This window comes from Actinomadura miaoliensis, from assembly GCF_039536785.1.
Lineage (GTDB): Bacteria > Actinomycetota > Actinomycetes > Streptosporangiales > Streptosporangiaceae > Spirillospora > Spirillospora miaoliensis.
In genome coordinates, this window is sequence record NZ_BAAAZG010000023.1 from 1 (window position 1) to 57,671 (window position 57,671).

General features: G+C 73.2%; 46 protein-coding genes and 1 pseudogene. 20 read left to right on the forward strand and 27 right to left on the reverse strand.

Going from position 1 to position 57,671, the window contains the following annotated elements; translation table 11 throughout:
• Window positions 1–53 precede the first annotated feature (53 nt).
• The gene (locus ABD811_RS18570; protein ID WP_425549431.1) at window positions 54–1,091 is read left to right on the forward strand and encodes a Rieske (2Fe-2S) protein; all 1,038 of its coding nucleotides are present in this window, start codon (window positions 54–56) and stop codon (window positions 1,089–1,091) included.
• Between the two features lie 77 nt (window positions 1,092–1,168).
• Here the strand turns inward: ABD811_RS18570 and ABD811_RS18575 are convergent, their stop codons facing one another.
• Both ABD811_RS18575 and ABD811_RS18580 read right to left on the reverse strand, forming a co-directional pair.
• Window positions 1,169–2,707: an FAD-dependent oxidoreductase gene (locus ABD811_RS18575; RefSeq protein WP_425549429.1), complete on the reverse strand. Its 1,539-nt coding sequence runs from the start codon at window positions 2,705–2,707 to the stop codon at window positions 1,169–1,171.
• Complete coding sequence (locus ABD811_RS18580; RefSeq protein WP_344948884.1) at window positions 2,704–3,939, reverse strand: lycopene cyclase family protein; 1,236 nt, start codon at window positions 3,937–3,939, stop codon at window positions 2,704–2,706. Before ABD811_RS18580 ends, ABD811_RS18575 begins: the two co-directional genes overlap by 4 nt.
• 465 nt (window positions 3,940–4,404) lie before the next feature.
• Here ABD811_RS18580 and ABD811_RS18585 point away from each other — a divergent pair, with 465 nt between their 5' ends.
• Window positions 4,405–6,159, forward strand: a complete 1,755-nt coding sequence (locus tag ABD811_RS18585; protein ID WP_344948886.1) for an ABC transporter ATP-binding protein — start codon at window positions 4,405–4,407, stop codon at window positions 6,157–6,159.
• 27 nt (window positions 6,160–6,186) lie between these two features.
• On the opposite strand, the gene ABD811_RS18590 is transcribed toward ABD811_RS18585, so the two are convergent.
• The 3 genes from ABD811_RS18590 to ABD811_RS18600 form a co-directional block, all read right to left on the reverse strand.
• Window positions 6,187–6,894 carry a response regulator transcription factor gene (locus ABD811_RS18590; RefSeq protein ID WP_344948888.1) on the reverse strand — a complete coding sequence of 236 codons (708 nt, stop codon included), beginning with the start codon at window positions 6,892–6,894 and terminating at the stop codon, window positions 6,187–6,189.
• A gap of 82 nt (window positions 6,895–6,976) precedes the next feature.
• On the reverse strand, window positions 6,977–9,574 hold the full coding sequence (locus ABD811_RS18595; RefSeq protein WP_344948891.1) for a cation-translocating P-type ATPase: 2,598 nt from the start codon (window positions 9,572–9,574) through the stop codon (window positions 6,977–6,979).
• 157 nt (window positions 9,575–9,731) lie between these two features.
• Entirely contained in the window at window positions 9,732–10,880 is a 1,149-nt protein-coding gene (locus tag ABD811_RS18600; RefSeq protein ID WP_344948893.1) for a site-2 protease family protein, read from the reverse strand.
• A 271-nt stretch (window positions 10,881–11,151) separates the two neighbouring features.
• Here ABD811_RS18600 and ABD811_RS18605 point away from each other — a divergent pair, with 271 nt between their 5' ends.
• The 4 genes from ABD811_RS18605 to ABD811_RS18620 all read left to right on the forward strand — a co-directional run bounded on the left by ABD811_RS18605 (window position 11,152) and on the right by ABD811_RS18620 (window position 14,794).
• Window positions 11,152–11,469, forward strand: coding sequence for a DUF3040 domain-containing protein (locus ABD811_RS18605; protein WP_344948896.1), 318 nt, complete (start codon window positions 11,152–11,154; stop codon window positions 11,467–11,469).
• Between the two features lie 70 nt (window positions 11,470–11,539).
• Complete coding sequence (gene ctaD / locus ABD811_RS18610) at window positions 11,540–13,213, forward strand: aa3-type cytochrome oxidase subunit I (RefSeq protein ID WP_344948898.1); 1,674 nt, start codon at window positions 11,540–11,542, stop codon at window positions 13,211–13,213.
• Between the two features lie 394 nt (window positions 13,214–13,607).
• Window positions 13,608–14,390 carry an acetate uptake transporter family protein gene (locus ABD811_RS18615; RefSeq protein WP_344948901.1) on the forward strand — a complete coding sequence of 261 codons (783 nt, stop codon included), beginning with the start codon at window positions 13,608–13,610 and terminating at the stop codon, window positions 14,388–14,390.
• A 218-nt stretch (window positions 14,391–14,608) separates the two neighbouring features.
• On the forward strand, window positions 14,609–14,794 hold the full coding sequence (locus tag ABD811_RS18620) for a hypothetical protein (RefSeq protein ID WP_344948904.1): 186 nt from the start codon (window positions 14,609–14,611) through the stop codon (window positions 14,792–14,794).
• A 22-nt stretch (window positions 14,795–14,816) separates the two neighbouring features.
• On the opposite strand, the gene ABD811_RS18625 is transcribed toward ABD811_RS18620, so the two are convergent.
• The 3 genes from ABD811_RS18625 to ABD811_RS18635 all read right to left on the reverse strand — a co-directional run bounded on the left by ABD811_RS18625 (window position 14,817) and on the right by ABD811_RS18635 (window position 19,999).
• Window positions 14,817–15,812 carry a small ribosomal subunit Rsm22 family protein gene (locus ABD811_RS18625; RefSeq protein ID WP_344948906.1) on the reverse strand — a complete coding sequence of 332 codons (996 nt, stop codon included), beginning with the start codon at window positions 15,810–15,812 and terminating at the stop codon, window positions 14,817–14,819.
• A 116-nt stretch (window positions 15,813–15,928) separates the two neighbouring features.
• The gene (locus ABD811_RS18630; RefSeq protein ID WP_344948908.1) at window positions 15,929–17,905 is read right to left on the reverse strand and encodes a pectate lyase family protein; all 1,977 of its coding nucleotides are present in this window, start codon (window positions 17,903–17,905) and stop codon (window positions 15,929–15,931) included.
• A 249-nt stretch (window positions 17,906–18,154) separates the two neighbouring features.
• Complete coding sequence (locus ABD811_RS18635) at window positions 18,155–19,999, reverse strand: substrate-binding domain-containing protein (protein ID WP_344948911.1); 1,845 nt, start codon at window positions 19,997–19,999, stop codon at window positions 18,155–18,157.
• 262 nt (window positions 20,000–20,261) lie between these two features.
• Between ABD811_RS18635 and ABD811_RS18640 the strand changes: the two genes are divergently transcribed.
• Window positions 20,262–20,714 (forward strand): luciferase domain-containing protein, encoded by a 453-nt coding sequence (locus tag ABD811_RS18640; protein ID WP_344948914.1) that lies wholly within the window; start codon window positions 20,262–20,264, stop codon window positions 20,712–20,714.
• Window positions 20,715–20,930: 216 nt separating this feature from the next.
• Window positions 20,931–21,791: a DMT family transporter gene (locus tag ABD811_RS18645; protein ID WP_344948917.1), complete on the forward strand. Its 861-nt coding sequence runs from the start codon at window positions 20,931–20,933 to the stop codon at window positions 21,789–21,791.
• A gap of 47 nt (window positions 21,792–21,838) precedes the next feature.
• On the opposite strand, the gene ABD811_RS18650 is transcribed toward ABD811_RS18645, so the two are convergent.
• Entirely contained in the window at window positions 21,839–22,297 is a 459-nt protein-coding gene (locus ABD811_RS18650) for a MarR family winged helix-turn-helix transcriptional regulator (protein WP_344948919.1), read from the reverse strand.
• Between the two features lie 87 nt (window positions 22,298–22,384).
• On the opposite strand from ABD811_RS18650, the gene ABD811_RS18655 reads away from it, so the two are divergent.
• Complete coding sequence (locus tag ABD811_RS18655) at window positions 22,385–22,567, forward strand: hypothetical protein (RefSeq protein ID WP_344948922.1); 183 nt, start codon at window positions 22,385–22,387, stop codon at window positions 22,565–22,567.
• A gap of 10 nt (window positions 22,568–22,577) precedes the next feature.
• Entirely contained in the window at window positions 22,578–22,766 is a 189-nt protein-coding gene (locus tag ABD811_RS18660; RefSeq protein ID WP_344948923.1) for a hypothetical protein, read from the forward strand.
• Window positions 22,767–22,807: 41 nt separating this feature from the next.
• Here ABD811_RS18660 and ABD811_RS18665 read toward each other — a convergent pair whose 3' ends face one another.
• Entirely contained in the window at window positions 22,808–24,172 is a 1,365-nt protein-coding gene (locus ABD811_RS18665) for an MFS transporter (RefSeq protein ID WP_344948924.1), read from the reverse strand.
• A gap of 245 nt (window positions 24,173–24,417) precedes the next feature.
• On the opposite strand from ABD811_RS18665, the gene ABD811_RS18670 reads away from it, so the two are divergent.
• A complete protein-coding gene (locus ABD811_RS18670) occupies window positions 24,418–24,840 on the forward strand; it encodes a cold-shock protein (RefSeq protein ID WP_344948927.1) in 423 nt (140 codons plus the stop codon).
• Window positions 24,841–25,340: 500 nt separating this feature from the next.
• Complete coding sequence (locus ABD811_RS18675) at window positions 25,341–26,528, forward strand: Cmx/CmrA family chloramphenicol efflux MFS transporter (protein ID WP_344948929.1); 1,188 nt, start codon at window positions 25,341–25,343, stop codon at window positions 26,526–26,528.
• On the opposite strand, the gene ABD811_RS18680 is transcribed toward ABD811_RS18675, so the two are convergent.
• Genes ABD811_RS18680 through ABD811_RS18690 form a run of 3 tightly spaced genes read right to left on the reverse strand, consistent with a single transcriptional unit; the run spans window position 26,465 to window position 29,513 of the window.
• Window positions 26,465–27,259 (reverse strand): ABC transporter permease, encoded by a 795-nt coding sequence (locus ABD811_RS18680; RefSeq protein WP_344948932.1) that lies wholly within the window; start codon window positions 27,257–27,259, stop codon window positions 26,465–26,467. The two genes, ABD811_RS18675 and ABD811_RS18680, sit on opposite strands and share 64 nt — an antisense overlap.
• Window positions 27,256–28,605, reverse strand: a complete 1,350-nt coding sequence (locus ABD811_RS18685) for a DUF1349 domain-containing protein (RefSeq protein ID WP_344948933.1) — start codon at window positions 28,603–28,605, stop codon at window positions 27,256–27,258. Before ABD811_RS18685 ends, ABD811_RS18680 begins: the two co-directional genes overlap by 4 nt.
• Window positions 28,602–29,513, reverse strand: a complete 912-nt coding sequence (locus ABD811_RS18690; protein WP_344948936.1) for an ABC transporter ATP-binding protein — start codon at window positions 29,511–29,513, stop codon at window positions 28,602–28,604. The genes ABD811_RS18685 and ABD811_RS18690 overlap by 4 nt, the downstream gene beginning before the upstream one ends.
• Before the next feature lie 168 nt (window positions 29,514–29,681).
• Between ABD811_RS18690 and ABD811_RS18695 the strand changes: the two genes are divergently transcribed.
• From ABD811_RS18695 to aroF, 3 genes are all read left to right on the forward strand, one after another.
• Entirely contained in the window at window positions 29,682–30,650 is a 969-nt protein-coding gene (locus tag ABD811_RS18695; protein ID WP_344948938.1) for a sensor histidine kinase, read from the forward strand.
• Window positions 30,647–31,303, forward strand: coding sequence for a response regulator (locus ABD811_RS18700; protein WP_344948940.1), 657 nt, complete (start codon window positions 30,647–30,649; stop codon window positions 31,301–31,303). Before ABD811_RS18695 ends, ABD811_RS18700 begins: the two co-directional genes overlap by 4 nt.
• A 589-nt stretch (window positions 31,304–31,892) precedes the next feature.
• Entirely contained in the window at window positions 31,893–32,933 is a 1,041-nt protein-coding gene (aroF, locus tag ABD811_RS18705) for a 3-deoxy-7-phosphoheptulonate synthase (protein ID WP_344948941.1), read from the forward strand.
• A gap of 80 nt (window positions 32,934–33,013) precedes the next feature.
• Here the strand turns inward: aroF and ABD811_RS18710 are convergent, their stop codons facing one another.
• On the reverse strand, window positions 33,014–34,564 hold the full coding sequence (locus ABD811_RS18710; protein WP_344948944.1) for an AMP-binding protein: 1,551 nt from the start codon (window positions 34,562–34,564) through the stop codon (window positions 33,014–33,016).
• Between the two features lie 109 nt (window positions 34,565–34,673).
• Here ABD811_RS18710 and ABD811_RS18715 point away from each other — a divergent pair, with 109 nt between their 5' ends.
• Window positions 34,674–35,492 carry a LuxR C-terminal-related transcriptional regulator gene (locus ABD811_RS18715; protein ID WP_344948945.1) on the forward strand — a complete coding sequence of 273 codons (819 nt, stop codon included), beginning with the start codon at window positions 34,674–34,676 and terminating at the stop codon, window positions 35,490–35,492.
• Between the two features lie 89 nt (window positions 35,493–35,581).
• On the opposite strand, the gene ABD811_RS18720 is transcribed toward ABD811_RS18715, so the two are convergent.
• Both ABD811_RS18720 and ABD811_RS18725 read right to left on the reverse strand, forming a co-directional pair.
• Window positions 35,582–36,442, reverse strand: a complete 861-nt coding sequence (locus ABD811_RS18720; RefSeq protein WP_344948948.1) for an NAD-dependent protein deacetylase — start codon at window positions 36,440–36,442, stop codon at window positions 35,582–35,584.
• 42 nt (window positions 36,443–36,484) lie between these two features.
• Window positions 36,485–39,235: a hypothetical protein gene (locus ABD811_RS18725; protein WP_344948950.1), complete on the reverse strand. Its 2,751-nt coding sequence runs from the start codon at window positions 39,233–39,235 to the stop codon at window positions 36,485–36,487.
• Window positions 39,236–39,316: 81 nt separating this feature from the next.
• Here ABD811_RS18725 and ABD811_RS18730 point away from each other — a divergent pair, with 81 nt between their 5' ends.
• Window positions 39,317–40,042, forward strand: coding sequence for a FadR/GntR family transcriptional regulator (locus tag ABD811_RS18730; protein WP_344948952.1), 726 nt, complete (start codon window positions 39,317–39,319; stop codon window positions 40,040–40,042).
• Between the two features lie 30 nt (window positions 40,043–40,072).
• On the opposite strand, the gene ABD811_RS18735 is transcribed toward ABD811_RS18730, so the two are convergent.
• The 5 genes from ABD811_RS18735 to ABD811_RS18755 are packed head-to-tail and all read right to left on the reverse strand — an operon-like array spanning window position 40,073 to window position 46,640.
• Window positions 40,073–41,002 carry a dihydrodipicolinate synthase family protein gene (locus ABD811_RS18735; protein ID WP_344948954.1) on the reverse strand — a complete coding sequence of 310 codons (930 nt, stop codon included), beginning with the start codon at window positions 41,000–41,002 and terminating at the stop codon, window positions 40,073–40,075.
• On the reverse strand, window positions 40,999–42,042 hold the full coding sequence (locus ABD811_RS18740) for an oligopeptide/dipeptide ABC transporter ATP-binding protein (RefSeq protein ID WP_344948956.1): 1,044 nt from the start codon (window positions 42,040–42,042) through the stop codon (window positions 40,999–41,001). Before ABD811_RS18740 ends, ABD811_RS18735 begins: the two co-directional genes overlap by 4 nt.
• On the reverse strand, window positions 42,039–44,015 hold the full coding sequence (locus ABD811_RS18745) for a dipeptide/oligopeptide/nickel ABC transporter permease/ATP-binding protein (RefSeq protein WP_344948958.1): 1,977 nt from the start codon (window positions 44,013–44,015) through the stop codon (window positions 42,039–42,041). Before ABD811_RS18745 ends, ABD811_RS18740 begins: the two co-directional genes overlap by 4 nt.
• Window positions 44,012–44,971, reverse strand: a complete 960-nt coding sequence (locus ABD811_RS18750; RefSeq protein ID WP_344948961.1) for an ABC transporter permease — start codon at window positions 44,969–44,971, stop codon at window positions 44,012–44,014. Before ABD811_RS18750 ends, ABD811_RS18745 begins: the two co-directional genes overlap by 4 nt.
• A gap of 49 nt (window positions 44,972–45,020) precedes the next feature.
• Window positions 45,021–46,640, reverse strand: coding sequence for an ABC transporter substrate-binding protein (locus ABD811_RS18755; RefSeq protein ID WP_344948963.1), 1,620 nt, complete (start codon window positions 46,638–46,640; stop codon window positions 45,021–45,023).
• Between the two features lie 225 nt (window positions 46,641–46,865).
• On the opposite strand from ABD811_RS18755, the gene ABD811_RS18760 reads away from it, so the two are divergent.
• Window positions 46,866–48,740 carry an exo-alpha-sialidase gene (locus ABD811_RS18760; RefSeq protein ID WP_344948966.1) on the forward strand — a complete coding sequence of 625 codons (1,875 nt, stop codon included), beginning with the start codon at window positions 46,866–46,868 and terminating at the stop codon, window positions 48,738–48,740.
• Complete coding sequence (locus ABD811_RS18765; protein WP_344948968.1) at window positions 48,737–50,722, forward strand: beta-galactosidase; 1,986 nt, start codon at window positions 48,737–48,739, stop codon at window positions 50,720–50,722. The genes ABD811_RS18760 and ABD811_RS18765 overlap by 4 nt, the downstream gene beginning before the upstream one ends.
• 171 nt (window positions 50,723–50,893) lie before the next feature.
• Here the strand turns inward: ABD811_RS18765 and ABD811_RS18770 are convergent, their stop codons facing one another.
• Window positions 50,894–51,778 (reverse strand): NAD(P)-dependent oxidoreductase, encoded by an 885-nt coding sequence (locus tag ABD811_RS18770; protein ID WP_344948971.1) that lies wholly within the window; start codon window positions 51,776–51,778, stop codon window positions 50,894–50,896.
• Between the two features lie 129 nt (window positions 51,779–51,907).
• On the opposite strand from ABD811_RS18770, the gene ABD811_RS18775 reads away from it, so the two are divergent.
• Window positions 51,908–52,897 (forward strand): GlxA family transcriptional regulator, encoded by a 990-nt coding sequence (locus ABD811_RS18775; RefSeq protein WP_344948974.1) that lies wholly within the window; start codon window positions 51,908–51,910, stop codon window positions 52,895–52,897.
• A gap of 22 nt (window positions 52,898–52,919) precedes the next feature.
• Here ABD811_RS18775 and thpD read toward each other — a convergent pair whose 3' ends face one another.
• The 5 genes and pseudogenes from thpD to ABD811_RS18800 all read right to left on the reverse strand — a co-directional run bounded on the left by thpD (window position 52,920) and on the right by ABD811_RS18800 (window position 57,556).
• Entirely contained in the window at window positions 52,920–53,819 is a 900-nt protein-coding gene (gene thpD / locus ABD811_RS18780) for an ectoine hydroxylase (protein WP_344948976.1), read from the reverse strand.
• 9 nt (window positions 53,820–53,828) lie between these two features.
• A complete protein-coding gene (locus tag ABD811_RS18785; protein ID WP_344948979.1) occupies window positions 53,829–54,227 on the reverse strand; it encodes an ectoine synthase in 399 nt (132 codons plus the stop codon).
• A complete protein-coding gene (gene ectB, locus ABD811_RS18790; protein WP_344948982.1) occupies window positions 54,224–55,474 on the reverse strand; it encodes a diaminobutyrate--2-oxoglutarate transaminase in 1,251 nt (416 codons plus the stop codon). The genes ABD811_RS18785 and ectB overlap by 4 nt, the downstream gene beginning before the upstream one ends.
• Window positions 55,475–55,526: 52 nt before the next feature.
• Complete coding sequence (gene ectA, locus ABD811_RS18795; protein ID WP_425549430.1) at window positions 55,527–56,024, reverse strand: diaminobutyrate acetyltransferase; 498 nt, start codon at window positions 56,022–56,024, stop codon at window positions 55,527–55,529.
• Window positions 56,025–56,772: 748 nt separating this feature from the next.
• Window positions 56,773–57,556: pseudogene (locus tag ABD811_RS18800) on the reverse strand (IS5 family transposase).
• Window positions 57,557–57,671: the final 115 nt, after the last annotated feature.

Sequence of the window (57,671 nt, forward strand, 5' to 3'; positions counted from 1 at the left end):
CGGCTGCGGACCCGCGTGCCGCGCCGGGGTACCGACGCGCCGGAGGCCCCGCGGTGACCGCCCCGCGCCGGTCCCTCCTGCCGCTGCGGCTGCGGCGTCCCGCCCGCTGGCAGGACCAGCGCGCCACCTGGCGGGACGCCCGGCCCTCGATCATCGCGGCGGCGTTGAAACGGGCCGCCGCCCGGCCGTCCGGCAACTGGTACGTCCTGGGCGCCAGCCGGGACATCGGCCACGGCGGGCGCCCCTACGCGCGGACGGTCGCCGGTCTGGAGGTCATCGCGTGGCGCGGCCGCGACGGGCTGCTGCGGGCGGGCACCGGCACCTGCCCCCATCTGGGCGCCCCGCTGCGGGACGCCCGCGTCCTGTGCGGCACGGTCGTCTGCCACTGGCACGGGCTCGTCCTGGACGGAAGCCCCTACGCGGGGTGGGAACCCTATCCCGCCTACGACGACGGCGTGCTGGCCTGGGTGCGGCTCGACGCGGCCGGCGGCGAGCCGCCGCTGGAGCGCCCCGTCGTGCCGGGCAGGCCGGAGGCGGCGCGCCGCATCGAGGCGGTGTTCGACGCCGAGGGCGCCTGCGAACCGGAGGACGTGATCGCCAATCGCCTCGACCCCTGGCACGGCGGCTGGCTGCACCCGTACTCGTTCGTCGACCTGACGGTGCGGCGGGCACCGGCGGAGCGTCCGGAGCATCCGGGGGAGGGGGGCGGCGAGGGGCAGGGCGAGGACGACTGCTTCCTCGTGGACGTGTCGTTCAGGGTGGCTGGCCGCGCCGTCGTCCCGGTCCGGGCCCGGTTCACCGCCCCCGGCCCCCGCACGGTCGTCATGCACATCCTCGAAGGCGAAGGCCGCACGTCGGTCGTGGAGACGCACGCCACACCGCTCGGGCCGGGCCCGGACGGTGCTCCGCGGACCGCCGTCGTGGAGGCGGTCCTGGCCGTCTCCGAGCGGCCGGGCTTCGCGGTCGCCCGCGCGATGGCGCCGCTGCTGCGCCCCCTGATGCGGCGGGCCGCCGGACGGCTGTGGCGGGACGACCTCGCCTACGCCGAACGCCGCTGGCGGCTGCGCGCGTCCGGCCGGTTCCCCGGCTGAGACCAGGCCCGTCCGGCTCAGGCCCGTCCGGCTCAGGCCCGTCCGGCTCAGGCCCGTCCGGCTCAGGCCCGTCCGGCTCAGGCCCGTCCGACGAGGGCGGCCACCGCGCGCAGCGCCCGCGAGCGGCCCGCGCGGGGGACCGTCCACAGCGGCTGCCCCCGGACGCCCCACCGTGCCAGCAGCGCGTTGGCGGCCAGGAAGCCGCTGGTCGCGGCGCGCTCCATCAGCGCCACCGGCAAATCCGTGCGGACCAGGTCGCCCGCCACCACCACGTCCGGATGCGGTGTGAGCACCGTCGGCCTGTCGCGGTGGCCGCCCGTGGCGAACAGCGGGCAGTCCTCCCGCCACAGGTGCCGGACGTCGACGATCCGCGCGCCGCGCGTCTCCGGGTAGACGCGATGCAACTGGGCCAAGAGACGCTCCTGTTCGGCCCGCCGGTCACAGGTCGCGGGCAACGCGTAGGCGTGCAGCTCGACGACCGAACCGCCGGTGCGCGCGGCCCAGCGCGCGGCCTCGCCCTCCCACCGGTCCAGCACGCTGACGTTGTCGAGCGTCCCGAAGCCGCTGGTGGCCAGGAACGCGGCGCGATGGGCGTGCGGCGGACGGTCCAGCCACAGCCGGGTCACCAGGAAGGGCGGCGCGGTGCGCAGCCGCTGGACGCGTGCCCGCCACGACCGGTCGCCCAGATCGGGCGAGCGCGCGACCACTCCGCGCAGCCCGTTGACGTCCAGCGCGAGCACCACCGCGTCATAGCGGCCGAAGTCGCCCTCGGCCACGATGTCGGCGCCGCCGTCCGCCCGCGGCCCGACCCGCTCCACGGGGGTGCCGGTGAGCAGCCGCACCCCCAGCGCGGCCAGGTAGGCGCCCAGCGGGTCCCACAGCGCCTGCGGGAACGGTTCGCGGACGACGTCGAACAGCAGCCCCTCGGCCGAGCCGAGGAAGTAGACGTGGAACATCAGGGCCAGTTCGGCGGCCGACAGCCGGTCCGGGTCGGCGAAGAAGCTGCGGGAGAACACCTCGAACGCCAGGTGCCGGGCCGCGTCGGGGAACCCCACCGCGGCCAGGTACCGCGCGGCGCCGGTGGCGTCGAGCCGTTCGTAGATCTCCGGGACGCGCACGTCCAGCAGGGGCCCGGCCGCCGCCAGGTTCATCCGGGCCAGGTCCCGCCAGCGGAAGCTGGGGCTGAGCGCCACGAAGCCCAGCGCGTTCCACGGCGGCGTCCTCGGCACCCTGGCGAACCGGTCGGACCGGCCGTCGCCGTGCAGGAGCGGATAGTCCGGCAGGCCCGCCAGCATGCCGAGGCCCCCGTCCACGCGGCGCAGCAACCCGCGCAGGTTGTAGTACTGGCGGAAGAACGCGTGGAACCCCCGGGTCATGGTGGCGCGGGATCCGTCGGCCAGCGTCACCGGCCACCCGCCCACCCGCCCGCCGAGCGCCGCCTCCCGCTCGTACAGCGTGACCCGTGCGCCGCGTTCGGCGAGCACGGTCGCGGCCGCCATCCCCGCGATGCCCCCGCCGACGACCGCGACGGCGGGCGCGTCGCCGCTGAACCGGTTCCGCCCGCCGGGCGCGGCGATCAGCTCCGCGCGCCTGTCCCTGCCGGGCCGGTGGTTCACGGCCCCACCACCGAGCGGTCCGCCGCGGACGCCGGGACGGGACGGGCGGGACGGTCCCTGCGGGGCAGCAGCGGCAGCTCGGCGGCGGTGCGCAGCATGGGCAGCACGGGGGTGCGCATGCCGATCGCGATGTCCTCCCACAGTCGGGTGCCGCCGTCCAGGAACCGCAGCAGACGCGCCGTCGGCGTGTTCTCGAACAGGTCGGTGAAGAACCGCGCGCCGTCGACCCGCTCCCGGACCAGCAGCCTCAGCAGCACCGCGTCCATCGCGCGGGCGCGGGCGGGGTACGGTGCGGGCGGCACGGGCACGGCCCCGCGCCGGTAGGCGGCGGCGATGGCCCGGCTCTGCCGCTGCACCGCCGCGAACGTGTAGCCGGTGGCGGGACGCGTCGCACCACCGGCCGTGCCGATACGGAACACCGAACGCCCCACCCGGCGCGGGAACACGGCGTCGGTCATGGGGATCACGCCCTGCTCGCACCTGTGAACCCGTGCGGAATCGAGCCCCAGCACCTCGCGCGTGTAGTGCCGCAGCCGTCGCTCGTAGGCGTCCCGGGTCAGCGGAACGGGGGAGAACTCGGTGTACTCCACCAGCGCCTCGTCGGGGCCGGTCGGGAGCACGTAGCCGAACGAGACCCCGTGACGCGGCTGGGGGGTCCGGAAGTCCATCAGCAGCGCGACGTCGGGGTCGAAGGCGGGCGTCTCGGTGCGCACGAACCAGCCGCGGAAGTGCTGCAGCAGGGTGCTGCGGGCCCGTGGCAGATCACGCGGCGGACGCGAGTCGAACACCCAGCGGGCCCGCAGCGTCACCCGCCGCCCTCCGGCCGCGGTGCCGCCGACCTCGGCGCCGCCGCGGACGTCGCGCACCGTGTCGACGTCGGCGTGCACCGTCCGTACTCCGGCGTGCCGGGCGAGCCCGCGTTCCACCAGTTCCTGGAACGCGGTCGAGCGGATCATCTTGTAGCGGTAGGGGGACGTCCGGTGCGAGCCCCCGGTGCCGTCCGCGCCCACCACCCGCAGCCATCGCCAGGACGCGGTGACGGCGTCCTCGAACTCGCCGTCGCCCTCCTCCCAGAAGCACCAGGTGCGCTCGGGCGGGCGCAACGCCTCGTCGAGCGCGTCCACGAGCGTCACCGTGGGCGGCGCTCCGGGACCGTCCGTCCCGACGAGGTGATGGGCCAGTGACAGACCGGCCGCCCCCGCGCCGACGATGATCACGTCCGACTGGTCCATGCCCCCTCCCGTCCCGCCCGCGTCCTCCCCGAAGGGACGGCCGTTACACTCGCCGCCGAGCCCCCGCTACTTTCGCGGTCCGGAAAATCCGGTTGATCGTCGTCCACCGCGCGGGCCGTTCTCTCAGCACATTCTTAGATTTCTCTCAGTTCGCTTATAGATCGGCCACAGCGCGGTCATAAGAATGGCTGGGTACGTTCTTTCGTGTCAGGGCCGTTAAGGCCGGACGACAAAGAACGGGGGTTCTCTCATGAGCTTCCAGAAGATCTTCCCGGGGGCCGGTGGGGGGCAGCCGTATCCGAGACCGCGGTACCGCAGGCACCGCAGGTTCCACAGGCGGCACCACCGGTTCCACCGCAGGCACCGCTGGTACTAGGCCGGTCGCGCCGAGCGAACGGGTGATCTGAGCAGAGCCGGGCGGGTGAACGGCCCGCCGGGCTCTTCTCGTGAGTGAGGGAGGGCTGCGTGCCGCTGCTGGCGGTTTCCGGCGAGGTGCGGTCGGTGGTGGCCGCGTTCCGGCGTTTCTGGCCCTACACGCGGGGCGATCGCCGATGGCTGCTGTTCAGCGGAGTGTGCGCGGTCGTCGCGGCGGCGTGCGAGGTCGCCGCGATCTGGCTGTTCGGCGTCATCACCGACAAGGCGCTGGCGACCAGGGACCTGGACGCGTTCTGGACGCCCGCGCTGTCCTGGCTCGCGCTGGCGGTGGCGGCCGGGCTGGTGAGCTTCGGCGGCGAGTACACCACGGCGCTGGCGGGGGAGCGGTTCCTGCTGCGGCTGCGCGACGGGGTGTTCGCCCACATCCAGCGGATGTCGCCCGACTTCTTCGACCGGCGGCGCCTCGGCGACCTGATGGCCCGGCTCACCGACGACATCGAGGCGATCGAGGAACTGGTGGCGTCCGGCCTGGTGCAGGCGGTGACGGCGGCGGTCAGCGTCGTGTTCTTCGCGGGCGCGGCGCTGTACGTGCGGTGGGACCTGGCGCTCGTGGCGTGTGCACTGGTGCCGCTGTTCGTCGTCACGGCCAAGGTTTTCGCGGCGCGGCTGCACGCGGCGGCGGCCCGGGAACGCGCCAGCAACGGCGTGATGAACAGCATCGTCGAGGAGGGCCTGGCCAACCAGGCGCTGGTGCAGTCCTACAACCGGCAGGCCACCGAGGCGTCCCGGCTGCACCGCGAGGGACGCCGCTGGATGGCCGCCAAGATGGCCGAGGCGCGGCTGACGGCGTCGTACGGGCCCCTGATCGAGGTGCTGGAGACGGTGTGCGTGCTGGTGGTGCTCGGCATGGGCGCCTGGGAGCTGTCGCGCGACCGCCTCACGCTGGGCGGGCTGCTGGCGTTTGCCGCGTACCTGGGCTACCTGTACCCGCAGATCCAGGCGCTGGGACGGCTGGCGCTCACCGCCGGCGAGGCGGCGGCGGGCGCGGACCGCGTCCTGCAGGTGCTGAACACCCCGCCCGAGATCACCGACCGGCCGTCCGCGCGGCCGCGGGCGGCGGGGCGGGGCCGGGTCGCCTTCGACGCCGTCACCTTCGGCTATCCGGGCACGGGCCGGCCGGTGCTGGACGGGCTGACGTTCCGGACGCGGCCGGGAGACCTGGTGCTGGTGACCGGACCGAGCGGCAGCGGCAAGTCCACGATCGCCAAGCTGCTGCTGCGGTTCCACGACCCGGTGGCGGGCGGCATCCGCCTGGACGGGGTGCCCATCCACGACCTGACCCTGCACGCCCTGCGCGCGAGCGTCACCCTGCTGGCGCAGGAGAACCTGCTGTTCTCCGCGACGGTCCGCGACAACATCGCCTACGGGCGGCCCGGCGCGAGCGAGGACGACATCGTGGCGGCGGCGAAGGCGGCCGACGCGCACGACTTCATCACCGCCCTGCCGCAGGGCTACGACACGCCGGTGGGGCAGCGCGGGCGGCTGCTGTCGGGCGGGCAGCGGCAGCGCATCGCGATCGCCCGCGCGATGATCCGCGACACCCCGGTGCTGATCCTGGACGAGCCGACCACCGGCCTGGACGAGGCCGCCGCGCGCCGCGTCCTGACCCCGCTGCGCCGCCTCATGGAGGGCCGCACCACCATCCTCATCACCCACGACCCGCACCTGGCGCCGCGTCCCGACCAGGTCATCGACCTGGGCGCCGGCGCCGCGTCCCTGCGCGCGGTCGGGGACGGCCGCGCGGACCGGACCGGACCGGCGGCACAGCCCACCACGAGCCGGTGACCGTGCGGGCCGGCGGACCACGGCCGGCTACAGCGGGCCTTCGCGCAGTGTGTAGCCGACGCCGCGCACCGTCTGGATCAGCCGGGGCTCGCCGCCCTCCTCGGTCTTGCGCCGCAGATACCCGATGTAGACGTGCAGCGAGTTGGAGTTGCGGCCGTAGTCGCAGCCCCACACCTCCTCCTGCAGCCAGCCGCGTTCCAGCACACGCCGCGGACGCCGCAGCAGGATCTCCAGCAGCGTGAACTCGGTGGGCGACAGCGTCAGCCGGCGCATCCCCCGCCACACCTCGCGGGTCGCCACGTTCATCGTCAGATCGGCGAACCGCAGCACCTCCCCGTCGCCGCCCGTGGTCTCGCCCCGTGAGCGGCGGATCAGGGCGCGCAACCGGGCCAGCAGCTCCTCCAGCGCGAACGGTTTGCACAGGTAGTCGTCGGCGCCCGCGTCCAGCCCGGTCACCCGGTCCGCCACCTCGGTGCGCGCGGTGAGCATCAGCACCGGCACGTCGTGGCCGCGGCCGCGCATCATCCGGCAGGCGCCGAAGCCGTCGAGGCCGGGCATCATCACGTCCAGGACGACGGCGTCCGGCCGCGTGTCCTCCAGGGCGGCCAGCGCCTCGATGCCGTCCCCGGCCAGGTCGACGTCATAGCCGTGGAACCGCAGGACGTGGTCGAGCGCGGAGCGCACCGCGGGGTCGTCGTCGACCACCAGGATCCGTGCCCGCCGAAGGTCCCCCATAGCGTCGAGCGTAAGGAGAACAAAGTCAGATTCCGGTCAGCGCAGGATGAGATTCACCTGACGAATCGGGGTGAACAGCCCGTTAACGGCGCTGTTTCCGTCGTTTTTGCGCGGGATGCAGGACGCGGTCGAGGCGCACGGCGGCGTAGCCGAGGACGGACAGGCCCAGCACGGCCCCCAGCTCCCCGGCGGTCAGCGGCTGGGTGCCGAGAAGGTCGCGCAGCGGCGGCAGGTAGAGCCCGGCCAGTTGCAGGACCAGAGCGGACGCGACGGCGACGAGCAGCATCGGGTTGCCGCGGGAGCCCGGCCGGGAGCGGGAGCCGATCGCGACCGCGAGCTGCGTGGCGCCGAGGGCGAGGAACGCCATGCTCTGCCAGGGGTGTCCGGTGTGGTGCGCCCACACGGCCACCCCCAGGGTGACGGCGGTGAGGACGATCGCGATGCGCAGCACGCGCTGCCACAGCCCGGCGCCCACGATGCTCTCCGAGGGCGGGCGCGGCGGCCGGTCCATGGCGCCGCGTTCCACCGGCTCGCCGCCCAGGGCGACGCCCGGCAGCCCGTGGGTGAGCAGGTTGATCCACAGGATCTGCGCGGGCAGCAGCGGCAGCGTCAGCCCGAAGGCGGGGCCGAGCAGCATGACGGCGATCTCGGCGGCCCCGCCGGACAGGGCGTAGACGAGGAAGCGGCGAATGTTGCCGTAGACGCGGCGGCCCTCCTCGGTCGCGGCGACGACGGTGCCCAGGTCGTCGTCGGCCAGCACCAGGTCGGCGGCCTGGCGGGCGACCTCGGTGCCGCGCCGGCCCATGGCCACGCCGATGTCGGAGCGGCGCAGCGCCGGCCCGTCGTTGACCCCGTCCCCGGTCATCGCGACCACCTCGCCGCGCTCGCGCATGGCCTGGATGATGTCCAGCTTCTGCGCGGGGGTGGCGCGGGCGAAGACCGCCGTGCCGGGGTCGTCGGCCGCGTGCGGGACGCGGCAGTCGGCGACCGGGTCGTCCGGGCCGATGACGCCCAGCTCGGCGGCGACGGCGCGGGCGGTGCCGGGATGGTCGCCGGTGATGAGGACCGGCCGGATCCCCGCGCGGCGGCAGGCGGCGATGGTCGCGGCCGCCGCCGTCCGGGGCGGGTCGACGATCGCGACCAGGCCGAGCAGGCGCAGGCCCCGCTCCAGGGGCTCGCCGGGGCCGGGGGCGGACGGCCGGGTGGCCGCGGCGACCGCGAGCACGCGGAAACCGTCGCGGGCCAGCTCGTCGGCGCGGGCGGCGGCCCCGGCCACCAGCTCCGGGTCGTCCGTCAGCACCGCGGCGCCGAGCATCGTCTCCGGCGCCCCCTTGCAGACGACGCGGAACCGCCCGTCGGGCAGCCGGTGCACGGTGGTCATGCGCTTGCGGTCGCTGTCGAAGGGCCGTTCGTCGTGGCGCGGGAAGCGTTCGTGCAGGTCGCGGCGGTCGATGCCGAGTTTGGCGGCCGCGGCGAGCAGGGCGGCCTCGGTCGGGTCGCCCAGCGCCGTCCACTCCCCGTCGGCGTCCCCGGGAGGGGACAGCCGCGCGTCGTTGCACAGCACCGCGGCCGTCAGCAGTTCGGTCATCCCGTACGGGTCGGGGCCGTCGAGCGCGCGGCCGCCGACGTCGATCCGGCCGTCCGGGGCGTATCCGGAGCCGGTGACGGTGGCCTCCGCGACCGGCGTCCACAGGCGGCGCGCGACCATCCGTCCCTCGGTGAGCGTGCCGGTCTTGTCGGTGGCGAGCACCGTGACCGACCCCAGGGTCTCGACCGCCGACAGCCCCCGGATCAGGGCGTGCCGCGCGGCCATCCGGCGGGCGCCCAGCGCCAGGCCGAGCGTGACCACGGCGGGCAGCGATTCGGGGACGGCCGCCACCACCAGGCTGATCGCGGTGATCACCATCAGCTCGACCGGCTGCCCCCGCACCAGCCCGAGCGCCAGCACGACCGCGCACAGGAAGACCGCGACACCGGCCAGCATCCGGCCGACGCCGGCCAGGCGCCGCTGCAACGGTGTCAGGCCGGCGCCGCCGCCCAGCATCTCCGCGATCCGCCCCGTCGTGCTCGCCGCCCCCGTCGCGGTGACGACGGCGCGTCCGCGGCCCTTGACCACCACCGTGCCCGCCGACACCGACGCGTCCTCGGGGACGGCGGCGCCGTCGCGCGCGGCCGTCGCCGTCTTGTGCACCGGGACCGACTCCCCGGTCAGGGCGGACTCGTCCACCAGCAGCGCCGCCGCCTCCACGACCGCAGCGTCGGCCGGGACGATGTCGCCCTCGGCCAGCACCAGCAGGTCGCCCACGACGACGTCGGCGGCGGGGATCTGCAGCTGCGTCCCGTCCCGGACCACCCGCGCGGCCGGTGCGGTCAGATCGGACAGCGCGCTGATCGCGCGGTCGGCGCGGATCTCCTGGCTCACCCCGACCGCGGTGTTCACGACGATCACCAGGAGGATCACGGCCATGTCGGTCCAGTCGCCGGTGGCGAGGGTCAGCGCGGCCGCCGCCAGCAGCACCAGGATCAGCGGGTCGCGCAGCTGGGACAGGACCCGCCGCCACGCGGGCACCGGTGGACGCGACGGCAGGACGTTCGGCCCGTCACGCCGCAGCCGAAGCGCCGCGTCCGCCGACGACAGGCCCTCCGCAAGGGGCGTCGATGTGTCCTCGCGCTGCGTCACAGGTCTCCCACCATCCCGCCGAACCGTGGCCGCGCGACGGCGCGGCCAGGCTCCAGTCTTGGCGGGGCCCCGCCGCGCGGACAGGGACGAAGGTCCCGCCGCGCGGGGCGACGGGACCTTCGGGCCGGACGGCCGTGACGGCCGCACCGGTCGCCGGTCACCGCCACGGTTCCGGCTCGGTGACCGGTCCCGGCAGCCGGCTGTGCCGGAGGAGCCGGGTCAGGTCGTCGCCGGTGACCATGCCGACCAGCCGCCCGCCCTCGACAACGACGGCGACCAGCTCGCGGGCGACGGGCGGCCGCTTGAGCAGCGGGAACACCGGATCGTCGGGCTCGACGACGTGGTCGGGCGCGAGCGCGACGGCGATCTCCCGCAGGGGGACGTCGGTGGCCTGCGGCGGCACGCGGCCGAGCAGGTCGAGGGTGACGACTCCGGTCGGGCGGCCGTCGAAGTCCACGACCGGGAACACCGTCTGCCGGGACCGCCGCGCCACCTCGGCGACGAACGCGCCGACCGTCGACCACGAGGCGCCGTGGTCGGGATCGGCCGTCATCACGTCGCGGACGCACAGCCCGGCCACCGCGGTCCGCAGGGCGCCGACGCGCTCCTCGGCGGCGGCGGCACCGGCGATGAACCACCCCACCAGCGCCACCCACAGCCCGTCCAGCCGCCGGTACAGCAGCACCTCGGCGCATCCGAACGCGATGAGGACGTAGCCGAGGACCGTCCCGGTGCGCGTGGCGATCCGCGTGGACCTCGCCCGGTCGCCGTTGAACCGCCACAGCAGCGCGTGCAGGATCCGTCCCCCGTCCAGCGGGGCGCCGGGCAGCAGGTTGAACACGGCCAGGATCCCGTTGATCAGGGCCAGCCAGGTCAGCGGCGCGATGACCAGAGCGGGCCCGCCGAGGGCGGAGACGCCGTGGGCGGCCAGCAGGAACACCCCGCCGAGCAGCGCGCTGACCAGCGGCCCGACACCGGTGATCCGCAGTTCCGCGCCGGGGGACGGGACGTCGTCGGCCAGTTCCGCCAGGCCGCCGAGCATCCACAGCGTCAGCGACCTGACCCGCACCCCGTTCCGGCGCGCCACCAGCGCGTGCGCGACCTCGTGGGCGCACAGGGACGCCAGGAACAGCAGCGCGGTCGGCACCGCGACCGCCCAGTACAGCCCGGCCGCCCGGCCGGGCGCGCCGGCGGGGAGCACGGCCCCGGCGAGCCCGCCGACGATCAGCGCCAGGACCGCCAGCACCGACCAGTGCACCCCGACGGGGATCCCGGCGATGCTCCCGAGTTTGACCGTCTGCTTCATGCCGATCTCCGTTCGGCCCCGGACGCCGCCGCCCCCTCAAGGCCACCACCGGACGCGGCCGGCCGACATGGACGAACGTCCCCACCGGCCCGGACTTTCGCCGTGACCGGCCGGGCGGACCTTGGGGACGTCGGTACCGGGTCTTTGTCCCCGCTGGTGGATCGGTGCCCGATGCCCGGGTAAGTCCTGCCTGCCGCCCCGAGCAGCGCAGGCGCTCATGGCGGAGGCGTGACCGGTGGCCGCTGCGGCCGTGCGCCGAAGGTGGACGGGGATGGGACTGCCAGGTGATGAGCGGGCCGTGCTGAGGCGGATCGACGCGGACCTGGAGCGAGACGATCCGGACCTGGCCCGGCGGCTGAGGACCTTCTCCCGCACGGACGTGGACGCCGCCGAGACGGCCGTGTCGTGGCGCCCGCCGCGGGTCGCGGTGGCCGTGGCGGCGTCGGTCGCCGCGGTGGCGGTGTTCCTGGTCGCCGTGGTGGTCCTGGCCACACGCCCTCCCTGCTCGCCGCCCACCGGCGCGGCCACCGCGGACGAGCGCGCGCACGGGCAGAGGTCCGCCGCCCTCTCCGGGGCGAGGCCGTGTTGACCGCGCGTCCCGCCGGCCGCCGTGCCGTCCCCGCGCCGCCGGGCCGCCCAACGGACGAGCGAGGCACCCTGTGACCGACGTACGGAACCCGCCCGAGACCACGCCGCCGGCCGCGCCCGCGCCCACCCTGCGCGGCAGGGTGGTGGACTGGCTGACCACCACCGACCACAAGAAGGTCGGCTACCTGTACCTGGTCGCCTCGTTCTCCTTCTTCCTGGTGGCCGGGCTGCTGGCGCTGCTGATCCGCGCGGAGCTGGTCCATCCCGGCCTGCAGGTGGTGCGGCCCGAACGGTACAACGAGCTGTTCACCCTGCACGGCACGATCATGATGTTCCTGTTCGCCACCCCGCTGTTCGCCGGGTTCGCCAACGTGATCATGCCGTTGCAGATCGGCGCGCCGGACGTGGCGTTCCCGCGGCTGAACGCGCTGAGCTTCTGGCTGTTCCTGTCCGGCGGCCTGATCGTCCTCGGCGGGTACCTGACCGGCATGGGCCCGGCCAAGTTCGGCTGGTACGCCTACGCCCCGCTGACCCTGGACACCTACTCCCCGGAGATCGGCGGCGACCTGTGGGTGCTGGGCCTGATCATGTCGGGGGTCGGCACGATCCTGGGCGCGGTCAACTTCATCACGACCGTGGTCGGGATGCGCGCGCCGGGCATGACCATGTTCCGGATGCCGATCTTCACCTGGAACGTGCTGTTCACCTCGATCCTGGTGCTCCTGGCGTTCCCCGTGCTGGCGGCCGCGCTGGCCGCGCTGTGGGCCGACCGCAGGCTGGGCACGCACATCTACGACCCGGCGACCGGCGGCGCGCTGCTGTGGCAGCACCTGTTCTGGTTCTTCGGGCACCCGGAGGTCTACATCGTCGCGCTGCCGTTCTTCGGGATCATCACCGAGGTCATCCCGGTGTTCGCGCGCAAGCCCCTGTTCGGCTACGTCGGCATGGTGTTCGCCAGCATCGGCATCACCGGCCTGTCGATGGCGGTGTGGGCGCACCACATGTTCGTCACCGGGCTGGTGCTGCTGCCGTTCTTCTCGTTCATGACCTTCCTCATCGCCGTCCCCACCGGGATCAAGTTCTTCAACTGGACCGGCACGCTGTGGCGCGGGCAACTGGAGTTCAAGTCGCCGATGCTGTGGGCGATCGGTTTCCTGGTCACCTTCCTGTTCGGCGGCCTGACCGGCGTCATCCTCGGGTCGCCGCCGCTGGACTTCCAGGCGAACGACTCCTACTTCGTGGTGGCGCACTTCCACTACGTGCTGTTCGGCACCGTGGTGTTCGCGATGTTCGCCGGGTTCGCCTTCTGGTGGCCCAAGATGACCGGCAGGATGCTGGACGAACGGCTGTCGAAGATCCAGTTCTGGATGCTGTTCGTCGGCTTCCACACGACCTTCCTCGTCCAGCACTGGCTCGGAGTCGGGGGCATGCCGCGCCGCTATCCCGACTACGCCGCCGAGTTCACCACCCTCAACCTGGTCTCCTCGGCCGGGGCCGCGCTGCTGGGGCTGTCCATCCTGCCGTTCCTGTACAACGTCTGGCATACCGCCCGCAAGGCACCGCGCGTGGAGACCGACGACCCGTGGGGCTACGGCAACTCGCTGGAATGGGCCACCTCCTGCCCGGTTCCGCGGCACAACTTCAAGGCCATCCCCGCCATCCGCTCCGAACGCCCGGCCTTCGACCTGCACCACCCCCACTCCGACCTCGCAGCACGACCCACAAGCGAGCCCACCACCCCGTGACCATCGAGGCCGGCGCCCGGCCGAGTCGCCCGGCCCACACGCCGAGTCGGCAATCCCTGCAGCGAAAGGGGAAAGGCGCCACGGGCGGCGTGATACCGGACGCTCTCGGCTTAAGAGCGGGTGCGGCGATGACACCAATCCTGGACGGAGCCCGATAAACGGCCCTCAAGGCGTTTTTGCTTTGCCAATAATTTGCGTCCGGAGATGTTTGTCATGGCTGGCTCGTCGTGCCTGCCCGTGGCCGTCCATGCAGGTCAGAGGCCTCTGTCCGGGAGGTGACGGAGTCCGGGTGACGGTCGCGGGTGAGAGGTCGACGGGTGGTGTGCGACAGGTTTATGGGGGCCTTCTTCGGATAGACCGAAAATGCCCTGCATCTCCGATTCGAGGAGGGGCCATGACACATGAGAGAGAGCCCGGTCGACGGGGCGTGCCGGTCGGCGAACGTCGGGGGCCGGAGGAGTTCCCCGAAGAGCACGCCGTCTGGGAGGACCGCACCCGCATCTTCCTGCAGCCGGTGGCGGCCCCCTCCATCCTGGGGTTGTTCGGCCTCGCCACCGCGCTCATGATGGTGGGGGCCTGGATGGCGGGCTGGTACGGCACCGGCGTGACGCCCGTGCTGCTGTCCTCGTTCGTGTTCATGTTCAGCGGGCTCGCGCAGTTCCTCGCCGGAATGTGGTCCTACCGGGCGCGCGACGGCCTCGCCACCGCCGTGCACGGCACGTGGGGCTCGTTCTGGCTGGCGTTCGGCCTGCTGTACCTGCTCACCGGCGTAGGCGCGTTCCCGGTGGTGCTGACGCCGGTGGTCGGCGTGTCCAATCCCAGCTTCGGGTTCTGGTTCGTGGCCCTCTGCGTGATCACCGGGTTGACCGCGCTCGCGGCGCTCGGCCGGAACATGGGAATGGCGGCGCTGCTGATCGTGCTGTCGGTGGGCGCCGGGTTCACCGCGGCCGGCTTCTGGTCCGGGGCCGTGTGGCCGGTCCGCATCGGCGGATGGCTGTTCGTGATCTCCTCCGTCATCGCCCTGTACGCGGCGGCCGCCATGCTGATGGAGGACACCTTCGGCAGGACGATCCTCCCGCTGGGCAAGTACCGCGCCGCGGCCAACATCCCCGGCCGCCGGGCCCACCGGCCGCTGGAGTACCCGTACGGCCAGCCGGGAGTCAGGATCGGGCAGTGATCCGGCCGTCGGACGAAGCGGGGGCCCTCGCCACCGGCCGACCCTCGGCGCCGCGGGCGCCGGTCGGGCCCCGGGACGAGGCTCCCGCCGGCCGGTCCTGAGGTGACCCCCGCCCGCCGGCCCCGCGGGCGGCCGAACGCCAAGCCGGGGTCAAACGCTCCTCTATTCGTGCCATACCCTTGGGTTTTGTCCCGAGCACGGCATCTGATGGAGGAGCGATGTCAATCGCGGCACGGTACTGGCGGCGGATGGTCCGCGCCTACCATCTCGCCTGCGCCCGCGACGACGCCGCGGCGCACGGCGTCTCGGCCCCGAGCGGGGTGTGGGTCTGCCACGTCTGCGAGCTGCCCGTGCTGAGAATGACCACGCTGGTGCGGCACGTGCGCGCCGAGCACGTCCTCTGACAGCGGCGATCCTGGGGGCCGGTCAGTTCGGCCCCTGCGCCGGAGGCCAGGGATCTCCCCAGTCGGTCTTGCGGGCGGCCCGGTAGACCTCGCCCTGACGCTTGGAGACCGTGGCGTCCAGCAGCCCGTCCGCCTCCGTGCACACCCGCAGGGACACCATGCCCTTGCGTTGGACGGGGCGCCGCACGACCCGGCCGGCGGCCCGTGACCGGTCGCCCCTCGCCGCCGCGACGTAGGAGAACTTCTCGTCCTCGAACCCCAGGGTGCCGACCTTGATCCTGCGGTGCAGGGCCGTCCTGTTCAGGCGCTCGGCGAAATGGCACCAGTCCTCGCCCCGGGGGATGGGGCAGGCGCGGTCGTGCGGGCACGGCGCCACGACCGACAGGCCCAGCTCGACGAGCAGGTCGCGGGCCTCGACGACGCGTTCGTACCCCGCGGGGGTGCCCGGCTCGACCAGGACGACCATCTCGCTGTCGGCCGCCAGCGAGCGCACCGCGTCCGCGCGCACACCCGGCGGGAGCTCGCCCAGCACGTACGTCATGGTGACCAGGTCGGCGGCGGGCTTGCGCACCGGCCCGCTGATCACCGTCCGCCGCCAGCGCGCGTCCCGCACCGCGGGGGAGTCCGACCGCTCGGCCAGCCGCCGGCCGAAGGCGATCGCCTCGGGCGCCTGCTCCAGCACGGTGGTCTCCTCGATGGACGGCCACACCTCGGCCGCGGCCCAGACCGCCGCCCCGGTGCCCGCGCCGACGTCCACATGCGTCCGGGGGGAGAAACCGGGCATGAGCTCCGCGCTGCGCTCCAGCGCGGCGACCACCGCGGCGTAGGTGGCGGGCATCCGGTAGGCGGCGTACGCGGCCACGTCGGTCGCGGAGCCGAGCACCATCCGCTCGGCGGGGTCGAACCCGTCGCGGTACTGGTGCATGAGTTTCTGGACCGACCTGCTCAGAGTTCCCGAGTCGGCCCTGCTCAGAGCCTCGTCCAGGGCGGCGCTGAGGTCGCCGGGCAGCTCGGCCATGCGCGTGATGATGCCAGTCGCCCGGCGGCGTTGTCGAACCGCTCCAGGGCCGCATTCCACCGGAAATCCGGCCCTCCGGGGCGGAGGGCCGGATCCTCACGGCGAGTCTCGGACGGTCACATCTTGCCCGTGCCGGCGCCCGCCGTCACGATCGCCTTGACGTCGGCGCCGCGGTCGAGGGAGTAGGAGTACGGGATCGGCTTGACGGTGCCGCCGGTCTCCGGGGCGCCGCTGTTGACGTAGACGTTCCCGCGTTCCACCAGGGAGCCCGCCGGTCCGTCGTACACGCCGATCACCAGCGGCTCGGGGACGTTCTCGAAGTGGTTGTTCTCCGCCAGCACGCCGCCCTCGGTGTTGGACGCCGCGCCGTAGTCCGCGTTGGCGACGTAGTTGTTGAACACGTGCACCGGGTTGCCGAAGCGGACCCGCGGGTGGCGCTCGGCGGTGCCGTCGAACCAGTTGTGGTGGTAGGTGACGCGCAGACGGCCGCGGTCCTGGCCGCCGTTGCCGTCGCTGTGCCCCAGCAGCATGTCCTTGGCCTGGTCGTGCGTGCGGTTCCAGGACACGGTGACGTAGTCGGAGCCCCGCTTGATGTCCACGGTGCCGTCGTCGGAACCGGCGAAGTCGTTGTGGTCGATCCACACGTGGTGCGAGCCGTCGGTGACGTTGACACCGTCATCGCCGGAGTCGCGGAAGTTGAGGTTGCGGATGATGACGTTGTCGACCCCGTCGACGTCCAGGCCGCCACCGGTGAACCCGGAGTTCGCGCCGACCCCGATGATGGTCTTGTCGGAGCCGACGTCCTGCATCCCGCTGATGGACAGCATGCCGTGGACGCGGATGACGTGGCTGCCGGAGTCGCGCACCACGTCGAGGAACTCGCTCGCGGTGTCCACGTCCACGGTGGCGCCGCCGGCTCCCCCGGTGGTGCCGCCGCCCTCCGCCGCCCAGCCGACCGGGGCGGCGTCGGCCGCCGCCCGCGTCGCCGCCGAGGCGGTGGGCACGCCGACCTTGCCGAGGCCCGCGCCGCTGCGGACGATGGACGGGACGTTCGCCGCCGGGTCGAGCGTGTACGCGTAGTAGGTGCGCGGCTCCTGCACGCTGCCGCGCTGGACGATCGGGTCCTCGGAGTTGACCACGATGTTGCCGCGCGCGACGATCCGGCCGGGGTCGCCGCCGACGTCCGTCCGGGTCGGCTTCTCCACGTTGTCGAAGTAGTTGTTCTCGACCATGACACCGGCGTTCATCTGCGACGCGGCGCCGTAGCCGGTGACGTTCAGGTAGTAGTTGTTGTACAGGTGCACCGGTTCGCCGAACCGCACGCGCGGGTTGCGCTGCTTGCTGCCGTCGAAGAAGTTGTGGTGGTAGGTGACCTTCAGCCGCCCGACGTCCTGCGCGTCGTTGTCGTCGTCGTGGCCCAGCAGCATGTTCTTGTCGCTGTCGTGGAAGCGGTTCCACGACACGGTGACGTAGCTGGACCCCCGCTTGACGTCCAGCGCGCCGTCGGACTGGTCGGACAGGTCGTTGTGGTCGATCCAGATGTGGTGGGAGAACATCTGGACGTTGACGCAGTCGTCCGGGCAGTTGGTGATCTTCATGTTCCGGATGACGACGTTCTTCACCGCGTTCGCGGGCGGGGCGGTGATCGAGTCGCTGAGCGGCAGGCCGATGTTGAGCCCGCCCCCGGTGATGCCGGAGTTCGAGCCGACGCCGACGATCGTCTTGTTCGAGGTGACGTCGTGCATCGGGCCGCCGGACAGCGAGATCGTCCCGTTGACCCTGATGACCAGCGGGTTCGGGTTCGCGATCGCCGACAGGAACTCGGCGGCGGTGTCGACGTCGACGGTCTGGCCGCCGGCGCCGCCGGTGGTGCCGTTCTGGCCCCAGGCGTTCACGCCCGCGAAGCCGTCGGCGACGTTGGCGGCCCGGACGTCCGCCGCCGGGCTCGGGGCGGCGGCGTTCGTGGCGGACGCGGGGACCGCCGACAGGGTCAGGGCCCCCGCCAGCACGGCGCCGGCCGCCGCGGCGAGCGCGGCGAGCGGCCTGCGCGGGGGACGGGCGCTTGTCGGTGGACTGACGCTTGGTCTGTGCACGGTGAACCTCCAGTGGGAGCGGCGCCGGCGCCCGCGCCGCGGACGCCGGTGACCGCGATGTGTCACCAAGCGGGAAAGCGCTTTCCAAGCTCTGTCGCCCTTGTACCCCGGCCTGCGGGCGGCGTCAACCCCCGCGTCTCCGGCGCCGGTCGGTGCCGGAGACGCCCGTCCTGGTGAGGACCGGCGCCGCCGCGTCGGCGCGCCGTCGTGAAAGAACCGTGAAAGAGCGGGCTCTCGGCGGTGCCGCGCTCAGGTGGCCTGGCACGGCGCGGAGATGAGCGCGTCCCGCGAGACGCAGGGGGTGGCGCCCGCCTGCTGGAGGATCTTCCGCGCCGAGTCGCTCGCGAGGAACGTGAGGAACGCCGAGGCGGGGCTGTTGTTCGGGGGCGGCCCGTGGGTGTAGAAGACCTCGGGCGCGACGAACGGGTAGCGGTTCGCCGCGGCGGAGGCGGCGTCGGCCTTCCGGCCGTCCAGGGCGAGGATCCGCACGTTCGGGTAGCGCCGGGTGTTCGCGGCGACGTGCAGCTCGGCGTAGCCGATCGCGCCGGGCAGCCGGTTGACGGTGTCGAGCACCTGGCCCTGGCTGCTGCGCTCGCAGCGGATCACGCGTGCGGCGGCGCGGATCTCGTCCTTGCGCCGGCAGTCCCTGGACGACAGCTCCGGCTCCGGTTCCCGGAGCACCTGCTCCTCGAAGATCGTCCGGGTGCCCGAGCCCTCGGTCCTGCTGACCATCCGGATCGGCACGTCGGCGCCGCCCCGGAACCGCTTCCAGCCGGCCGGGCCGCCGTCGCGGGTGTAGATGGACCGCAGGTCCCGCACCGACAGGCCGGTCACGTTCGTGTCCTTGTGGACGACGACGGCGAAGGCGACCAGCGCGACGGGGAAGCCGCGGAAGCCCCGCATCCGGATCTCGTCGGAGTCGGGTTTGATGTGCCCGTCGTGCATGGCGATCGTCGAGGCCGCGTTCGCGGGGGTCAGCGCGCGCACCCCCTCGTTGGAGCCGATGGACTCCACCTCGATGTTCGCGTCCTCGCACAGGGCCTCGTAGCCCCGGCGGATGGCGTCGGCCGTCTGCTCGAAAGCGGTGGACCCGACCAGGTGCAGCGTGCCGCTGAAGCAGATGGAACGATCCGCCGTGCCGCCGCCCGCGCCCATCGCCCGGCCCGCCCCGACGCCGCCCGCGAACAGCAGCGCGGCGACGGCCGCCGACAGCGACCGCCGCTCGCGGGGATCCCACCACCTCCGGTCGCACCGCGTGTCCGGGGGAGGCGGGGGATCGCGCCGGCTCTCGGCCGCCGCCAGGCGGGCGCGCAGGTCCTGCGCCTCGGCCTCGGCGGCGGTGAGCCGGCGCCGCAGCTCGGCCGCCTCGGCGCGGGCGCGGGCCAGGTCGTCCGGCGGTGCGACGTGCCGGAGCCGCTCGTAGGCCTCGACCCAGCGCGCGACCTCCGCCTCGGGCAGCCCGCACGCCATCGCGAAGTAGCCGACCCGGACGCGTTCCCGGTCACTGGTGGTGCGCCAGCGGTCCTTCTGCAGCATCGCGCTGATCGTGGCGTCGGGCAGCGTGCCCCACGAGCGTTTCTCGATCTCCGACTGCCGGGGCGAGCCCGCCCACTCCCGCAACTGCGCCAGCAGCCGGTAGAACTCGCGGATGTCGCCGGCCGTCGCCGGATCGGGCAGCCCGCGGGCGGTGCCGAAGGTCGGCATGGTCCACGGTTCGAACGTCACGGGATGCCGCGAGGTCAGCCGCCGCCACGGGATCCTCGGCCGGTGGCTCTCGACGAGCTTGGCGGGTTTGCCGTTCCTGTTGCGCTCGAACGCGGCGCGGAGGTCGTCGCCCCGCTCCTCCCACAGGGCCTGCTCGGCCGCCGCCCACCGGTCGCGCACCGCCGCCACGTCGCCGCCTTCGACGCCCGCCGCGGCCAGGCACGCGCTGACGACCTCCCACGACATCAGCTCGCCGTCCCCGGCCAGCACCGCCCGGACCGTCACCTCCAGCAGTCCCGTGCGCCGCGCCAGCGCGGCGGGGTCGGTTCCGTCCAGACGGACGACCAGATCACGGGTGAAGTCCGCCTTCCGGTCGAGATAGGAGTCCAACGCCCGCTCCGTCCATCTCCCGCATCGCCCCGCACAGGCGCCCCCCCACGGGGCGGCCTTCCATGATGCGGTTCGGGCCGGAGCGAGATCAGCGAGTTGTCCGGAAGTTCGTGTTCTCGTCCCCCTCCGTACGATCGCCGGCCCCGTCCAGGACGTTTCCGGGAGGCGCGGCGGAATTCCTGGAAGCGACCAGGAACCCCCGGAACCCACCAGGACATGGGCGGATCGATCATCCGGCCGGGCGGTCCGCCACGCTGAGGTCATGAGCCGAGGACGCAGCCACCGCTCCGTTTCGTACGCCGACCTGGCGATCGCCCGATTCCGGAACTGGCCGCTGAAGGCATGCCGCGCCGACTGCCCGCCCGGCCGTGCGCTGGCCCTGCCGGGCCTGCAGATCGTCCACTTCCATCACGGGGACCTGGCGGAAGTATTCCTCACCCAGCGGGTCGTCCGCCGTCTCACCGCGACCCTCACCACCTCCGGCCGCGTCGACCTGTCCCCGGACGGCGGCTGGGTCCAGGTGCACCTCGACACCGACGGCGACCTGTTCCTCCTGGAGTCCCTCGTCAGCCTGGCCATCCAGGCCAACGACCCCGTCGTCCGCCCGCTCCGCCACACGTCCCCGGACTGCCCCCACGCGACCTCCGGCCCCCGGCGCGCGCAGAGGCCGCGACGGCCGGCCCTCATCCTCAACGGCTCGCGCTCGGCCTCCTGACCTCTTCCGGGCGTACAGCTCGGGCATGCCGGGCGACGGCAACCTGACCAGGGCCAACGCCTTTACACCCTCGGCTTCGGGGAAGAGCCCTCCTCGGGGTCACGGCGACGTTGCGGGCCGTGGACGTTTCGGGCGCACGGGGATGGGTGACTTGGCTATCGGGCATGCGGCGGGGGGCCTGCCGGGGCCGCGTCCGGACGCGTCACCTGGGGTTCGATGACCGCGGTCGTGTGCGCGTTGCTCGCGGCGGCGAGCAACGCGCTGGCGTCGGTGTTGCAGCGGCGCGCCGCGCGTTGCGCCCCGGAGGAGTTCGCCTTCCGTCCGGCCCTGCTGTGGAGCCTGATCCGCCGGCCGGTGTGGCTGGCGGGCATCGCGGCGCTCATCGCCGGGTTCCTTCTGCAGGCGCTGGCGCTGTCGAACGGCGGCCTGGCCCTGGTGCAGCCGCTGCTGGTGGCGGAGCTGCCGTTCACCATGATCCTGCTGGCCCGGATGTCGCGGATCCGCCTGGACCGGCGCACGTGGGGGGCGGTGGCGGCGATGACGGCCGGGCTGGCCGGGTTCCTGGCGGCGGCGTCGCCCACGCCGGGACGTCACATGCCAGGGGCGCTGGACTGGGTGCTGGCCGCGATCGTGACGGTCGGGGCGATCGTGGCGGTGGTCGCGCTGTCCAGGCTGCTGTCCGGCACGCTGCGGGCGGCCGTGCTCGGCGCCACCGCCGGAACCGGGTTCGCCTTCACCGCGACGTTCATGAAGGCCACCACCAACCTGGCCGACCAGGGGATGGTCGTCCTGCTGACGTCGTGGGAGCCGTACGCGATGGTCGCGGCCGGGGTCGGCAGCGTCTACCTGCTGCAGAACGCCCTGCAGAGCGGCACCCTGGTCGCCGCCCAGCCGGCGTTGACGATCACCGATCCGGTGGCCAGCGTCGTGTACGGCGTCACGTTGTTCGGCGAGGGCGTCCGGTCGGGGCCGTGGGTGATCATCGAGGTGGCCGGGTTCGCGCTGATCCTGTTCGGCAGCGTGCGGCTCAGCCAGTCCCGCCCCATCCGCATGCAGGCGGAGATCGAGACCGCCTGAATCCGCCCGGCCCCTGACGCCGGACCGTCCCGACTGGGAGCGGGCGGTCAGACGGGTTCGCGGCTCGCGGCGTCGATGACGCGGTTGAGCGTGCGGTTGAGGTTCTGGAGTTCCTCCAGGCTCATGCCGAGGCGTTCCATGATGGTGGCGGGGATCTTCTCCGCCCGTTCCCGCAGGGCCTGCCCGGCGGGCGTGACGGTGACGGCCAGCAGCCGCTCGTCCCTGCTGTCGCGCTGGCGGCGGATGAGATCCGCGCTCTCCAGGCGTTTCAACAGGGGAGACAGCGTTCCCGGATCGAGCTGCAGCAGGCGGCTGAGCTCCTTGACCGACAGCCGGCCGTGCTCCCACAGCGCCAGCATCACCAGGTACTGCGGGTGCGTCAGCCCCATCGGCTCCAGGATGGGCCGGTAGTGGGCCAGCACGGTGCGCGAGGCCACCACCAGGGCGAAGCACACCTGGTTCTCCAGGGCGAGCGGGTCGGGAATGTTGCTCAGATCACCTGCCACGGGTCCTCCGTTGCCGGGCGGCTCGGGTTATAAAGATTATACGGCAATGATTGGTGCACCAACTATTAGGGCGGCAATGGAGGACGCGTGTTCCGCAGGGAACCACTGGAGGAGCGCATCGCCCGGCGTCAGGCGGAGCTGCCGCCGCGCACGGGCCGGCGCAGCCAGTTCGACCAGCCCGCCGCCAAGGTCCTGCTGATCCTGCTGGCGGCCGTGACCATCGCCGCCCACGTCATCGGCGGCGTCCTGCTCGCCGTCTGGGCGCACTGAGGAGGCCCTCATGCGACGACCGTCCTTCCTGCCGTCCCTCGACCAGCTGGAGCAGCAGGCGCTGGACCGCTCCGCCCAGCGCTCCCGGCCCGGCTCCCAGTTCGACCACCCCACGGCCAGGAACGTGCTCATCGCCGGACTGATCCTGACCGTCCTCGCCCACGTCGTCGGCGGCATCCTGTTCGCGGTCGTCTTCTGAGCCCCCGGCCGTTCTGAGCCCGCCCGCCGCGCCCGGGCGGATCAGCGCGGGCGCAGCCGGGCGAAGGCCGCCGCGGCCGCTCCGGCCAGAGCCGCCGCGGCCGCCCAGGCGACGGAGGGAACGGCGTCGGTCTCACCGGGGACGCCCGTGGTGGCGGCGGCGGTCAGCAGCAGTGCCGCCGTGCCGGCCGCGGCGCCGATCTGCGCGCTGGTGTTGACGATCCCGGACGCCGTCGCACGGGGCCCTTCCGGCACGCCCGTCGCCAGCGACGTCGTCGCCACCGAGGACAGCCCCAGGCCGAGACCGACGACCGAAAGGCCCCCGGTGAGCAGCGGTGACGACGCCGGTTCCAGGAGCGGCACCGCGAGCCCGGCCCCGATCAGGCCGAGGCCCGTCGCGGCGACCCGCTCGCCGGGACGGCGCGCCAGGAGCCGTGCCGCCGCGGCCGAGCCCGCGATGACCAGCGCGCAGTACGGGAGGAACGCCGCCGCCGCCTGCAACGGCGTCCGGCCGAGCGCGCCCTGCAGGTACAGGGTGATCAGTGTCGCCGCGCCGGTGGTGGTGGCGGTGTTGAAGAAGGCTCCGACGGTGCCGCGCAGGACCTGGGGACGTCCGAGCAGCGAGCCCGGCAGCAGCGGTTCGGACGACCGGGAGTCGGCGACCGAGAACACGCCGAGGACTCCCGCCGCCGCGGCCAGCAGGAGGGCGCCCGCCGGCCGGTGCGGTGGTTCGCCCAGGAGCGTGGCGCCCACCACCGCGAGCATGACCCCGGCGGTGAGCAGCACGGTGCCCGTCACGTTCAACGCCCTGACGTCGTCGGGGCGGGGGACCGGCGGGACGAGGGCGACGACCACCACGGCCAGTACGCCCGCCATGCCCGCCAGGCCCCAGAAGATGAGCCGCCAGCCGCCGGTCTCCGCGACCGTCCCGCCGACGACGAAGCCGGAGGCGCCGGCCGCCGCCCCGGCGGCGCTCCACGCGGCGACCGCGTGGGCCCGCGCCCGGCCGTCGCGGGTGACCGAGGTCAGCATGCGCAGGGCGGACGGGACGGCGGTGGCGGCGCCGGCGCCCTGGACGCAGCGGGCCGCCGTCAGCACGAGCGACGAGGCGGCCGTCGCGGCGAACACCGAGCCGGCGGCGAACACCGCCAGGCTGCCGAGGACGCACCGGCGGTAGCCGATGCGGTCGCTCAGCCGCGCGCCGAACATCAGCAGCCCGCCGAAGAACATGGCGTAGCCGGTGGCCACCAGCGTGCCGCCGGAGGGCGCCGCGCCGACGTCGGCCAGCATGCGCGGCAGCACCGTCAGGACGACGGTGACGCCCATGACGTCGACGAACTGGACGAGGCACAGCGCGGCGACGGCCCCGCGCACCCTTGCCGCCGATGGTGCGTCGGGTTCCGGCATGCGCTGTCTCCTCGGCTGGGACGGGCGATCTCCCGGCAGGGCTTCCCCCGGCCGGACGGTCCAAGCACGTCCCTGGTCTCCCGCGCGCGATCGCGACGCGTCGCCCCTGCGGGCCACGGCATCGGCTCCCTGATGACATGCTGGAGGCGGGCGGGCGTCCCGATGGACGAGGTGCCGGCCGGCGGCGGCGTGGGCGGCCGGTGAGCGACCGCCCGGCGGCCACGTGTTGTTGGTGGGAGGTTTCAGTGGCGAGGTCTGGAAAGATCATCAGGTTCGATGACGCCCGCGGCTACGGGTTCATCGCGCCCGACGGCGGTGGCGAGGACGTCTTCGTCCATGCCAACGAGCTGCTCGAGGACAAGGCCCTGTTCACCCCGGGCACCGCGGTGACCTTCGAGGTCACCGAAGGCGACCGGGGACTGAAGGCGTTCGCCGTGCAGACCGTCGAACGTCCGGCGCCGGTCCGTGTGCCGGCCATGCCGTTCGGCGGGTCCCGCGAGCACGACGCGGACGACGACGTGTGCGACGTGCTGTCCATCGCCGAGATCACGCAGGAGATCACCGAGGCGCTTCTGGCCGGCGCGTCCACGCTGACCGGCCAGCAGATCCTGCAGGTGCGCCGTGTCATGACCGAGCTGGCGGTCAAGCACGGCTGGGTGGAGGGCTGAGCTTCCTTCCACGCGGGGCCGGGCCCTTCGGGCGACTGCGGGTGCCCGGCCGCTTTCTCCTGTCCGCGTGCGGGCCGAATTCGCGGGCCCATTCCGCGGGGCCATTCCGCGGGTCCCATTCCAGGGGCCGATCGCGGCGGCCGAGGACCGTTTCCGGCGGTCGTGAGCGGCCCTGAGTGGACTCGACGCGCCGGACATTGCTACGGTGGCGCCCATGTCCAGTCCCGAGGCGTCAAGACGCTAGCCACCGGTCGTCCGGTGGCTCGCCGGTATTCCGTCGCATAGCGCCGTGCGGCCCATGACGCCGCGGCCTGCGATCTCCGCCATCGGATCACCGTAAGGACTGTCTCCCACCCGCGCTCTCGCCGTTGCGGCGACCTGCGGGTTCTTCCGCGCGGCAGCCGCGCTATCCGGGCCGGACGTTTCGTCGATCCCGCTTCGCCCCGGAATCGCGCGCGGCGCCGTGTCTCCTTTTCCGTGATGCGATGACGGAGTTCGTTGTGCCATTCGCGATTTATGTCCTGGGGCTCGCGGTCTTCGCCCAGGGCACGTCCGAATTCATGCTGTCCGGGCTGGTGGAGGACATCGCCCGGGACATGGGCGTCTCCATCGGGACGGCCGGGACGCTGACGTCGGCGTTCGCCCTGGGAATGATCGTCGGGGCGCCGCTGATGGCCGCGGCGAGCATGCGCTGGTCCAGACGGCGTGCGCTCCTGGTCTTCCTCCTGGTGTTCCTGGCCGTCCACGTCGTCGGCGCGGTCACCACCAGCTTCGCCGTGCTGCTGGCCGCGCGCGTCGTCGGGGCGCTGGCGAACGCCGGGTTCCTGGCGGTCGCGGTGGCGACCGCGGCGGGCATGGTCGCGCCGAACGCCAAGGGCCGCGCCACCGCCACCCTGCTCGCCGGCGTCACCCTCGCCTGTGTCGCGGGGGTGCCCGGCGGCGCCGTGCTCGGTCAGCTGTGGGGATGGCGCGCCGCGTTCTGGGCGGTGGTCGTGCTGTCGGTCCCGGCCGTCTACGCGATCGTCCGGTCGGTACCGGCCGGCGCCCCGGACGCGGCGGCCCCGAGCGCACGCAGCGAACTGCGCGCGCTGCGAAGCCCGCGACTCCTGGTGATCCTGCTGCTGGGCGCCCTGGTCAACGGGGCGACGTTCTGCAGCTTCACCTATCTGGCGCCGCTGGTCACCAACGTCACCGGCTTCGCGCAGACGTGGGTGCCGCTCGTGCTGGCGCTGTTCGGCCTGGGCTCGTTCGCCGGCGTCACCGCCGGCGGCCGGATGGCCGACACCCGTCCGCTGCGGCTGCTGGGATACGGCAGCGCCGCCCTGCTCGCCGGCTGGGTCGTGTTCGCGCTGTCGGCGGGCAGCCCGGCGGCGACGCTGCTGCTCGTGTTCGTCCAGGGGACCCTGTCCTTCGGCGTCGGATCGACGTTGATCTCCCAGGCCCTGTACGCGGCGACCGACGCCCCGACCCTGGCCGGCGGGTTCTCCACGGCGGCCCTGAACGTGGGCGCCATGGTCGGCCCCTCGCTGGGCGCCGTCGCGCTGGACGGGGGCCTGGGCTACCGCTCGCCGCTGTGGATCAGCGCACTCCTGGTGGCCGTCGCCCTGCTCACCGGCGCCGCGGCTCAGGCGCGGACGCGCCCGCGGACGAGGACGAGGACGCCGAGCAGCAGCGCCGCGGCGGAGTAGGCGGCGAGCACGCCCAGCCCCGCCCACGGGCCGATCGGCTGCCGGTCGGGCGCGACGGTCGCCTGGACGCTGAGGCCCGCGCTCATCGGCGTCCACTTCTCCAGGCGTTCGTGCCACCGCGGGTCGGTGACGAACTCGGCGAAGGTGGGGGACAGGTACAGCAGCGCGAAGACGGTCGTGAGGGCCGCGGCGGTCTCCCGGACGGCCGCCGCGACGCCCAGCGCCAGCAGCGCGACCAGCGCGAGATACAGCACGGTGCCGCAGAACGCGCGCAGCGTCGGGCCGTCCGCCGGCGACAACGGCGGGTAGCCGTGCGCCGCGGTGAAACCGCCGCCGGGCAGCAGCACGCGGCCGACGGCCAGGCACAGCAGCACGGTGACCAGCCCGGACGCCATCACCGTCGCCGTCACGACCACGGCCTTGGCGGCCAGGACGGCGGACCGCCGGGGCATGGCGGTCAGCGTCGGCAGGATCGTTCCGGTCCCGTACTCGGCGCTGACCGTCAGCACCGCGAGGACCACCGCGAGGACCTGCCCCAGGCGGACACCGGTGAGCGCCAGCTTGGGGGTGTCCTCGAAGCACCGCTCCGGCGTCGGGCAGCGGGCGGTGTCGGCCGCGCCGGTGGCGGCCGCGCTCACCACGACGGTGAGCGCGACCATGCCCACCAGCAGCAGGCCGGTGCTGCGCAGCGTGCGGAGCTTGGTCCACTCGGCGTGCAGGGCGTGCCTCACGCGTCCCGCCTCGCCAGGAACCGCGCCGCCAGGGCCAGGGAGACGACCGCGTACAGGGCCAGCACGGCCAGCCCCGCCCACGGCCCCATCGCCGTGTCGTAGCGGTGGAAGGTCTGCTGGGCCTCGAATCCGGCGGCGGGCGTGAGCCGCTGCGTCCAGCGCGCCGCCTCCAGCGGCAGGCCGGTCGCGACGATCCTCGGGACGAGCAGCGTCACCAGCGCCACCGCGACGGCGGCCGCGGTGTTCCGGAACAGGGTCGCCAGGGCCATGCTGAACACCGCGACCAGCGCGACCAGCAGCGCGGTGCCGAGGATCGCCCGCAGTACGACCGGATCGGCGAGCGACAGTTCGTCCCGGCGGCTCACCCGGACGAACGGCCTGGTGAGCAGCAGGGACAGCGCGGCGGCCACGGCCCCCACCAGGAACCCCGCGCCCCCCAGGACGAGCGCTCTGGCGGCGAGCACCCGACGCCTGTCCGGGGTGACGGTGAACGTCGTCAGCGCCATGCCGCGCCGGTACTCGGAGGTGACGAACAGCACCGCGACGCCGACGACGCCGATCAGCCCCACGAGGATCCCGGTGAGCACCATCCTGGTGATGTCGTCGGCGTACGGGTCCGGGCCGACGTCCCCGACGCCGACCAGTGTGGCCTTGCCGTCCGCCCAGGTGAACGGGGCGTGCCGTGGCCCGCCGCCGCGCACCCGCCAGCCGTCGGGACCCGGGGTGACCCGGTCGAAGACCGCCTGGGCGTCGGGCATCTCCGAATGCACGCGTTCCTCGCCGAACCACCGGACCATGGACATCTGCGCGGGGGAGGCGACGAACAGGCCGAGGTGGGCGGTCCCGCCGAGCCGGTAGGTGCCGAGCGCCTTCCAGTTCGTCCCGTCGGCGGACGCGTAGCCGGTGACCCTCGTCCCGGTGCGGGCGAGTTTCAGCCAGGTCCCGGTGCCGGCCGCCATGTCGGCGAAGTCGGCCTGCATCCGCACCCCGTGGGCGGGGGTGAGCATCACCGCCGCGTACCTGGCCCCCGGGTCCTCGCTCGCGCGGATCATCAGCCCGGCCTTCGCCCACGGCCCGGTGTTCTTCTGCGCGGCGACGCGCGCCACCAGGCTCCCGTCCCCGGTCAGCTCCCGGTAGGCGAAGGCGCCGCCGTCCTGGTGGCCGCGGGGCGGCTTGGGGGCGTTCACGGCGCCCGGCCCGCCGGCTGAGGCGGTCTTCGCGCCCGCCGTCGTCAGCAGCGCCACCAGCACGGTCAGGGCGACCGCCGCGCCGAGGGTGAGCAGCCAGCGCGGCACCGACCGCAGCTTGGTCCACTCCGAGCGGACCAGCCCGCCGAACTCGTTCACGCGTTCTCCCTGTAGTCGACGTCGCGGGTGAGCTCCATGTACGCCTCCTCCAGGGAGGCGCGGTGCCCGGCGAGGCCGGTGAACGGGACGCCTTCCCCGGTCAGGACCGCCGCGATCCGTTCGGCGGGCAGCCCCGAGACCGTCACCTGGCCGGGCCCGCCGCTGGCGACCGTCGCCCCGGCCCGCGACAGCACGGTCATCGCGTCGCGGCGCCGGTCGGTCCGGACCACGACCCGGTCGTCGGACGCGGCGGCCAGCAGCGTCTCGACGGGGGTGTCGGCGACGAGCCGCCCCCGGCCGATGACGACGAGGTGGTCGGCGGTGTCCTCCAGCTCGCCCATCAGATGGCTGGACACCAGCACGGCCCGTCCCTCGGCGGCCAGGGAACGCAGCAGCTCCCGGATCCACCGCACGCCTTCGGGATCCAGCCCGTTCACCGGCTCGTCGAAGATCAGCATGGGCGGGTCGCCGAGCAGCGCCCCGGCGATGCCGAGCCGCTGCCGCATGCCGAGCGAGAAGCCGCCCACCGCCTTGCGCGCCACCGACGCCAGGCCGACCTGGTCGAGCACCTCGTCCACCCGGCGCGCGGGCAGGCCCGCCGCGTGCGCCATCCACAGCAGATGGTCGCGGGCCCTGCGCGCGGGATGGACGGCGGAGGCGTCCAGCATCGCGCCGAGGTGCCGCATCGGGCCGCGCAGGCTCAGGTACGGACGCCCGCCGACCAGCGCGGTCCCGGCATCGGGCCGGTCCAGGCCGAGGATGAGCCGCAGCGTGGTGGTCTTCCCGGCGCCGTTGGGCCCGACGAAGCCGGTGACGCGGCCGGGAGCGACGCCGAACGTCAGGTCGTCGACGGCGACGGCGGAGCCGTAACTCTTGCGCAGGCCCCGTACTTCGATGGTCGTCTCCATGGCACCGGACGCTACGGCTCCCGGCCCCCGCGGGGCGTCCCGCGACGGAGCCGTGTCCGGCGTCCCCGTCCCAGGGGACGCGCCGGGCGGGGTCCCTCTGCGGAGGGACGTCCGGCGACCCGGTGGGAGGGATGTCCGGGCAGTGCGCCTGCCGACAGAATGTCCGGCATGAAGCATGCGCACCGCTGGGCGGCGGCCGGTCTCGCGGCGGCGGCCGTGGCCGAGGCGGTGATCCGGTCGGGCGGTTCGCTGCCGCTGGTGCTGCCGTTGGCCGCCGCGACGACGGCCCCGCCGGCCTTCGCCAGAGGGTGGCGCACCGCCCTGGCGGTGACCGTCGCGGCCGTGCTGCTCTCGGCGGCCTACCGGTCGCCGAGCCTGGCGGGCGTGCTCGCCGTCGGCGCCGCCTGGCTGCCGGTCGTGCGGCGGCGGCTGCGCGTGCGCCGTGAGGAGGCCGCCGCCCGCGCCGCCGACCAGCGCGCCTTCGAGGCGTCCCTGCTGGAGCTGACCGCGCGCGGCGAACGCGCCCGCATCGCCCGCGAGCTGCACGACGTGGTCGCCCACCACATCTCGATGATCTCGGTGCAGGCCGACACCGCGCGGCTGGCCGTGCCGGGCATGCCGCCCGACGGCGTCCGGCACCTGGTCGCCATCGGCGAGACGGCCCGCGCCGCGCTCACCGAGATGCGCCGGCTGCTCGGCGTGCTGCGCGAGGACGCCGAGCCGTCCCCGGCGAACCGGCGTCCGCAGCCCGGGCTGGGCGACCTGCTCGACCTGGTCGACGAGACCCGGGCGTCCGGCGGCGGCCCCGCCCGCCTGATCGTCAGCGGCCCGGTCGCGCCGCTGGACCCCGGCGTCGAGCTCACCGCGTACCGGATCGTTCAGGAGGCCCTGACCAACGCCCGCAGGCACGCGCCCGGCGCGGCCGTCGACGTCGAGGTCGCCTACGCCGCCGCCGAGCTGCGGCTGCGGATCCGCGACAACGGCCCGGGCTCGCCGGCCGCGGACCGCGCCGCCGGACACGGCCTGCTCGGCATGCGCGAACGCGCCGCCACCGTCGGCGGGACGCTGCGCACCGGCCCCACGACGCCCACCGGCTTCCTGGTGGAGGCCACCCTGCCCACCGGGGCCGCCTCGTGATCCGGCTGGTCGTGGTGGACGACCTGGAGGTCGTGCGGGCGGGATTCGCGGCGCTCCTGGAGACCCAGCCCGACTTCACCGTGACCGGCACCGCCGCCGACGGCGCCGAGGCCCTGGAGGTGTGCCGCTCGGCCGGGCCGGACGTGGTGCTCATGGACGTCCGCATGCCCAGGATGGACGGCATCGAGGCGACCCGGCTGCTGACCGCCGCGCCCGATCCGCCGCGCGTCGTCATTCTCACCACCTTCGACCTGGACGAGCACGTCTACGACGCCCTCGCGGCGGGCGCGAGCGGCTTCCTGCTGAAGGACGCCTCCGCCGAGCGGCTCTTCGACGCCGTCCGCGTCGTCGCGGCGGGCGACGCCCTGATCGCCCCGGCCGTCACCCGCCGCCTGATCTCCGAGTTCGCCCGCACCCGCCCCCGGCCCGCCCCGCCCGCGATCGACGTCCTGACGCCCCGCGAGGTGGACGTCCTGCGCCTGGTCGCCGAGGGGCTGTCCAACGCCGACATCGCCGCCCGCCTCGTCCTCGGCGAGGAGACCGTCAAGACGCACGTCAGCCGGATCCTGCGCAAGCTCGGCCTGCGCGACCGCGCCCAGGCGGTCGTCACGGCCTACGAGTCGGGCCTCGTCGTCCCGCGCTCCCCGCACTGACCGGCCGCCGCCGGCCGATCACGCCCCACCGGAACGGCTCCCCGCGTCCGGCGGCGCCAGCCTCGGCAGCCACGCCGGTTCCCGCGCCACGGGCGTGTGGAGGCTCTGTCCAGGTTCGGCCGGTCGGCCGTGTCGGTCAGCACGCCCCCTGCGCGGAACGCGTCGTCGTCTTCGGCCGCACGGCGTTACGCCCGGCGGGGCGGGCGTCCATTTCATTGATTGAAAGACGAGGTGGCCGGTTCCGTTCGATCCGGTTAACACAATGTCCGGGAGTCTGCACGCCTTTCGCGCGATACCCGGCTTCGACGGTGTCCAACTGCAGGAAATGCGCAGTTGGACGAAACGGCGGCGCACGCCGTTAGAGTAAGTTGGCCGAGCCGGACGACGGGTGTCATGACGGAGGTGTCCAATGGAGATTCGGTCGGTGGACCACGGTGAGTTATTCGCCGACGATATTGAAAGGGCGGTGAATCGCCCGCGCGACTCCCATGGCGGCGGTGGCGACACCGCCCGGCCCCTGTACGAAGCGGTGGGACGCCGGCAGGCGGCCGACCCGGCGGGCCGGGACTGAGCGGAGGGAGCAGGCGCCATGGTCGTTGTCATGTCTCCCGACGCCACCGAGGCGGACCTGGAGGAAGTGGTCGAGGTCGTCCGGGCGGCGGGCGCGCAGGCCTTCGTCAGCCGCGGGGTCTCCCGCACCATCGTCGGCGTGGTCGGTGACCCCGCCCAGCTCGGCATGCTGAGCCTGCGCAACCGCCGCGGAGTGGCGGACGTGGTCCGGATCTCGGCCGAGTACAAGCTCGTCAGCAGGGAGCACCACCCCGAGCGGTCGGTCATCGAGGTCGGCGGCGTGCCGATCGGCCCCGGCTTCCTGACCGTGATCGCGGGCCCCTGCGCGGTGGAGACGCCGGAGCAGACGCTGGCCGCCGCCCGCCTGGCCCGCGCCGCGGGCGCGACGCTGCTGCGCGGCGGCGCGTACAAGCCGCGCACCTCCCCGTACGCCTTCCAGGGCCTCGGCGAGGAGGGCCTGAAGATCCTGGCGGACGTGCGCGCGGAGACCGGCATGCCTGTCGTCACCGAGGTGGTCGACGCCCACGACGTCGAGCTGGTCGCCGACTACGCCGACATGCTGCAGATCGGCACCCGCAACATGCAGAACTTCGCCCTGCTCCGGGCGGTGGGCGCGGCGTCCAGGCCGGTCCTGCTCAAGCGCGGCATGAACGCCACCATCAAGGAGTGGCTGATGGCCGCCGAGTACATCGCCCAGCGCGGCAACCTCGACATCGTGCTGTGCGAGCGCGGCATCCGCACCTTCGAGACGGCCACCCGCAACACCCTCGACGTCAGCGCGGTGCCGGTCGTGCACCGGCTGTCGCACCTGCCCGTCATCGTCGACCCGTCCCACTCGGGCGGGCACCGCGACCTGGTCCTGCCGCTCGCCCGGGCGGCCGTCGCCGCCGGCGCCGAGGGGCTCATCATCGACGTCCATCCCGACCCCGCGATCGCCCTGTGCGACGGTGACCAGGCGTTGTCCGGCGACGACGTCGAGAAGGTCGCGGAACTGACGGCGAGCCTGGGCGCCCTGATGGGCCGCGTCCCCGCCACCGGCCTGGCGGCGATCCCGGACTGAACGCCGCCCCGCACCGGAAGCCGCCGTGGGCCTGGTCGGTCACCGCGACGTCCGCCGCCACGGCACCCGTCCGTGACCGGTCAGGTGGCGGTGGTGCGGTAGGTGTCGCGGAGGATGTAGCGCTGGGTCTTGCCGCTGGGCGTCTTGGGCAGGCGGTCCAGGTAGTGGATCGCGCGGGGATAGGCGTGGGCGGCGTAGCGCTGCTTGACGAGCGACTGCAGCTCGCGCGTGAGCTCCTCGGACGGCCGGGCGTCCGCGCTCAGGACGACGCAGGCGTGCAGCACCTCGCCGCGGATGTCGTCGGGAACGCCGATGACGGCGACGTCCACGACGGACGGGTGGGCGATGAGGACGCTCTCGACCTCGAACGGCCCGATGCGGTAGCCGGCCATGATGATGACGTCGTCGTCGCGGGCGGTGAAGAAGAAGTCCCCGTCCTCGTCCTGGCGTCCGGTGTCGGCGGTCAGGTACCAGCGGCCGTCGGCGGTGAACCGTTCGGCGGTCTTGTCGGGGGCGTCGACGTAGCCGGTGAACCACATCAGCGGGCTGTTCACCGTGTCGACGGCGAGCTGCCCGTTCTGGATCCCCACCGTGAAGCCGGGCAGGGCGCGTCCCATGGAGCCCGGCTTGACCGGGGCGCGGACGGCGTCGTGCCAGCCGTTGACGATGACCATGCCGAGTTCGGTCTGCCCGTAGTGGTCGCGCACCTCCACCCCCAGGGCGTCGCGTGACCACTCGGGCACGTCCGGGGTGAGCGGTTCCCCCGCCGACGACGCCCGGCGCAGCGAGATGCCGCTCACCGCGGGGTCCTTGCTGAGGGCGCGGTACACGGTGGGCGCGGCGGCGAAGTTGGTGACGCCGAACTCGCGCAGCACGCGGGCGGTGAGCTCGGCGGAGAAGCCGGCGTGCAGGAGCAGGCTGCGGTGGCCGAGGGCCATGGGGCCGAGGATCGCGTAGTACAGGCCGTAGGCCCAGCCGGGGTCGGCGGCGTTCCAGAACACGTCGTCCTCGGCGACGTCCAGGCCGTACCGCATGTAGGAGACGAACGCCGCCAGCGCGTGCACGGGCACCGGGACGCCCTTGGGCCGGCCCGTCGTCCCGCTGGTGAACAGCCGCACCAGCGTCCCGTCCCCGCCGACGGCCACGGTCCCGGTGAACGGCTCGCTCGTGGCGACCAGGTCGTCGAACTCGGGGCCGCCCTCGATCACGGTCAGGCCGTCCAGGGCGTCGATCTTCGGGCGCTGGTCGGCGTCCACGACGATCACCCGGGCGCCGCTCGCGCGGACGCGGAACTCGATCGCCGGGGTGGCGAACGCGGTGAACAGCGGCAGGTGGACGGCGCCGAGCCGCCAGATGCCCAGCAGCGCGACGACCAGCCGGTCGCTCTTGCCCATGAGCACCGCGACGGCGTCGCCGCGGCCGACGCCGCGCGCGGCCAGGGCGGTGGCGAACCGGCGCGAGGCGTCGGCGAGCTCGCCGTAGGTCAGGTCGCGGGACGACAGGTCGGGCTCGATCACGGTGAAGGCGACCGCGTCACGCGGGTGCCGGTCGCACAACAGGTCGGCCGCGCACGCGTCCGGGCCGCCGAAACGGGCGAGCCAGGTGCCGACGTCAGACGTTGCGAGATCCATGGGATGCCGTCCCCGGGGGTTCAGGAAGGTGGTCTGCATCACGTACATTCCAGGCGATGCACAGATGACCGCCACCCTCCGAAGAGGGGGGTGGGTGCGGGGAGCTCACATGACTCAGGTGCCCTTGGAGCGGCAGATCGCCGCGACTCTCCGGCGGGTGCGGCGCGCCACCGGGGTCTCCCTGGCGTTCGCCGGCGAGGTGCTCGACTCCCGCCAGGTGCGGCTCTCCTTCTTCGACGGGCCGAACGTGGGCGCGATGCGCGGCGTCGAACTGCGGCCGGGGCACGGCCTCGGCGGCAAGGTCGCCGCCCTCTCCCGCACGATCGCCCTCAACGACTACCTGGCCACCCCGCTGATCACCCACCACTACGACCGGCTCATCAGCGCCGAGGGGCTGCGCGCGATGGTCGCGACGCCCGTCATCGTGGAACGTGCCACCGTCGCCGTCGTCTACGGGGCGTTCCGCGACACCCAGGTCATCGGCGACCGCATCCAGGACGCCGTCACCGCTGAGGCCCGCGCGCTGGAACAGCGCCTGGCCGTCGCCGCGGCCACGGAGAACACGCTCGCCGACCCGGCCGACGCGTGCGAGGCCCACCGCCTGCGCGAGCGGATCCGCGACACCTACAGCGACCTGCGGGCCCTGGCGGCCCGTACCGACGACCCCGAGACCAGGGCCGCCATCCTGCGCGCCGGGCGGCGCCTGCTGGACGACGACGCCGACCCGCCGCCGGTCATGCTCACCCCGCGCGAGTGCGACATCGTCGCGCACGCCGCCCGCGGCCTGTCCAACCGGCGGATCGGTGAGGCGCTCGGCCTCACCACCGGCACCGTCAAGAGCTACATGAAGTCGGCGATGAACAAGCTCGGCGCGTCCACCCGTCACGAAGCGGTCATCTCCGCGCGCCGCACCGGCCAGATTCCCTGAGCGCCCGCCCCGCCGCCGGGGCGAGGCGCCGGGCGCGGCATGCCGCGTAGCCGGTCGAACGCGCCTCCCCGCGCCCGGAGAGCGGGGCGTCAGAGGGCGGCGGCGAGGGCGGTCAGCGCCGGGCCGAGCGGAGCGTCCAGCGTGAGGAGGGCGTGGGCGTCGCCCCGGGTCGGACCCTGGTTGACGATCGCCACCGGGATTTCGTGCTGGTGGGCGCGGCGGACGAACCGCAGTCCGGACATGACCGCCAGCGACGAGCCGAGGACCAGCAGAAGCCCCGCCCGCTCGGTCAGGGCATAGCACTCGCGGACGCGGGCCGGCGGCACGTTCTCGCCGAAGAACACCACGTCGGGCTTCAGCACACCGCCGCAGTCCGCGCAGTCCACCACGCGGAACGAGCGGATCTGCTCGTCCGCCAGCACGGCGTCGCCGTCGGGGTTGATCGCGTCGACCCGGGCGTCCCAGCCGGGATTGGCCGCGAGCATGCGCTCGTCCAGCAGCCGCCGGGGTGTGCGGCGGCCGCATCCCAGGCACACCACCCGGTCGAGGCCGCCGTGCAGCTCGATCACGTCACGCGCCCCGGCGGCCTGGTGCAGGCCGTCGACGTTCTGGGTGATGATGCCGGCGAGCAGCCCGCGGCGCTGCAGCTCGGCGACCGCGCGGTGGCCGGCGTTCGGCCGGGCGCCGGCGATGTGCCGCCAGCCCAGGAAGCTGCGCGCCCAGTACCGCCGACGCGCCTCGGCGCTGCCGGTGAACATCTGGTACGTCATCGGGGTGGCCCGCCGTCGTCGCCCGGTCTCCCCGCGATAATCCGGGATGCCGGACTCGGTGGACAGCCCCGCACCGCTCAGCACCACCACGTCGCCGTCCGCGACGAAGTCCGCCAGCTCCCCGAGGCGGGCGGAGACGTCCGGTGCGAGGGCGAGACCTTCCTCAACGGCCTGAGTCACCCCTCCATGGTGCACGACGAGGCGACCTGCCGGCGGGTGCGCTCACCAGCCCTGGCGTTCGCATTCCTCCCGCCACCAGTCGGCGGCCCGGGCGATGTCGAAGCCGGTGGTCCACAGGTCGGCCGGGTCGTCGGGCATCAGCCGTTCGCGGAACGTCCCCAGACGGCCGTTGTCACGGCGGAACGCGTGGCCGAAGTTCCAGTCCAGCCTTTCACCCTTCGTGGCTTCGAGCAGGTCGACGATCTCGGCGGGAAGGCCCGGGTCGTCTCCCGGCGGCAGGGGCCGGGGCCGCAGATGGCCGTCCTCGTTCCCGTACAGGAGATCGACCGCCTTCGCCGTCGTGAGGCCGGTCCGCGCGGCCAGTTCCCGTGCCGACTCGGCGCGGACCGGGGGCGGCCCCTTCTCGGCCAGCAGGCGTTCAAGGCGCAGCAGCCTTGCCTGGGAGAGCCATCCCTGCGGCACGGGGTCGCCGACGAGGTCGCGTTCGGGAAGCCCGATCGGGACGAATCGTCCGTCCGGCGAGTACTCGACCGCCGCGAAGCCCCGGCGGTGCCACCCGCTGAACGACAGCAGCGAACCGTTCCGCGTGCGCCACACCTGGATCTTCGGCGTCGACGGCGGACCGGGGGACGGCTGCCCGAACCACAGCAGCCGGTAACGTCCGCTTCCGTCGCCCCATCCGGAGTTGGCCCACGCTCTCAGCCCGTCCAGGCTCCACTGGGCGTGAGGCCGCTGCCACGGCCACAGGACGGGTATGACGTGGCGCGCCATCCCACCGAAGTCCTCGATGAGGAAGTCGTCCCCCTGCGGATGCGCGACCTCCCGCAGCAACCGGGGCTCCGCCGCGTCCGGTTCCTCCGCCGCCGCCAGCAGATGCCCTTCGAGCACCCGCAACGACACCAACTGCCGTAGGCCGACCACCGGCAGTTCGGGATGGACGTCGAGCAGCGGGGCGAGCGGCGGGCGGGGCGCCGTCCCGGCCTTCATCCGGAGCCAGTGCTCGTTCAGCAGGCACTGTGCCGCGCTGTACGTCCGTTCCGCCATCGCGGCGGCCAGCGAAGGTTCGGTGATCTCGGGCACCAGGCGGGCGAGTTCTTCCCGTACGGGCCTCAGCACCCCGCTTGAGGCGGGCAGCGCGGCCAGCACCATGCGCTCGGCCGTGGCCCTGTCCAGCGTGCGCAGCGCGGCCGAACCGGCCGGGTCCACAGGGCTCCGCCTGCCCCACACGCCGGGCGGCGGCACCGCCGGGTTCCGCGGGGAGTAGTTCAGCCGGGTGGTCTGCGAGCCGTCGGGCGCGGTGACGGTGATCTCGCCGCGGCGGAGCCGGACCCGGCTCGGCGCGGCGGCCCCCGGAAAGGTGACCTCGCCTGTTCCGGGCGCCTCGGGACGGGCCGTGCCGGCACCGGGCTCGTACGTCAGCGCGAGGTCCTCGCCGTCCCCTCCGACGTCGACCGTGCCCTCCGCCCGGAACGTCTGCCAGCGGCCGCCGGGCCGCACCCGCGACACGCGCATGACCTCGCCGTCGTACCAGGGGAACAGCTCGGTCGGGAAGCGGCCGAGACGCACGGTCCAGGGGGATCCGCGGCCGTCGTCGACCTCCACCTCCCGGCGCGTCCGCACGGACAGGTACTCGCGGTGCTGGACGACGGACCGTGCGACCCGGCCGGACAGGGCGACGGGGATTCCGAACTCCTCCGGGACGCCGGCGCGCAGCTTCGCCAGCAGCGCGTCCACCGGATCAGAGAACTCCAGTTCGCGCGCGAAGCCGGGATTGCGCTCCAGGAACGGCCGCCCCTTGTCGAACAGCCACGACAGCGCCCGGTCGAGGCGGTCCAGGCAGCCCGCCTCGACGTCGGCCTTCAGCAGGGTTCGCATCTCGGCGTCGGGCACGTCGTCCCACGGCGCCCGCCTGGCCGGGATCGTCGCCGGATCGGTGTCGGGGTCCGGCCCGCCGGCCGGCTCCGCGTCGTCGGGGAACACCCGGCTTCCGGCCTGGTCGACGAGCGTCAGCAGCACGTCGACGGCGCAGCGGCGGCCGGCGGTGGCGAACCAGTCCGCCGGCAACCGGGCACCCGCTCCCGCGTCGGCCAGCGTCGCCAGCCACATCTGCCTGATCTTCTCGGCGAGCTCGGGGCCGCCGTCCTCCTCGTGCCGCGCCCGGTCGGGTTCGGCCGCGACCAGCAGATCCAGCAGCTCGGCCTCGCGGCGCGCCACCGTCGCCAGCGCGGTGCCGGCGGCGGCCCAGATCGTCTGCGAGGCGCCGGGCAGCAGCCCGTTCCGCAGCAGCCGCGCCGCGAGGAACTCCTCCTCGTCCTGCCGGGTGATCCCCGCGGCGACGGCCAGCTTCCGCAGGTCGGGGAAGAGCCGGGCGTAGGGGATCAGCCCGGCGGCGAAGCCCGCGCAGATCACCTCGCGGAACCGTGCGTGCGCCTCGCCGGGCGGGAGATGCCCGGCGAGCGTCTTGGCGTAGTCGCGCAGGGCGGTCGCGGCCACCACGCCCGCGGGGACGAACTCCAGGAACAGAGCGTGCAGCCGTTCCACGTCCCGCAGGCTCTCGTCGTCCTTCTCGACCTTGCAGGCCTGGGTGAAGGACCAGGTGGCGAGCTCCGTCGCCGTGTCCGACGCGTCCGCGGCCGTGAACGCGCGGCACGCCTCCTCGAAGAAGCCGATCCGGTCCGCCGCGGGCAGCGGCCGGGCCAGTGTGGTTAGGGCCGACTTGAGCTTGCGCGGATGGCCGGATCCGGCACTCGCGGCGAGAGCGGCCAGCTCCGGGGCGTGGGGGGAGGTGCTCACCGGAACGATCTTAGTGTTCGGACGAACGTGGGCCCCTGAACATCGGACGTTGGATGTCCTATGTCAAGTACCATGGACCGCATGACGGAGAGGCCGGGTCGGCGCGTTCTCGCCCGGCGTACGGGAGAGCTGCTCCAGCAGGAGATCATGCAGTTGATCCTCGACCGGGGCCTGCGCCCGGGCGATCCGCTGCCGACCGAGAACGACCTGATGGACGACCTCGGCGTCAGCCGCAACTCGGTGCGCGAGGCACTGAAGGCGCTGCGGGCGCTCGACATCGTAGAGGTCAGGCACGGGCACGGGACGTACGTGGGCAAGCTGTCGCTCACGCCGCTGGCGGACGGGCTCACCTTCCGTACGCTGCAGGGCTCGGAGAACGACGTGCGGGCCCTCGGCGAGATCCTGGAGGTGCGGGAGGCGCTGGAGGCCGGCCTGATCCGGCGGGTGGCGGCCACCATCCCCGACGAGGACCTCGCCGCGCTCGACGCCGCCGTCCGGAAGATGGACGCCAAGGCGCGCGCGGGCGAGCCGTTCCCCGACGAGGACCGCGAGTTCCACGAGCTCCTCTACCGGTCGCTCGGCAACACCCTCGTCCCGCAGCTGCTCGGGGTCTTCTGGAACGTCTTCGACCGGGTCGCCCAGGTCCGCGGCTGGAACCACGACCCCTCGCCGATCGGGACGGTCCGCCGGCACCGGGCGATCGTGGCGGCGCTGCGGCGGCATGACGTGGAGGAGGCCGAGCAGGCTCTGGCCCGCCACTTCCGCACCATCGACAGCCGGGTGGAGAAGGCCGCACGCCGCCGCTGAACAGCGGCCGGCGGGGCGGCCGCGCCGGTGTCAGAGGAGCCCGGCCCCGGTAAGGTGCTCGGCCACCCGCGCGGTCTCCTCGGCGTTCAGGGGGATCTGCGGAGGCGCGGTGGTGGGGTGGTCGATGACGCCCCGCAGGTGGAGGGCCGCCTTGAAGGCGCCCAGCGCGGACGAGCCGCCGCCCATGCGCCCCCTGGCGACCTTCACCAGGTCGTAGAGGCGGAAGAGACGTTCCTGCTCGTCGCGGGCCGTGGTCCAGTCGCCCTTGGAGGCGGCGTGGAACAGCCGGGTGTAGCCGTGCGGGTCGATGTTGCCCAGGCCGGGCACGACGCCGTCCGCGCCCATCCACAGGGCGGTGTCGACGGTGAGCTCCGAGCCGGTCAGCACCGAGAACGACGCGATGCCGCGGTCGCGGCGGCCCAGGAGGACCTCGCGCAGCGCGGCCTCGTTGCCGCTGGAGTCCTTGATGCCGGTGAGCACGCCCTCGGCGGCCAGGTCCAGCACCAGGGCGGCGTCCAGCTTGGTGTGGACGGAGACCGGCAGGTCGTAGGCGTAGAGGGGGAGGCCCGCGCGGGCGGCGATCGTCCGGAAGTGCACGGCGATCTCGGCGGGGGAGGTGAGCGTGTAGAACGGGGCGGTGGCGACGAGGGCGTCGGCGCCCGCGGCCACGGCCGCGCGGACGTGGTCCAGGACGCGGGGAGTAGTCATGTCGATGACACCGGCGAGGACCGGGACCTGCCCGGCGACGTGGCCGATGACGGTGTCGAGCACCGTGCGGCGGTGCCCGTCGGTGAGGAAGGCGGTCTCCGAGGAACTGCCCAGGACGAACAGGCCGTCGACGCCGCCGTCCAGCAGGTGGTCCACCAGGCGCGTGAGGGAGGCGGTGTCGACCTCGTGTGCGGGGGTGAGGGGCGTGCACACCGGGGGGATGACGCCGGACGCCGCGGTGGCGATGGTCATGAACGCTCCTGTGCTTGGCTGATCAGTTCGAGGTCGGTCGCGCCCTTGGGCACCGGGTGGTGGCAGCGGAACAGGTGGCCTTCGTCGCGTTCCGGGGCGGGCATCTCGGCGGCGCAGGCGTCGTCGGCCCTCCAGCAGCGGGTGCGGAACGGGCAGCCGGACGGCGGCCGGGTCGCCGACGGCACCGGGCCCTCCAGCGGAATCGGGTCGATGGGCGACAGCAGGCCGGGCGCGGCGGAGAACAGCGCCCGGGTGTAGGGGTGGCGGGCGCGGGCGGGCACCGCGTCGGCCGTGGTCTCCTCCACGATCCGACCGAGGTACATGGTGACGACCCGGTCGCTCATCCGGCGCACCGTCTGGATGTCGTGGGAGACGAACACCATGGCCAGCTCCAGCCGGCTCTGCAGGTCCAGCAGCAGGTTGAGGATCTGCGCGCGGACGGAGACGTCGAGCGCGCTGGTGGGCTCGTCGGCCACCAGGAGGCGGGGGCCGAGCGCGAGGGCGCGGGCGATCGCCACGCGCTGGCGCTGGCCGCCGGAGATCTGGCTCGGCAGCAGGTCGGCGACGCTCGCGGGCAGGCCGACCAGGGAGAGCAGTTCGCGGACGCGGTCGTCGCGTTCGCGCGGGGTGCCCCGGCCGTGCACGTCGAGCGGGTCGCGCAGCACCTTGCGGACGGGCAGGCGGCGGTTGAGCGCGGTGGCCGGGTCCTGGAAGACCATGCCGATGCTCGACCCGATCGCGGCCCGGCGTTCCCGGGCGGGCATGGACCAGATGTCGCGTCCGGTGAAGCGGACCGTGCCCGCGGTGGGTTTCTCCAGGCCGACGAGGACTCGGGCCAGGGTGGACTTGCCGCACCCGGACTCGCCCACGACGCCGACGGTCTCGCCCGGTTCGACGGTGAGGTCCGCCCCGGTGAGGGCGTGGACGCGGTCGCGGGAGAACACGCCGCCCGAGCGCGCCTTGTAGACCACGTGGACGTCGGCCAGCTCGGCGAGCGGCCGGGCCTCGGACCGCCGGGGGAGCTCTTCTCGGGTGTTCATCGCGGCTCCTCGGGGGCGGCGGGCGCGGCCACGGGGACCTGGACGGGCTCGGCGGGGTGGTGGCAGGCCACCGCGTGGTTCGGGGCGCGCTCGTGGAGGACGGGCTCGTCGGTCCAGCACACGTCCGTGGCCATCGCGCAGCGGTCGGCGAAGCGGCAGCCGTCCGGGAAGCCGGCGGGGGCGGGCACCACGCCGCGGATCTGGGCGAGGCGTTCGGCGCCGGTCTCCAGCGACAGCACCGAGCCCAGCAGGCCGCGGGCGTAGTGGTGGGCGGGCGCGCCGACCACGGCGGGCGTGACACCGGTCTCGACGATCCGCCCGCCGTACATCACCATGACCCGGTCGGTCACGTCCGCCACCAGCGCCAGGTCGTGCGAGACCAGGACGAGGGCGAAGCCCAGTTCCGCGCGCAGCCTCAGCAGCAGCTCGATGACCTGGGCCTGGACGGTCACGTCGAGCGCGGTGGTCGGCTCGTCCGCGATGATCAGCTTGGGGTCGCGGGACAGCGCCATCGCGATCAGCACCCGCTGCCGCTGCCCGCCCGACAGCTCGTGCGGGTAGGAGCGCAGGGTCCGCGCCGGGTCGAGGCCCACCAGCTCCAGCAGCTCCGCCGGGGTGCGCCGGCCGCCGCGCCGGACGAGCTGCTTGAGCTGCGACTTCACGGTCATCGCCGGGTTCAGCGAGGACAGCGCGTCCTGGTAGATCATCGCCATGTCGTGGCCGAGCAGCCTGCGCCGCGACGACCAGGGCAGGGCGAGCAGGTCGCGTCCGGCGAAGACGATCTCGCCCTCGACGCGCGCCCGGCGCGGCTGCAGGCCCATGATCGTGAGCGCGGTGAGCGACTTGCCGCTGCCGGACTCGCCGACCAGGCCGAGCACCTCGCCGGGACGGACGTCGAAGGAGACCCCGTCGACGATGCTCACGCCGTCGTGGCGGCCCTGGATCGAGACGGTCAGGTTCCGCACGCTCAGGACCGGGTCGCCCTCCGGCAGCGGACGGGCGCGTTCGGCGAGACGGCGCGCGGCCTCCTCCAGACCGGCCAGCGGCACGTCCTGGCCCGGGCCGGGGACGGGTGCGGGACGGCGGGCCGCCTCCGGCTTCGCGGCGGGGGCGTCTCGGCGTTCGGCGGGGGCGGCCCAGGCGTCGGAGATGCCCTCGGCGAGGACGTTCAGCGCCAGCACCGTGACCAGGATGAGCAGGCCGGGGAACAGGGTGGCCCACCAGCCGCCCACCAGGACCATGTTCCGGCCGTCGGCGATGACGTTGCCCCAGGACGGGTCCGGGGGCCGCACGCCCGCGCCGATGAACGACAGCGACGCCTCGAACACGATCGCGTCGGCGACCATCACCGTGCAGAACACCAGGATCGGCGCGGCGCAGTTCACCGCCACGTGCTTGATCAGGATGTGCGGGGCGCGGGCGCCGATGACGCGTTCGGCGGCGACATAGTCCTCGCCGTACTGGGCGAGCACGTTCGCGCGCACCACCCGCGCCACCGACGGCATGTTCAGGAACGCGATCGTCGCCACCAGCACCGGGACGCTGCCGCCGAACACGGCCACCAGGACGGCGGCGAGGGCGATGCCGGGGAAGGCCATGATGACGTCGAGCGTCCGCATGGCCGTCTCGTCCGCCCATCTGCGGGACGTCGCGGCGACGGCGCCGACCGCGGCGCCGGCCAGCAGCGCCAGCGCCGTCGCGCCCAGCCCGATGATCAGCGACCAGCGGGCCCCGTACAGCAGCCGGGTGAGGATGTCGCGGTTGGCGCTGTCCAGGCCCATCCAGTGCGCGGCGCTGGGGCCGCCGCCCCCGGCCTCCTGGGTGTAGGGGGAGTGCGGGGTCAGCAGCGGGGCGAGGACGGCGGCCACGGCGATCGCCACGACGATGCCGAGGGCGATCCAGGAGGCCGTGTTCAGCCGCCGGAACGCGACGTCCCCCCTGGAAAGCCGCTCGGCGAGGCCGCGGCGCATCATGAGGCGCTCCTGAGACGGGGGTTGACCAGCAGGTAGAGGATGTCGATGACGAGGTTCAGCACGACGAAGCCGGTCGCGATGGTCAGCACCACGCCCTGCACCACGGCGGGGTCGCCGTTGCGCACCCCGTTGATCATGAGTTGCCCCATGCCGGGCAGCGCGAAGATCGTCTCGATGACGACCGCGCCGCCGAGCAGGTAGCCGACCCGCAGGCCCAGCACGGTCAGCGGGGTGATCAGCGCGTTGCGCAGCACGTTGCGGCCGACCACGACGATCGGCGGCAGGCCGCTGCCGATGGCGGTGCGCACGTAGTCCCGGTCGAGTTCCTCGACCATCGAGGTGCGGATGACGCGGGTCAGGTAGGCGGCCACGGGCAGCGACAGCGCGAACGCCGGGAGGGTCAGCGAACGCAGCCAGCCGCCGAGGCCGTCCACCGGATTGATGTAGCCGCCGGTCGGGAACCAGCCGAGGTCGACCGCCAGGTACTGGATCATCAGCAGCGCCAGCCAGAACGCGGGCGCGGCCACCCCGAACAGCGACACCAGGCGGATCGCCTGGTCGGGCCAGCGGTCCCGGAACAGCGCCGCGGTGACGCCGAGCACCAGCGACAGCACCACCGCGATGAGCACGCCGTACAGGGTGAGCTGGAGCGTCAGCGGCAGCGCGGTCAGCACCGAGTCGCGCACCGGCGCCTTGGTGAGCACGCTGGTGCCCATGTCGCCCTGGACGAGGTCGCCCACGAACCGCACGTAACGCAGTGGCAGCGGATCGAGGAGGCCGTTCTCCTCCTGGAACGCGCGGATCTGCTCCTGCGTGGGGTTGGCCCCCTGGAAGTAGGCGTACTCCGGCTTGCTGTCGGAGAACCGCATCACGATGAACACCAGCAGGCTGACGCCCAGCAGCAGCGGTATCAGGATCAGCGTGCGCTGCACGAGCATTCGGACGAGGATCGCCACCGCGCACCCCCTTGGACCTCGGAGACAGCAGGGATCGTGGACGGGGCCGTCAGAGGCGGCGCGCCTGGAGGAGGTTGACGCCCGGGTATGCCTGGGCCCGCACCCCGGTGAGCTTCTTGGGGTCCCACGCGGTCATCAGCTCGGTGTGCACCACCGGGTAGAGGACGGCCTGCTCGGCGATGATGTCGATGTAGGCGCGGACGAGCTCGCGCTTCCTGGCCGGGTCGGGCTCGCGGGTGGCCTCGTCCATCTTGGCGAACAGGTCCTTGGCCTCGGCGGTGCCGTCCCACTTGGTGTACTTCATCCAGGTGCCGCCGGAGGTGTAGTTGTAGCGCAGGATCAGGTCGGCGTCGAGGCCGAACTGGTTGGGGTTCGAGGCGGCGGCCACCACCTGGTAGGACTGCGACTGGTCCATCTTGGTGAACAGCGCGCTGGTGTCCTGCGGCTCCAGCGTGGTCTTGACGCCGATCGCCGACCACGAGTTGGTGATCGTGGGCAGGCACTCGACGATCCAGCTCAGGTTGACCGCCATCAGGTTGATGGTCAGGTTCGTCACCCCGGCCTCGGCGAGCAGCGCCCTGGCCTTGGCCGGGTCGTGCGAGTAGACGGTCCTGGCCCTGGCGTACGACGGGTTCTGCTCGTTGAGGAAGCTGGTCGCCGGCGTGCCGTGGCCCTTCAACCCCACGTTGATCATCGTCTTGGTGTCGATGGCGTACAGCAGCGCCTGGCGGACCCGGACGTCGTCGAACGGCTTCTGCCGGGTGTTGAACATCAGGAACATGTGGTTCATGCCCTTGCCGCCCTCGACCGTCAGCCCGGCCCCGCGGAGCTGCTCGATGTTGGCGAACGGTACGTTGTCGGCGATCTGCGCCTCGGCGGCGCCGCCGGAGACCTTGGCGACCCGGGCCGACGCCTCCACGATCGACAGCCAGTTCATCCGCTTGACCAGCGGCCTGCGCGGCCCGTTGTAGTCGGCGAACGCCTCGAAGGAGGTGTTGGACTTGGGGTTGTGCGCGGTCATCCGGTACGGGCCCGAACCGACCGCCTTGCCCTTGGCCGCCGCGTCCCAGCCGCCCGGCACCCCGAACACGTGCTTCGGCATGATCTTGGCGATGGTCAGCCGGGGCAGCGCGTCCGGGAACGGGAACTTCAGCACCAGCTCGACGGCGTTGGCGCCCGCCCTGCGCACCTCCTTGAGCCAGGTGGCGAAGAAGGAGTACGTCAGCCGCTTGGCCTTCTCGTCCAGGATGGCCTCGAAGGTGAACAGCACGTCGTCGACGGTGACGGGCCTGCCGTCGTGCCACTTGGCGCCGGGCCGCAGCTCGAACCGCCAGGTGGTCGCGGAGGGGTCGGCGGGCAGCGCGGTGGCCAGCGCCGGGTAGGGCGCGCGGGTGATCGGGTCGGTGTCGACCAGGCCCTCGTAGATGTGGTTGTTGCCCGCCATCGCGAACGCCGACGCCGTCATGGTCGGGTCCCAGGTCTGGTCGTTGCCGTAGCCGATCACGGCGGTGATCAGGTCCTTGTCCTTGCCGGCGCCGCTCGACCCGGTCGAGGCCGGGCCGCTGCACGCCGACAGCGTGGCGGTGACGGCCGCGGCGGCGCCGAGCGTTCCGGTGTAGCGCAGAAAGTCCCGGCGGCCGATGGCGGGCCGGGGAACCGACGAGCTCACGATGCCTCCTGGTGGGGGGTGGGCAGGCGGATGCGGAGTCTCACCTTTGGGACAAGGGACATCGGACGTCCTACGTCTTGGGACTGTGAGGCTAGAGTCGGGTTCTCGCCCCGGTCAAGGGCCCGGCGGCCTGATCCGATCACGATCTGGCTCTTGTCGACGGGACGTAGGACGTCCAACATTGGATGTCCCGGCCGCTCCTCGACCACCCCCGGAGGGCACCACATGACGTCCGCGACCACGAGGGCGATGCTCGCCTTGTCGCTCCTGGGCTCGCTCGCCGCCGCCCCGGCGCCGCCCGCCGCCGCCTCGGCGGCCCGCCCGTTCATCGACGAGCAGGTCCTCTTCAGGCAGGGGGACTTCGGTTACGCCTGCTTCCGCATCCCGGCGGTCGTCCGCGCCGCGGACGGCACCGTCCTCGCCTTCGCCGAGGGACGGGTCAGGGACTGCGGTGACGACGAGGACATCGACCTGGTGCTGCGCCGCTCGTCCGACGGCGGACGCACCTGGGGCCCGCTCCAGGTGATCTCCGAGGGCAACGGCTCCACCCACGGCAACCCGGTGCCGATCGTCGACCGGCGGCGCGCCGGACGCGTCGTCCTGGTGAGCACCCGCAACGGACCCGAGCCCTGCCCCAACGGCTGCGACCGCGACCCGTACGTGCAGGTCAGCGACGACAACGGCGCCACCTGGTCGGCGCCCCGCGAGATGACCGAGGGCAAGCGGCCCGAGTGGAACTTCTGGTACGCGACGGGCCCGATGCACGGCATCCAGCTCACCCGCGGCCCGCACGCCGGACGGCTCGTCGTCGGCGCCAACCACGAGAGTTACGACCGCGCCGGCGGCCCGCACGTCTACGGCACCCACCTGCTCTACAGCGACGACGGCGGCCTGACCTGGCACATCGGCGCCCAGAGCGCCTTCGACGACGGCACGATCATCGCCCAGGAGGTCACCGTCGTCGAACGGACCGACGGGAAGGTCTACGCGCTCGCCCGCGAACGCGGCACCGACCCCGGGCACCGCGCCTACGCGGTGAGCAGCGACGGCGGCGAGACGTTCGACCGCCCCTTCCGGACCCTGGACCTGCCCATGCCGGACGTGCAGGCGTCCACGCTGCGCCTGCACGCCCGCGACGAGGGGGACGCGACGAACCGCATCCTGGTGTCGTCCCCCGCGCACCCCGTGGCGCGGGAGGTCATGGCGGTGCGTTCCTCCTACGACGAGGGCCGCACCTGGCAACCCTGGACCAAGGGCAAGGTCTTCTGGTGGGGCCCGTCGGCCTACTCCGACATGGTGAAACTCGGCGAGGACGAGGTCGGCCTCTACTACGAGGCGGGCACGTCCACGCCCTACGAGACCATCCGCTGGGCCCGCTTCAACGAGGCCTACCTGGCCACCCCCAACGGCACCCCGCCCGGTATCCCCGGGCCGCCCGCGCCGGGACCGAAGACCCCGGACTCCTCGCCCCACCGCAACGACGCCTACGTCAGGGGCGGAGCGGCCACGGCACCCGGCCGCTTCGGCGAGGGCCTGGCCCTGGACGGCGTGGACGACCGCGTGGAGGTGCCGTTCGACCGGTCGATCGACGTCGGCGGCGGCGACTTCACCATGACGACCTGGTTCCGCTACACCGACACCACCGGGTCGCACGCCCTCCTGTGGGCCTACCGGACGGGCAGCGGCACCACCCCGCAACTGTGGCTGCGCGCCGAACCCGGCGCCGGCCGCATCCGCGCGCTGGTCATGGTCGACCGGTTCAACATCACCGTTCAGTCGGCGAGCGCCTACAACGACGGCCAGTGGCACCACGCGGCCCTGCGCCGGGCCGGCGGACGGCTCGGCCTGTGGATCGACGGCGCCGAGGTCGCCTCGGCCGCGGTCCCGCCGGGCTCGGTCACCGAGGGCAAGGAGTTCGGCGTGGACGGCATCCACGTCGGGCAGCGTCTCGACGGCGTCGACCGGTTCCGTGGCACCCTCGACGACGTGCGCGTCTACCGGCGCGCGCTGTCCCCGGCGGAACTCGACCGGGTCCGGTCGGGCGACCGGCCGTCCGCGTCCCGGCTCGGCCTCTGGCTCTCCATGGAGGACATCGCATGACGATCATGTTCGGCGGCGACTACAACCCAGAGCAGTGGCCGCCCTCCGTCTGGGCCGAGGACATGAAGCTGATGGTCGAGGCCGGGGTCTCGCTCGTCTCGGTGGGCATCTTCTCCTGGGCGAGCGTCGAGCCGCGGCCCGGCGAGTACGACTTCGGCTGGTTCGACCAGGTCATGGACAACCTGGCCGACCACGGCATCGGCGCCTGCCTGGCCACGATGACCGCGTCCCCGCCGCCCTGGCTCTCGCGGCTGCATCCCGAGATCCTCCCCGTCCGCGCCGACGGGACGAAGCTGTGGCCGGGGGCGCGCCAGCACTACTGCCCGTCCAGCCCCGTCTACCGCGAGCACGCCCGCCGCCTCGCCGAGCAGGTGGCGGGCCGTTACGCCGCCCACCCCGCGCTGCGGCTCTGGCACATCGGCAACGAGTACGGCTGCCACGTCCGCCAGTGCTACTGCGAGGTGTCGGCGGCCGACTTCCGGCGCTGGCTGCGCGAGCGCTACGGCGACATCGACGCGCTCAACCGGGCCTGGTCCACGGCGTTCTGGTCGCAGCGCTACGACGACTGGGAGGAGATCAACCCGCCCCGCACCACGCCCACGTTCGTCAACCCGGCGCACCGGCTGGACTTCGAGCGGTTCAGCGACGACGCGATCCTGGCCTGCTACCTGCTCGAACGCGACGCCGTCCGGCGGCACTCGCCGGAGGTGCCGGTCACCACCAACTTCACCGGCCTGGTGCACAAGCCGATCGACTCCTTCCGATGGGCCGCCGAACAGGACGTGGCCAGCCTCGACAGCTACCCCGACCCCTACGACCCCCGCGCGCACGTCGACGCCGCGTTCGCCTACGACCTGGTCCGCTCCGCGCGCTCGGGCCGGCCGTGGATGCTGATGGAGAACGCGCCGAGCGCGGTCAACTGGCGTCCGCGCAACGCGCCGAAACCGCCCGGCACCATGCGCCTGTGGTGCTGGCAGGCCGTCGCGCAGGGCGCCGACGCCGTGATGTTCTTCCAGTGGCGTCAGGCCGCCGGGGGCGCCGAGAAGTTCCACTCCGCGATGGTCCCTCACGGCGGCCCCGACACCCGGACGCACCGGGAGATCCGCGCCCTGGGCGCCGAACTGGCGGCCGTCCCCGAGCTCGCGGGCACCCGCGTGCGCGCCGACGTGGCGATCCTGCACGACTGGGACAGCTGGCGCGCCGTCGAGGGCGACGCCCACCCCGCCCCCATCGACCTCCTGGACGCCCACCGCGCCCACTACGCGCCCCTCTTCGACTCCCACGTGACCTGCGACGTCGTCCCGCCGACCGCCGACCTGTCGGCGTACCGGCTGGTGGTCGTCCCGAACCTGTACCTGATGCCCGGCGACGTCGGCGCCCGCCTCACCCGCTACGTCGAGGAAGGCGGGCACCTGCTCGTGTCGTTCTTCTCCGGCATCGTCGACGAGTCCGAACGCGTCCACCCGGGCGCCTATCCGGCACCCCTGCGCGACGTGCTCGGCCTGCGCGTCGAAGAGTTCTGGCCCCTCGACGAGCCGACGCGCATCGACCTGGGCGGCGAACGCCACGAAGCCGCCATCTGGTCCGAATGGATCGACCTGGAGGGCGCGCAGCCCATCGCCACCTTCACCGAGGGCCCGCTCAGCGGCCGCCCGGCCGTCACCCGCCACGCATACGGCGACGGCATCGCCTGGTACCTGGCCACCCGTCCCGCCCCGACGGCCATGCGCCGGCTCCTGGACCGCGCCCGTGCGGACGCCGACGTCAACCCCGTCCTTCCCGGCCTGCCTTCGGGCGTCCAAGCCGTCGTACGTCGCGGCTCGGAGCACCGTTACCTCTTCCTCCTCAACCACGGCACCGAGCCCGCATCCGTCCCTCTCCCGGAACCCGCCACCGACCTCCTAGGAGACCCCTCCCGACCCGTCCACACCGTCGATTTGGCCCCGCGCGCCGTAGCGGTCCTGCGTCACCCCCGAGACTGATCGACGGTTCCGTCCCACTGCCAGGTCGTCCGGCGGGGGAGTCCGGGGAGGGGATGCGTCCCGTGCACCACAACAAGGTGTCGAACTTGATCCCCATCGCGGCGAACCCCGCCGCGTCGGAGTGGCCCCACGGGTGCCAGGCGCGCACGTCGGGGGTGGTCGGCATCGTGCTCACCTGCCGTCCGCCGGGCTCTTCAGGACCTCGATGACGCTGGCGTAGCTGTCGGAGCCGTGTCCCGCGGCCCTGGCCCGTTCCATGAAGTCCTTCAGCAGTTCGGGCAGCGCGTTGTCGACGCCGCGGGCCGCCGCCGCGTGGATGAGATGGTCGATGGCCGCGATCTGCACGTCGACGGTGGCGTCGTCGCCCGGGTAGCGGCCGGCGTCCACCTGCGGCGCGTACGTGGTCAGGAACCGGTTCACGGTGCCCAGCCAGCGGATCGCGATCGGGGTGAACGCGGTGGCCGCGGTCCCCTCCGCGCCGACCAGGGCGGTGCCGTGCAGCCAGCCGGTCATGGTGGACCACATCAGGCCGAGCAGCGCGGCGTCGTAGAGGGATGCCAGGCCCGGGTCCTCGCCCAGGTACAGGGGGTCGCCCAGCGCCGCCAAGGTCGGACGGCAGGTCTCGAAGACGGCCGGCGCGCCGCTGTAGAGGATCATCACCTCGGGGCTGCCGACGCCGGGCGGGGTGGTCATGATCGCGCCGTCGAGGTAGCCGGCGCCCTGGGCGCGGAACCACGCGACGGCCTCGTGCGCCTGCTCCGGCGCGCCCGAGGTGAGGTTGACCAGGGTCCGTCCCGCGAGGGCGCCGGCGGCCGGTTCCAGGACGCCGCGCAGCGCCGCGTAGTCCAGGACGCAGGCGATGGTGAGCGGGCTGGCCGCGATCGCCTCCTCGACCGTCGCGGCCAGGCGCGCGCCCTTGGCGACCAGCGGTTCGGCCTTGGCCGCCGAGCGGTTCCACACGGTGGTCGGGTGGCCCCGGTCCAGCAGCGCGGCGGCCAGCGCCGAGCCCATCGAGCCGAGCCCGAGCACGGTCACGGCCGGAAAATCGGAAGTCATGGCACTCCTCCTGTACGTCCGCGCGATGGCGGTCGATTCGCGTACAGGGGCAACGCTCGCAGCGCGCGGCGGAGGGCAACAGTGACACTGGTGACGGTCACCACCAAATTCCTGCCATACTCCCCCGATATGAGCGCGAGATCCGTCGCCGTGGTCGTGACCGAGGAGATCGAGGTCCCGTCCTGGGGCCTCTACGAGCTGAGCATCCCCTGCACCGTCTTCGGCGCGGCGCAGGCCGACCTCGCCGACCCCTGGTACGACCTGCGGCTGTGCGGTGAGGGAGCGGCGGCGCGGAACACCGCGGCCATCGGCCTCGCGGTGCGCACTCCCTACGGGCTCGACGACCTCGCCGACGCGGACACCGTCATCGTCCCGTCGGTCCCCGACCCCTGCGTCGAGGAGGACAGGCCGCTGCCGCCGGACCTGATCAGCGCGCTGCGCAGCGCCTACGACGCGGGCGCCCGCATGGTCTCGCTGTGCACGGGCGCGTTCGCGCTCGCCGAGGCCGGGATCCTGGACGGGCGCCGCGCCACGGCCCACTGGATGCACACCGCCCAGCTCGCCGAGCGCTACCCGAAGGTCCACGTCGACGACTCGGTGCTGTACGTGGACGACGGTGACGTGCTCACCAGCGCCGGCCTGACCGCCGGCCTCGACCTGTGCCTGCACCTGGTGCGCCGCGACCACGGCGCGCACGTCGCCAACCAGCTGGCCCGCCGGATGGTGGTGCCCGCCCACCGCGCCGGCGGCCAGGCGCAGTTCATCGACCTGTCCGTCCCCGGCACCGACGACGAGGGGCTGGGCCCCGTATTGGACTGGGCCCGAGCCAACCTGGACCGCCCCCTCACGGTCGAAGACCTGGCCGAACGCGCCGCGATGAGCCCCCGGACGTTCTACCGGCGCCTCCAGGCCGCCACCGGCACGACACCCCTTCAGTGGCTCCTCAACCAGCGCCTCGCCCGAGCACAGAACCTGCTGGAAGCCACAGACCTCCCCATCGAGAAGATCGGGGAACTGACCGGCCTGGGCATGGCCAACAACCTCCGCCACCACTTCCTCAGACACGTCGGCGTGTCACCGAGCGCCTACCGCAGGGCGTTCCCCCGGAGAGTGGCCTGAGGCCACGTCAAGTGAGTTCGTGTCAGTGCGGGACCGGGGTGAAGTCGCGCGACGCGATGAAAGAGGGCCGCGGAGCGGGCGCGGCGAACGGCTCCACCAGGGCGTTCTCCACACTGTTGAACACCACGAAGATGTTCGATCTCGGGAACGGCGTGATGTTGTTGCCCGAGCCGTGCATGGTGTTGGCGTCGAACCACAGCGCCGAACCGGCCGTGCCGGTGAACTGCTCGATGCCGTGGGCCTCGGCCAGCCGCGTGATGTCCTTCCTGCTCGGCACGCCGACCCGCTGGTCCCGCAGCGACTCCCTGTAGTGGTCGGCGGGCGTCGCACCGAGGCAGGGCACGAACGTGCGGTGCGAGCCCGGAATCAGCAGCAGCCCGCCGTTGAACGGGAGGTTGTCCGTCAGGGCCAGCGACATGCTCACCGCGCGGGGGAGCGGCATGCCGTCCTCGGCGTGCCAGGTCTCGAAGTCCGAGTGCCAGTAGAAGCCCGTGCCGGTGAAACCGGGCATGTAGTTGACCCGGCTCTGGTGGACGTAGACCTCCGAGCCCAGCAGCAGCCGCGCGCGGCCGGCGACCCGGGGATCGCGGATCAGATCGCCGATCGCGGGGCTGAGCTCGTGCACCGCGAAGATCGACCTGACCTCCGCGGACTCCTTCTCCACGACGACCCGCTCGTCGGCCCTCAGCGCCCGGTCCTCGGTGAGCCGCCGCACCTCCCGCAGGAACTCCTCCACCTCGGACGGGCCGAGCAGGTCCTCGACGACCGAGTACCCGCGGGCCTCGTGCGCGGCCAGTGCGGCGTCCGGCGGTCCGCCGCCGGCGCTCGGCCAGACCGCCGGCTCGCCGCGCACGATCGGCTCGGCGGCCCGGGCGAGCCGGGTCGGATAGCGGTCCTCGGTCCTGGTGTCGTTCGCCGTCATGTCGCCTCCTCACCGATCGGCCGCCCGCGTCAGGAGCGGATACACGCCGTCCTCGTCATGGACCTCCGAACCCGTGAGCGGGGGAGTGAACACGCAGATCGCGCGCATCCGCGTGCGCGGCAGCAACCGGTGCCGCTCGTGGCCGTCCAGCAGGTACAGGGAGCCCGGGGACAGGTGGTGCACCTCACCGGTCTCCTTGTCCAGCAACTCGCCGTCGCCCTCCACGACGAAGACCGCCTCGACGTGGTTGGCGTACCAGAAGTCGTTGACCGTGCCCGCCTCCAGCGTGGTCTCGTGCAGGGAGAACCCGACGTTCTCCTGGGCGAGCACGACTCTCCTGCTGCGCCAGTTCCGGGTCCGTACGTCCCGGTCCGTGCCGGTGACGTCGTGCACCGATCGGACGATCATTCGAGTGCTCCCTCCACGGATTCGGTGAGCAGGGCCAGGCCCTGGTCCAGCTCGTCACGGGTCACGGTCAACGGCGGCATGAGCTTGACGACCTCGCCGTCCGGGCCGGACGTCTCCACGAGCAGTCCGCGTTCGAACGCGCCCCGGCACACCCGCCTCGCGAACTCTCCGTCCGGCAGCGCCAGGCCGCGCGCCAGGCCCCTGCCCTTGACCTTCATGGGGATCTCGGGGTGCGCCTGTGCGACCTCGGTGAGCACTCTGGCGACGTGCTCGCCCTTGCCCAGGGTGCTCTTCTCCAGCTCGTCGTCCCGCCAGTAGGTGCGCAGCGCCTCGGCCGACGCGACGAACGCCGGGTTGATCCCGCGGAAGGTCCCGTTGTGCCGGCCCGGCTCCCAGACGTCGAGCTCCGGTTTCACCAGCGTGAGCGCCAGGGGCAGGCCGTAACCGCCGATGGACTTGGACAGGCAGACGATGTCCGGCTGGACGGCGGCCGGTTCGAAACTGAAGAACGGGCCGGTGCGGCCGCAGCCCATCTGCACGTCATCGACGATCAGCAGGATCGCGTGGCGCTCGCAGAGCCGGGCGAGCCCGCGCAGCCACTCGATCCGCGCGGGCGTGAGGCCGCCCTCGCCCTGCACCGTCTCGACGATGACGGCGGCGGGCAGGTCGAGCCCGCTGCCGCTGTCGGTGAGCAGCCGTTCGAGGAGGGCGAAGTCCGTGATCCGCCCGTCGACGTAGCCGTCGTAGGGCATCAGCGTCGTGTGCTGGAGCGGAACCCCCGCGGCGCCGCGCTTGGCGGCGTTGCCCGTCACCGACAGCGCGCCGAGCGTCATGCCGTGGAACGCGTTGGTGAAACCGACGACCAGGGAGCGGCCGGTGACCGTACGGGCCAGCTTCAACGCCGCCTCCACGGCGTTGGCGCCGCCCGGACCAGGGAACATGACCTTGTAGCGCAGCCCTCGGGGCTCCAGCACCAGGTCGCGCAGCGTCCACAGGAAGTCCCGCTTCGCCGCGGTCTTCATGTCCAGGCCCTGGGTGACACCGTCGCGTTCGAGGTAGGCGATGAGCGCCCGCTTGAGCACCGGATTGTTGTGCCCGTAGTTGAGGGCGCCGGCGCCGGCGAAGAAGTCCAGGTACGCCCGGCCGTCCTCGTCGTAGAGGCGGCTTCCGGAGGCCCGGTCGAAGGTCGCCGGCCAGCTCCTGCAGTAGCTGCGCACGTTCGATTCGAGTGTCTCGAAGATATCCACGATGTCCTCGTCCGGGGTGATGGGAGCGCGGCACGGCGCTCCGCCCGCGGGCTCAGTCCGGAACCGCGGCTCCGGCCGGCGTCAGCGGGCCGATGCGGAACAGGTCCTCGTCGTCGTGGGCGTCGGCGAAGTGTTCGGGACGGAACAGCGGCGACCGGTCCACGGCCGCGTTCCGGCGGGCCGCGAGCGCGGTGAACAGCGCGATCGAGGCCTGGTTGTCCGCGGCGATGGTGGTCTCCAGGTGCGTCACCCCGGCGTCCGCGGCACGGCGGACGACGTCGTCCAGCAGCGCGCTCGCGACGCCCAGGCCGCGGTGCGCCGCGTCCACGGCGATCTGCCAGATCATCAGGGTGCCGGCCGCACGCGGCCGCACGTATCCGATGACGAAGCCGACCACCGTCTCCCCCATTCTGGCGACGGCCGATGTGTCCGCGAAGTCACGGCACCACAGCGCGTACGAGTACGAGGAGTTCAGGTCCAACTCGGCACAGTCCCGCGCCACGCGCCACATCCCGGCACCGTCCGACACGGCCGGCGCCCCGATGAGCACTCCCCGCGCATCCGCGGATCGGCCGCGCGTACCGTCCCCCAGCCGCTCCACGTCGTTCCCCCCTTCGCGGCACCGTGTCGTGGCGGACGGTGCCGGCTTGCCCCGTGCCCCGGTCCGAGCGACGCCCCCTCGCAACACCCGGGCCGAGCTCCCTGAGCGGCTTTGTCCCGAATTACCCGCTCAGTCTCCGCGCACACCTGCACCGACCAGGACAGACACCCACGCAGTCTCGTCCCGAACCGTCCCACGCCCCCGGAACGCGCCGCACCCGCCGCGCCCCAAGCCGACCATCAAAACGACCCACTCACCGCCCCACGCCCGGCACCATGCCACGCAACGGGCACAACACCGCCGCCCCGAACACGACCACCGACCGCACTCGAGATGTCAGCCCACCCTGCTCGACGTGTACCCGAACACCCCTCTGGCGAGCGCCACCAGCGAACTACAACAGGCACCCCACCCCGCTGCGGCGTACCGCACCGACCTCCCCCCCGGGCCCCGGTCGCCGTAGGCGCTGAAAGGTCAATACCGCTCGGGTTCCCCGCCGTCGGAAGAGGCGACGCGACGTCGGACCCGCTGGAGCCAGGGGACAACGGATCGGTGAGTCCTGGCTGCCGGGCCGGCCGAAGCCGGTGTACAGGGCGTCGAGTACGACACCTAAAGTCCCGATGGAACCAGGGCGGCGGTCAAAGTGCTGCACGCGACGCAGGTCTCACCCCACGAACTAGGCCGTGTCGTCAAAGTGTCATACCCACATGAGCGGGGCGGCCAGGGTGACGGCGCCCTGGTAGGAGCGGGCGGTCTTGCAATAGCGGGTGGCGATGCCGCGCCACTGCTTGAGCCGTTTGAAGCAGCGTTCGACGACGTCATGCAGCCGGTAGACGCCCTTGTCGAAGACGGGCGGGCGGCCTGCGCGCCGTCCTTTGCGCAGCCGGTTGCGGACCTGATCGGCGCGTTCGGGGATGGTGGCGCCGATCGCGCTCGCGCAGCCCGGCGCGGATGACCCGGGTGCTGTATCCCTTTTCCGCGATGAGGTGATCGGGCCGCACGCGGGGGCGGCCCGGCCCCAGCCGCGTGACCCGGATCGCGGCCATCACAGCGGTGAACTGGGTGCAGTCACCCGCGTTGCCGCCGGTCACCACCAATCCCAGCGGACGCCCCCTGCCGTCGCAGGCCAGGTGGATCTGCTGGTCAGCCCGCCCCGCGAGCGGCCGAGCGCCCGCCGCCCCCTTTTCGGACGTCGGCGGCGTGCTGGTGGGCGCGCACGATTGTGGAGTCCACCGACACCAGCCAGCCGATGTCCCCAGCGGCGTCGGCGCGGGCCTGGGCGGCCTGCAACATCCGCGTGAACGTCCCGTCGGCCGCCCACCGGCGAAAGCGAGTGTGCAGCGACCGCCACGAGCCATAGCGGTCGGGCACATCCCGCCAGGCCACCCCGGAACGGAACTTGAACACGACCCGTTCACAACCCGCCGGTCATCAGCCCGCGGACGCCCCATCCGCTGCCTGGGCAGCAACGGCTCCAGCATGGCCCACTCGGCATCGGACAACTCATGACGACGCACCACACATCACATGATCGTCACACAGAACCGTTACGCAGCCACTTTGACGACACTGCCTAGCGCGGATGGCCGCCGAGAC

Bases quoted from the DNA above. Each gene is read 5' to 3' on its own strand.
- ABD811_RS18580 (WP_344948884.1), bottom strand. From the start codon at position 3,939: ATGGACCAGTCGGACGTGATCATCGTCGGCGCGGGGGCGGCCGGTCTG.
- ABD811_RS18590 (WP_344948888.1), bottom strand. From the start codon at position 6,894: ATGGGGGACCTTCGGCGGGCACGGATCCTGGTGGTCGACGACGACCCC.
- ABD811_RS18600 (WP_344948893.1), bottom strand. From the start codon at position 10,880: ATGAAGCAGACGGTCAAACTCGGGAGCATCGCCGGGATCCCCGTCGGG.
- ABD811_RS18605 (WP_344948896.1), top strand. From the start codon at position 11,152: ATGGGACTGCCAGGTGATGAGCGGGCCGTGCTGAGGCGGATCGACGCG.
- ABD811_RS18615 (WP_344948901.1), top strand. From the start codon at position 13,608: ATGACACATGAGAGAGAGCCCGGTCGACGGGGCGTGCCGGTCGGCGAA.
- ABD811_RS18620 (WP_344948904.1), top strand. From the start codon at position 14,609: ATGTCAATCGCGGCACGGTACTGGCGGCGGATGGTCCGCGCCTACCAT.
- ABD811_RS18625 (WP_344948906.1), bottom strand. From the start codon at position 15,812: ATGGCCGAGCTGCCCGGCGACCTCAGCGCCGCCCTGGACGAGGCTCTG.
- ABD811_RS18640 (WP_344948914.1), top strand. From the start codon at position 20,262: ATGAGCCGAGGACGCAGCCACCGCTCCGTTTCGTACGCCGACCTGGCG.
- ABD811_RS18645 (WP_344948917.1), top strand. From the start codon at position 20,931: ATGACCGCGGTCGTGTGCGCGTTGCTCGCGGCGGCGAGCAACGCGCTG.
- ABD811_RS18660 (WP_344948923.1), top strand. From the start codon at position 22,578: ATGCGACGACCGTCCTTCCTGCCGTCCCTCGACCAGCTGGAGCAGCAG.
- ABD811_RS18665 (WP_344948924.1), bottom strand. From the start codon at position 24,172: ATGCCGGAACCCGACGCACCATCGGCGGCAAGGGTGCGCGGGGCCGTC.
- ABD811_RS18690 (WP_344948936.1), bottom strand. From the start codon at position 29,513: ATGGAGACGACCATCGAAGTACGGGGCCTGCGCAAGAGTTACGGCTCC.
- ABD811_RS18695 (WP_344948938.1), top strand. From the start codon at position 29,682: ATGAAGCATGCGCACCGCTGGGCGGCGGCCGGTCTCGCGGCGGCGGCC.
- aroF (WP_344948941.1), top strand. From the start codon at position 31,893: ATGGTCGTTGTCATGTCTCCCGACGCCACCGAGGCGGACCTGGAGGAA.
- ABD811_RS18710 (WP_344948944.1), bottom strand. From the start codon at position 34,564: ATGGATCTCGCAACGTCTGACGTCGGCACCTGGCTCGCCCGTTTCGGC.
- ABD811_RS18715 (WP_344948945.1), top strand. From the start codon at position 34,674: ATGACTCAGGTGCCCTTGGAGCGGCAGATCGCCGCGACTCTCCGGCGG.
- ABD811_RS18730 (WP_344948952.1), top strand. From the start codon at position 39,317: ATGACGGAGAGGCCGGGTCGGCGCGTTCTCGCCCGGCGTACGGGAGAG.
- ABD811_RS18735 (WP_344948954.1), bottom strand. From the start codon at position 41,002: ATGACCATCGCCACCGCGGCGTCCGGCGTCATCCCCCCGGTGTGCACG.
- ABD811_RS18740 (WP_344948956.1), bottom strand. From the start codon at position 42,042: ATGAACACCCGAGAAGAGCTCCCCCGGCGGTCCGAGGCCCGGCCGCTC.
- ABD811_RS18745 (WP_344948958.1), bottom strand. From the start codon at position 44,015: ATGATGCGCCGCGGCCTCGCCGAGCGGCTTTCCAGGGGGGACGTCGCG.
- ABD811_RS18760 (WP_344948966.1), top strand. From the start codon at position 46,866: ATGACGTCCGCGACCACGAGGGCGATGCTCGCCTTGTCGCTCCTGGGC.
- ABD811_RS18765 (WP_344948968.1), top strand. From the start codon at position 48,737: ATGACGATCATGTTCGGCGGCGACTACAACCCAGAGCAGTGGCCGCCC.
- ABD811_RS18770 (WP_344948971.1), bottom strand. From the start codon at position 51,778: ATGACTTCCGATTTTCCGGCCGTGACCGTGCTCGGGCTCGGCTCGATG.
- ABD811_RS18775 (WP_344948974.1), top strand. From the start codon at position 51,908: ATGAGCGCGAGATCCGTCGCCGTGGTCGTGACCGAGGAGATCGAGGTC.
- thpD (WP_344948976.1), bottom strand. From the start codon at position 53,819: ATGACGGCGAACGACACCAGGACCGAGGACCGCTATCCGACCCGGCTC.
- ABD811_RS18785 (WP_344948979.1), bottom strand. From the start codon at position 54,227: ATGATCGTCCGATCGGTGCACGACGTCACCGGCACGGACCGGGACGTA.